We start from the raw sequence: 56984 nt of genomic DNA on the forward strand, positions 1-56984 counted from the left end.
CCGAGCCGGGATCGGCGATGTCGCCGAACGGCGCGCCACGATCGACACGGAACACGACGCGGTGCGCGACACCGCCGACATGCTGCTCGGCCAGTACACGCGAGAACGCGAACTCGTCGACGTCTTGCGCACCCTTCGCGGCGCAGCCGGCCCCGCGCCCGATCCGGCGGCCATTTCCAATGCCATCGATGCGCTATCGACCGTTCAGGGCAAATCGCCGATGATCGCCGCCGACGTCGATGCGCAATCCATCGCGCGCGTTGTCGCGGAATGGACCGGTGTGCCGGTCGGCAATCTCGTCGACGACGAACTCCGGAGCCTGCTCACGCTCGAAGCGACGCTCGCTGCGCGCGTGGTTGCGCAGGACGATGCGATCGGTGCGCTGGCGGAGAGCCTGCGTACCGCCAAGGCCGGCCTGAAGAACGAGCACGCACCGCTCGGCGTGTTCCTGCTCACCGGGCCGTCCGGCGTCGGCAAGACCGAAACCGCGCTGGCACTCGCCGACCTGCTGTTCGGCGGCGAAGCCGCACTGACGATGATCAACCTGTCCGAGTACCAGGAAGCGCATACGGTGTCGCAGCTCAAGGGCTCGCCGCCCGGCTACGTCGGTTACGGACGCGGCGGTGTCCTGACCGAAGCCGTGCGTCAGCGTCCGTACAGCGTCGTGCTGCTGGACGAAGTCGAGAAAGCGCATCGCGACGTGCTCGACATTTTCTATCAGGTGTTCGACCGCGGCACGATGCGCGACGGCGAGGGACGCAAAATCGATTTCCGCCATTGCGTGATCTTGATGACGTCCAATCTCGGCAGCGCGCAAATCGACGATGCAACGGCCGAGGATCCAGCGATCACGCACGCAGCGCTGCGCGAAGCCGTTCATCCCCAGTTGGTCTCGCACTTCCAGCCCGCACTGCTCGCACGCTTTCAGACACTCGTCTATCGGCCGCTCGGCGCGGCAGCGCTCGCATCGATCGTGCGGATCAAGCTGAACAAGATCGCCGAACGCCTCCATCGGCAACACGCGGTTTCCCTGACGTGCGCGGACGATCTGATCGAATCGATCGCGCAGCACTGCGTATCACGCGAATCCGGCGCACGCAGCGTCGACGCGTTCCTGAACCAGCGCGTGCTGCCGGTCGTGTCCCGCGAACTGCTTGGACGGATGGCATCGGGCATGACGCCAGGGCAAATCCTGTTGTCGGCCACGGCCGAAGGATCGTTGACGATCGACTTCGTCGATGCGCCGGCTGCCGGCGATCCCTGCACTACACGATGGAACGACCGATGACTGCCGGCCCCTCGCTCTACGACATGCTGCTCGGCCAGATCGGCGGCGAACCGATCAGCGCTTACGACGACCGGACGCTCGAATGCCTGAGCGTGCAGCAGAACGTACGCCGCATTCTCAATACGCGGGCCGGTGCGCTCAAGCACCTGCCCGACTACGGGCTGCCCGATCTCACGAACATCTATAAAGCACTGCCCGCATCCGCGCACTTGCTCAAGCAGCAGATGGAAGCGACGCTGCTGAAGTACGAGCCGCGCATTCGCTCGATCGACGTCGGGATCGTCGACAACCGCGATCCCGGCATCCTGGTCAGCTTCGAGATGACGTGCCACCTGAAGAACGCCGGGCTCGTGCGCTTCGGCACCTACTTCGAGCCGCCGGGCCGCCTGCGCGTCGAACGGCGCATCGATCGGTCATGATCGCGCACGCTCAGCACTCGTGCGCGAGATGCGCGCCAAACCCCGCCTTCCCCGGCGCGATCTCCTCCTTCAGCGTCAACGCCGGAATCTCGTAATCGCCTGCATTCTGCCGCCGGAACGGAATCGGCTGCGCGGTCCACAGTTCGTCGAGCCGCTTGCCGAGCGCCGCGCGCATTTCCTCGAAGCGCGCGTCGTTCATCTTTCCCGTCCGGTAGATCACGAACGGCGGCAGCACATCGAAACCCGGGTAATACAGAATCCCGTGATGAATCGGGAACAGCACGTCGTCGATCGGCCCGTTGATGCCGCGCGGGCTGTAGTGCGATTCCCAGCCGCCGGTCGTCACGATTACCATCGCACGCTTGCCTGCCAGCGAGCCCTCGCCGTAACGGTCGCCCCAGTGCTTGTCGGAATGTTCTCCGACGCCGTATGCGAAACCGTACGCATACACGCGCTCGACCCAACCCTTCATGATCGCCGGCATCGAGAACCACCACAGCGGAAACTGCAGGATCACCGCGTCGGCCCACTTCAGCTTGTCCTGTTCGCGCGCGATATCGTCGCGTTGCGTGCCCGTCTCGAATGCATGCTTCGAGTCGAGCGCAGGATCGAAGCGCGCATCGGGCGCGCGATCGGTCACGTCGCTCGCATCGAACGCCGCCTTCCAGTTCATCGCATACAGGTCGGTCACCTGCACGGTGTGGCCGGCCGCTTCGAGATGCTCGACGGCAAAGTCGCGCAGCGCGCCGTTCAGCGAACGCGGTTCGGGATGGGCATAAACGATCAGCACATTCATGTTCGTCACTCCGTTGATTGAATGGCTGCAGGATGCCCCCGCCGAAGGTATATTTGAAATGAATTCCTGATATTCCAGGTATAGCCATGAATAATCTCAGGCGACTCGATCTGAACCTGCTCGTCACGCTGGACGTGCTGCTCGCCGAGCACAACGTCACGCGCGCGGCCGAAAGGCTGAACATGTCGCAACCGTCAGTGAGCGTGCAGTTGCAGAAACTGCGCGACCTGTTCGGCGATCCGCTGCTGTTGCCGGGGCCGCGCGGGATGCGGCCGACCGCGCGCGCGGAAGCGCTGCGCGAGCCGCTGCGGGACGCGCTCGAAGCCGTCGAACGCGCGGTGGTTCCGGCCACGCCATTCGATCCCGCGACCGCGACGAACACGTGGCGCGTGGCCGCGACCGACTACGGCGAATCGACGATCGTGCTGCCCGCGCTGAACACGCTGCGGGCGGCCGCGCCCGGTACGCGGCTGGCGGTCGTCGAACTCGTGCCGCCGCGCATCGAGCAGGACGCCGAGCGAAACGGCATCGACCTGGCCTTTCATACGACCGAGGGCTCGCCGCCAGGCATGCGGCGCCTGCCGCTGTTCGTCGAGCGTTACGTGCTCATCGGCCGAGCCGGGCATCCGAAGCTGAAGCGGCGCCCCACGCTCGTGCAGTTCGGCATGCTCGAACACGTGATCGTGTCGCCCGACGGCGGCGGCTTCTTCGGCGTGACGGACGAAGCGCTGGCGAAGCTCGGTGCCACGCGGCGCGTCGTGCTGTCCGTGCCGCATTTCCTGTTCGTGATGTCGGCCGTCGCCAGCACCGATCTCGTCGCGATGCTGCCCGAGCGGCTGGTGCGCGACGTGCCCGCGCTGCGCGTCGTGGAAGCGCCGGTCGAGGTGCCCGGTTATGAAATGTCGATGCTGTGGCACGAGCGCGTGCATCGCGATCCCGCGCATCGGTGGCTGCGGGAAACCATCGCGGAATCGGTATAAGCCGAATGCGGCCCACGGAATCGGCGCGACAACGAGCGGGCAGCGCTCGCATATCGGCTTCCATCGGCTTTCCGACATCCGCCCCCTGCCCGCGCCGGCAAGATTCTTCATCCGGGACTTGAAACCGCCTCGAACACTGTATATATTTACAGTGCTTTTGCACCATTTGACCCGAATTCCGTCATCCACAGACGGACGGACTTTTGTGAGGCGACCATGTTCCAGTCATCCGCATTCGATCCCGAGCAACCCGGCTTCAATCCCGTCCACTTCGAGCGCGCCGCGCAGCGGGCGGTCGTCGATCTGCAGCGTGTCGTCGGCGGCCCCGCGCAGCGGGCGCTCGGCCTGCGGCGCCGCACCCATCCCGCCGCCGTCCGCACGATGAGTTGGCAGGCGCTGCTGAACGTCGAAGAGCTGGCCTTCTCGAATGCCGGCTTCCTGAACCGCAACGATCCGACCGTCGTCGACGCATTCATCCGGCTGCGCGACAGCAGGCTGGTCGCCGCGGACGTCGAGGAACCGGTCGACTGGCGTCGCGATGACGACGACCTGCCGGCCGTCTACCTGATCGTCAAGGCGATGCTCGAAGCGGAAGAGGAAGAAAGGGCGGAAGCGGCCTGAGCCGCACCGGCCGATCGCGGTCTGCCGGGATCGCGCGCCACGTTGCGTGTCGACGCGGTACGCGCGGGTCGTCAACGCCATCCTGCGCGCGCGAATCGGCGTATCGGATGGAAAACCACGGGCCGTCGCGCGGGCAAACCACCGCCACGCGACGACCGTCGAAACGAACGTCGAACCGCCTGCCCGTTACAGCCGCGCCGCGAGCCGCGCGCCCTGATCGATCGCGCGCTTCGCATCGAGTTCGGCGGCCAGTTCCGCGCCGCCGATCAGGTGCACCGAGCGCCCGGCCGCCTGCAGCGGCGCGAGCAATGCGCGCTGCGGCTCCTGCCCCGTGCAGAGCACGATCGTGTCGGCTTCGATTACTTCGTGATCGGTGCGCTGTTCGCCGTACGACACGTGCAGCCCGCGCGCATCGATCAGCTCGTAGTTCACGCCGCCGATCATCTTCACCTGCTTCATCTTCAGCGTCGCGCGGTGAATCCAGCCGGTCGTCTTGCCGAGCCCCTTGCCGAGCGGCGCGGCCTTGCGCTGCAGCAGCGTCACTTCACGCGCGGGCGCCGCGACCTGAGCCCGGGTCACGCCACCACGCGTCGCGGCCGGGTCGGTCACGCCCCACTCGGCCTTCCACTCTTCCAGATCGAGCGCCGGCGACTCGCCCGCCTGCACCAGATACTCGGCGACATCGAAGCCGATCCCGCCCGCGCCGACCACCGCGACACGCCGGCCGACCGGCTGCTTGCCGGCAAGCACGTCGATATAGCTGAGCACATTCGGCCCATCCTGCCCGGGGATCTTCGGGTCGCGCGGCGCGACGCCGGTCGCGAGCACGATCTCGTCGTAGCCGCCCGCGATCAGGTCGCTCGCCTCGACGCGGCGGTTCAGGTGCAGATTCACGCCGGTCAGCTCGACCTGGCGGCCGAAGTAGCGCAACGCTTCATGAAACTCTTCCTTGCCCGGAACCTGCTTCGCCATATTGAACTGGCCGCCGATCTCGGCTGCGCCGTCAAACAGGTCGACCTGATGGCCGCGCTGCGCGAGCACGGTCGAGCACGCGAGCCCGGCCGGCCCCGCGCCGACCACCGCGATGCGCTTCGGCTGCTGCGCGGGCGTGTATTTCAGCTCCGTCTCGTGGCACGCACGCGGATTCAGCAGGCACGACGCGATCTTGTTCTTGAACGCGTGGTCGAGGCACGCCTGGTTGCAGCCGATGCAGGTGTTGATCTCGTCGGCGCGGCCCTGCGCGGCCTTGACGACGAACTCGGCATCCGCGAGCAGCGGGCGCGCCATCGACACCATGTCCGCGCAGCCATCTGCCAGGATCTGCTCGGCCACTTCCGGCCGGTTGATCCGGTTGGTCGTCACGAGCGGAATGCCGACCTCGCCCTTCATCTTCTTCGTCACCCACGCGAACGCGCCGCGCGGCACCGACGTCGCGATCGTCGGCACACGCGCCTCGTGCCAGCCGATCCCCGTGTTGATGATCGTCGCACCCGCGCGCTCGACGGCCTTCGCGAGCTGCACGGTTTCGCTCCAGTCGCTGCCGTCCGGAATCAGGTCGAGCATCGACAGCCGGTAGATCAGGATGAAATCGCGGCCGACCGCTTCACGCGTGCGCTCGATGATCTCGATCGGCAAGCGGATGCGGTTCTCGTACGAACCGCCCCACTGATCGGTGCGCTTGTTCGTATGCATCGAGATGAACTGGTTGATCAGGTAGCCCTCGGAGCCCATGATCTCGACGCCGTCGTAGCCGGCTTCGCGTGCGAGCTTCGCACAGCGGACGAACGCGCGAATCTGCCGGTCGACACCGCCCGCGCTCAATTCGTGCGGCGCGAACGGCGAAATCGGCGACTTGATCTTCGACGGCGCGACCGCGAACGGGTGGTAACCGTAGCGGCCTGTATGCAGGATCTGCAGTGCGATCTTGCCGTCCTCCGCATGCACGGCGCCGGTGATCTCGCGATGCCGCCGCGCGGCGGCCGACGTCATCAGCGTGCCGCCGAACGGCTTGGTCCAGCCGGCCACGTTCGGCGCGAAGCCGCCTGTCACGATCAGGCCGACGCCGCCGCGTGCGCGTTCGGCGAAATATTCGGCGAGCCGCGGCAGCGTCTTGCGGCTGTCCTCGAGGCCCGTGTGCATCGAGCCCATCAGCACGCGGTTCTTCAGCGTCGTGAAGCCGAGATCGAGCGGCGCGAGCAGATGGGGAAAGGGGGTCGTCATGGTGATCCTGCCGGTAAGCGATGCCTGCCATCGTAGGCGCGCGCCGCCTTGAACGTGAGGGGGCAAACAGCCATAATGCTTGTCATTTCCGGCCAAAACGACATGACCTCCCCACTCGCCAAGGACCGCCTCGGGCTGCGCCGGCCGACGATTCCGGTCGCCTATACGCGCCTGCTGCTGCAGGCGCTGGCCGCGCGCGGCGTCGACCTGGCCGCCGTGCGTGCCGGCACGGGCCTGCGCGACGCGGTGCTGGCCGAACCCGACGCGCGCGTCGCGCCGTCGCAATGGGGGCGGCTCGTGCTCAATGCGATCGAGATCGGCGGCGATCCGGGCATCGGGCTCGCGTTCGGACTGCTGCTGAAGCCGACCGTGCACGGCTTTCTCGGCTATGCAACGCTGACCGCGCGGGACATCCGCGAAGCGCTGTCCGTCACGCAACGCTACTTCCGGATGCGCAACCGCCAATATCGGCTGACTTATGCGGAAGACGAACGCGGCGCGACGCTCGAACTGCACGGCGTGCAGGCCAGCCCGGTGCTGCAGCATCACGTGATGTTCGAATTCGTGCTGACCGGGCTCGCGCAGAACATCTCGCAATGGGCCGGGCGCGCGTCGCCGCCGATCGCGCTGCAATTCATGTGGCCGGAGCCCGCGTATTTCGAGCGCTATCGCGACCAGTTGCCGCCGGTCGAATTCGGCTGCTCGGCGAACGCGCTGTGGATTGCACGCGACGTGCTCGACTGGCCGCTGCCGCTCGCCGACGAAGTCGCGCACCGGCAGGCGCTCGTGCAAGTCGAGCGCGAGTATGCGCAGGTTCGGCAGGAGGAAGGCGATCTGGTCGAGCGCGTGCGCGCAGAGCTGGCGAGAGCAACCGGCGTTTATCCGGGGCCCGAAACACTCGCCGACGCGCTGCTCGTGTCGACGCGCACGCTGCGGCGCCGCCTGGAGGAAGCCGGTTCGAGCTATCGGCAATTGCTCGACGAAGCGCGGTTTCGCGACGCGAAGCAGTTGCTCGCCGCATCGGATCTCGACCTGAAGACGATCGCCGAGCGGCTGCAATTCACCGATCCGGCGAATTTCACGCGCGCGTTCCGGCGCTGGGCCGGGCAGACGCCGAGCGCGTATCGGGAAGCGGCCGGCAGACCGTCACACGAGTAAATCGGCTGGCTGACACGCGACGCATCAACCTCCGACGTAAATCCGCGCGCCGCCGTCCCCGTCGCCCGCGTCGATCCGCACCTCGCCGGTTGCGGCGACGATCGCGTCATACACGTCATCGGTCACGCATACCACCGGCACCGCGATCGCATACAGCTCGGTGGCCACGATCGCGCCGATCGAGATGATCAGGTCGCGCTCCTTCAGCACGATCGCGACGGGCCCCGTGCCGTTGCGCACGGCTTCCGCGAGCACGCTGCTGCTCGAGCTCGAACCCTTCGCGTGCGGCATCACCATCACCTTGCCGGCGAGACTCGCGCCGGCCTGCGGATGCCCGCGATCGACGATCCTGCCCGCGCCGGAATCGTAGCCGCCCCAGAAGCTGAGCGGCTTGTCGAGCACGAACGCGCTCGCGCATGCGCTGCCCGGCACGAGCGTGTCGCCCATCAGTATTTTGCCCGTCGCTTCAATCATCGAATCGCACCTTTCCTTCGTACGCCGAACGCACGCATTCGCGCATGCTGCCGTATGCGACCGTCACGCCGATGTTCGCGGGCGCATACGACGCCCATTTCCCCGAGTTGGTCATTACCAACCCCGACAGTTGCTTCATCACCGGTGTGATGTACGTGCAGGTATCGACGACGATCTGGATGCCGCGCGCGGCGAACTTGTCCGCGAGGCCGGCTTCGCCCAGCTCCCACAAAATGAAGCGGCTCGTGTTCACGTAGAAATCGCAGGCCGGCTTGCCGTCGAACGCTTCGAGCAACGTATCGAGCGTGCGGAATTCGGCCAGCGAGAAATGCGGTGTGCCGAGCGCCACCGCGACGAGCGCGTCGCCGGCCGCGCCGTGGTTCAGCGTGCGGCGAATCTCGTCGAGATCGGCCATCGCGACGTCGACCGTGCATTGCGCCGCGCGGCCGTGCAATGCGGCATCGAGCGTCGGCGCCTCGGGCGTCACGCCCACCGCATGGAATAGCGCGACGGCCCCGCTCGATGCGGCAGCCGCGCCGAGCGCCTTGAGTTCGTCTTCGGTGGTATCCGCCGGCAGCCCGACGATCGCTGGCACGATTGCGCCCGCGATTTTGCCGATCAACAAGCCGAGCGCGGCGAAATAGATGTCGCGCGACGGCAGGCGGCTGAAGTCCGGCGCGTTGAACACAATCCGCGCGGCGCGGTTCGTTTCGACATGCAAGCCCGCATACGGTGCGCGGCCGGTAATCGCGGCGGCCAGATCGAGAAAATCGCCGTACCGGCTTGTGCGCGCGCCGAGCACCGAGTTCGCGAACACGATCGCATTCGATTCGGCCCACGCGATCTGCTCGCCTTTCGCGGGACGGCTCTTCAACTGATACGGCGCGCACGTGAAACTCGATTCGCAGCCGAGCTGCAAATGCGCGTCCATCAGGCGCTGCGCATCGCGCTGGATCGTGCGGTCGCCGTGATACAGCTCGGGATGAATCAGGTCGAGCGAACCGACGTTCAAGGTGGTCGGCACCGCGACCTTCGCGCCCGTATCGACGAAATACTCGACGAAGTCGAGACTGGTCTGGCCGTGATAAAGACAGCCGTCGATATGTGCGGACGTGATGTCGATCAGGTGCGGCGCGGACATCACTTCCGCCGTGCGTGCGACGATCCGCATCGCGCGCGCGACGCCGTCGCCGAAATCCCCGCGCAACATCGCGTCGTCGCGGTCGCTCAACTGCAGCATCGGTTGCTCCTCGTGACTCGTGCCGGCGACGCCGGCCCGTGAAATCCGTCAGAGGACTCTACAACTGGAAATAAAAACTGTCCAGATCATCGCCAATCCGGGCAATTTAAAAACCAATTTTCGGTCATGGATGCCATGACTCCGCGCTTCGAACTCCGCTGAAACTGCCAATGGCTCGAATTCCGCTCCAGTTTGTCGCAACGCGCGAGCCACCTGCTGCCCGCCTAGCGTTCCGCGGTCAGGCTGAACAGTTCATCGCGCAGCGCCTTCGCGCGCCCCTGGCCGAACTGCGTCTCGAATTCGTCCTGCGCGGCCTGCCACGCGACCAACGCCCGCGCGAACGTGCGCTCGCCGAGCTTCGTGAGGCTCAGCGCATGTGCGCGCGCATCGTGCTCGGACGCGGCCGTCGCGACCAAACCGTCGCGCTGCAACGGCTTCAGCGCGCGCAGCAGCGTCGTGCGATCCATCACGAGCGTGTCGGCCAGTTCGCTCATCAGCAGGCCGGGGCGACGCGTCAAATTCGCCATGATCGAAAACTGCGCGGGCGTGACGCCGACCGGGGCCAGATGGCGTTCGTACAATTGCGTGACGAAGCGCGCCGCCTGACGCAGCGCGAGGCAGTTGCACGCTTGGGCAATCTGGTTGTCGTTCATGCTCCGCAATTTATATGTGCATATGCATAAAGTCAATGTACACTCCGCCGTAACGAGGCCGGCCGGGCGCGTCCGGTGCCCGCCATCGCGTCAAGGAGACGGACATGGACTACATCGACAAGCTGCGGATTTTCCGGTCGGTGGTCGAGATGCGCAGCTTCACGCGCGCCGCCGACATGCACGGCCTCGCGCGGCCGGTCGTGTCGCGTGCTGTTGCCGATCTGGAGGCGCGCTTCGGCAGCCGGCTGCTGCACCGGACCACACGCCAGGTGTCGCTGACCGAAACCGCCGAACGCATTTACGAGCGCTGCGCGGCTGTGCTCGACGAGCTCGACGCGCTCGAAGCGGAAGCGCAAACGCAGACGCGCGAGCCCGAGGGCCTGCTGCGTCTCGTCGCGCATACGACGGCCGCGCTGAACCGGCTCGTGCCGCTGATCGCCGGCTTCAAGCGCGCGCATCCGAAGGTGCGCCTCGACGTCACGTTGACCGAGCGCCCCGTCGATCTCGTCGGCGAAGGCTACGACATCGGCATCGTCGTGCCTTACATGCTGACGAGCGAGACGACCGTCGTGCGGCTGGTCGAGCGCATTCCGGTCGTGATCGTCGCGACGCCCGCGTATCTGAGCGCGCATTCGCGCCCCGAAACGCCGGCGGACCTGGCCGATCATCCGTTCGTGCCGATATCGCCGTCGCTGCGCCGGCCCGCGCTGTCGTTCCGCGTCGACGGCGACACGCTGACCGTGCCGTACCGCTTCGACATCTCGTCGAACAGCCCCGTCTTCAACCGCGAAATGGTGATGCACGACTTCGGCATCGGCGTCGTCCCGCAAACGCTCGTCGAAGCCGAACTCGCGTCGGGTGCGCTCGTGCAGTTGCTGGAGGACGCCGATCTCGTCGACGCGTTCGTCGAGATCAAGCTCGCGTACGCGAACCGCGCGCTGCTGCCCGCGAAGGTGAAGGCATTCATCGACTACACGGCCGCCTATTGCGACCGCGTAGGCGGGATTGTTCCTGCGGCGGCCTGATCCGGCGCGCGAACGCGCCGGCGTGACGCCGATTGGTACAGCCACGACACCAATCTGATCCTGCTCCACCCATCGCTTCGTGGCGCGCTGCGCCCTAACATGTGCACATGCACAAGACCACGCTTATCGATGACGATTGCTTCGCGGTCCGGCAAGCCGCCCGCCGGATCTCGCAGTTCTACGAGCGTTACCTGTCGCGGGCGGGCGTCACGCCGTCGCAGTACAGCATTCTCGCGTTGCTGCGCGACCGGCCGCATCAGACGATGGCGGCGCTGTCGTCGGTGCTGGTGATCGAGCGCACCGCGCTGCTGCGCGCGCTCAAGCCGCTCGTCGGCGCGGCGCTGGTGACGGGCCGGATCGAGCCGCCGCACCGCCGCCAGACGTTCGCGTTGACCGCACACGGCGAAACGAAGATCGCCGACGCACACGTGCACTGGCTCGCCGCACAGGAAGCGTTCGAACGGCGATTCGGGCCGGCGCAGGCAGCCCGGCTGAGAGACGAATTGTTCCGGATCACGCACAACCTGCCGGAGCGCTAACCCCTTCCCCGATCGACGCGACATCGTCGATCGTTTCAATAAGTGCATATACATAGGTGAATCGATGGAAACGACCCAAGAAGCCGCTGCTTCCCGCGAGGCAGCCACAATCGACCCGCCCGCGAAGCAGCGACGCCGCGTGCCGTGGATGCGCATCGCGGTAAGCGCCGTCGTCGTCGCGGTTGCGGCGGCCGCGCTCGACTGGCTGTTCGTGCTGCGCTTCCAGGAAAGCACCGACGATGCGTATGTCGGCGGCGACGTAACGGTGCTCGCGCCGAAGGTCAACGGCTTCGTCGACCGGATTCTCGTGACCGACAACCAGCGCGTGAAGGCCGGCGACGTGCTCGTGCAGCTCGATGCGCGCGACTACGATGCGAAGCTCGCGCAGGCCAGCGCCGAAGTCGACAGCGCGCGCTCCGCCGTGACCGAACTCGAAGCGAAGCAGCAACTGCAATTCGCGGTGATCGGCCAGCACGCGGCGGACAAGAACGCATCGTCGGCCGAACTGACGCGCGCCGCATCCGACCGCGTGCGCTACCGCGAGCTCGTGAAATCCGACGCCGTGTCGAACCAGATCGTCGAGCGCGCGGACGCCGACTATTCGAAGGCAGGCGCGGCCGTCGACCGCAGCGACGCCGCGCTGCTCGCCTCGAAGCGGCAGCTCGACGTGCTCGGCGCGCAGCTCGCCGATGCGCGCGCCCGCGTGAACACCGCGCTCGCCGCGCAACGCGTCGCGGCGCTCAACGTCGAATACACGACGATCCGCTCGCCGGTCGACGGCTACGTCGGCAACCGCACGGGCCGCGTCGGCATGCTCGCGAACGTCGGCGTGCCGCTGCTGACGGTCGTGCCGGCTGCCGGGCTGTGGATCGACGCGAACTTCAAGGAAGACCAGCTTCGCAAGATGCGCGCGGGCGATCGCGTCGACGTGTCGCTCGATGCGTCGAGCACGCGCCTGCACGGCCGTGTCGACAGCGTCGCGCCCGCGACCGGCGCGACCTTCAGCGTGCTGCCGCCCGAGAACGCGACCGGCAACTTCACGAAGATCGTCCAGCGCGTGCCCGTACGCGTGCATCTCGATCCGCAGCCGGGCCTCGAACACGTGCTGCGCCCCGGCCTGTCCGCGGTCGTGACCGTGCATACCGACCACGCGAACTGAGCGGGAGCCGACCATGACCACCGCGTTTTCCGGCGACCCCGCGTCGCAACCGACCAGGCAGCGCGTATTCGCGTTCGCGCTGATGTGCGTCGGCTTCTTCATGGCGACGCTCGACATCCAGATCGTCGCGTCGTCGCTGCGCGACATCGGCGGCGGCTTGTCCGCGAGCCAGGACGAGTTGTCGTGGGTGCAGACGGCCTACCTGATCGCCGAGATCATCGTGATCCCGATGTCGGGCTGGCTGTCGAAGGTGATGTCGACGCGCTGGCTGTTCGTCGCTTCGGCCGTCGGCTTCACGATCACCAGCATGCTGTGCGGGCTCGCGTGGGACATCAACTCGATGATCCTGTTTCGCGGGCTGCAGGGCGCGCTCGGCGCCGCGATGATCCCGACCGTGTTCACCACCGCGTTCGTGCTGTTCCCCGGCAAGCAGCGGCTGATCGCGTCGACCACCATCGGCGCGCTCGCGTCGCTCGCGCCGGCGATCGGCCCCGTGATCGGCGGCTGGATCACCGACCAATGGTCGTGGCACTGGCTGTTCTACCTGAACCTCGTGCCGGGTATCGCCGTGGCCGCACTCGTGCCGCGCTACGTGCATATCGACGAACCCGACCTGAGCCTCGTCAAGCGCGGCGACTATCTCGGCATCGTGCTGATGTCGGGCTTCCTCGGCTGCCTCGAATACGTGCTGGAAGAAGGCCCGCGCAAGAACTGGTTCGGCGACGACGCGATCGTCATCTGCGCGTGGATCTCCGGCATCTGCGGCTTCCTGTTCATCGTGCATGCGCTGACCGCGGAAGATCCGATCGTCGACCTGCGCGCGCTCGCCGTGCGCAACTTCGGGATCGGCAGCCTGCTGTCGTTCGTGACCGGCATCGGGATCTTCGTGACCGTGTTCCTGACGCCGCTATTCCTTGCGCAGGTGCGCGCGTTCAGTTCGCTGCAGATCGGCCTGGCGCTGCTGTCGGTCGGCGCGTTCCAGTTGCTCGCGCTTTGCGTGTATGCGTTCGCGGCGCGCTACTTCAGCATGCGCGCGCTGCTCGTGTTCGGGCTGATCTGCTTCGGCCTCGGCTGCTACCTGTACACGCCGATCACGCACGACTGGGGCTGGCGGGAACTGCTGCTGCCACAGGCGCTGCGCGGGATCGGCCAGCAGTTCAGCGTGCCGCCGATCGTGACGATGGCGCTCGGTTCGCTGCCGCAGTCGCGGCTGAAATCGGCAAGCGGACTGTTCAACCTGATGCGCAATCTCGGCGGTGCGATCGGCATCGCGGTGAGCGCGACGATGCTCAACGACCGGCTGAACTTCCACTACCTGCGCCTGAACGAGCATGTGAGCGCGGGCGAGCCGCAGATCGCGTCGCTGCTCGATCATCAGACCGCGTACTGGACTGCTGTTGCGGGCAACACGCTGAATACCGCGCAGGCCGGGCTCGCGAACCTGCATCGGCTGATTTATCGCGAAGCGCTGACGCTCACCTACGCGGATGCGTATTACGCGCTGTCGCTGTGCTTCGTCGTCGCGCTGCTTGCCGTCGCGTTTTCCAAACCCATTACTTTGAACGCGCCGCCGCCGGACGCGCACTGAGGTTGAGGTCATCATCATGAAAAAGCTACTCGTCGCGCTGGCTGTCAGCGCATTCGCCGCAGGGTGTGCGGTGCAGCCCGCGCAGCATCCGGCGCTGCCCGAATCCGTGCAAACGCTCGCGCCCACCGCATGGGATACCGACGTGCCGCGCGCGGACATCGACGCCGCCGCATGGTGGGCGCAATTCCACGATCCCGTGCTCGACCGGCTGATCGCGACCGTGCTCGACGGCAACCTCGATCTGCAGGCCGCCGCCGAACGCGTGAAGCAGGCGCAGGCGCTGACCGTTCAAAAGCGCGCGGTGCTGCTGCCCGAACTCGACGCGACCGCGCACGCGGCCGACGCGCGCCAGAACACGCCGCCGCCGCTCGGCTATGTGCGGCAGGCCGGCGTGGGGCTCGCGCTGAGCTGGTCGCCCGATGTGTTCGGCGGCGAACGGCTCGATTTGCTCGCCGCACAGGCCGAACTCGTCGGGCAGAAGCATGCGGAAGATGCGATGCGGCTCGCGCTCGCGGCCGATGCGGCATCCGCGTATGTCGATCTGCGTTGGGCGCAGCAGGAACTGAAAATCCTGCAGGACAACGCGAAGATCCGGCAGCACGCGCTCGAACTCACGCGCAAGCGGCAGGCGTTCGGGCTGTCGACGGAACTCGACGTCACGCGCGCGCAGAACCAGCTCGATGCGCTCGAAGCGCGGATTCCGCCGACGCAGGCGCAGATATCGCATCAGCTCAATCTCATTGCCGTGTATTCGGGGCGGACGCCGGAATCGGTCGATCGGCTCGTGTTGGCGCAGGTGGGCGAGATTCCCGCGCCGCCGGCTGGCGCGCCGGGGACGTTGCCTTCGCAGGCGTTGTTGCGGCGGCCCGATGTGCTGACTGCTTATGCGCAGGTAGAGCGGCGTGCGGCGCAAGTGGGGGTTGCCAAGGCCGAGCGGTATCCGAAGTTCTCGCTGAATTTGGCGGACGGGATTCTGGCGGCGTCGTATCTCGGGTTGCCTACGTTGACCGACAACCTGTTCAGTGCAGCGTTGAGTGCGACGAGCCCGATCTTCAATGCGGGGCGTATTACCGCCGATATCTCGCAGAGCGAAAGCCGGATGCGCGAGTCGGAACTCGGGTTGAGGCAGACGATGCTGCAAGCGTTGAGGGAAGTCGAGGATGCGCGTGCGAATCTCGTCAGTTCCGATGAGGCTACGCGGCGGCTCGGTAGTGCATTGGCGGCTTCCGATAAGGCGCTCGGGTTGGCGAATCAGCTTTATAAGGGCGGTGCGACGGATTTTCTGGATGTGCTGTCGGCGCAGGAGGTTTATCTAAGGGACTCGGATTCGCTCAATCAGGTCAAGCGCGAGCATGCGCTGGCGGCGGTCGCGCTTTATCGATCGCTTGGGGGTGGGTGGAGCAGGAATGAGGCGGCAGGTGGAGCGGAAGCCGAGACAGAGGCTGTGGTGAAGAATTGAGGCAGGGGCCCGATACGAATGCAGGCCGCGGACGGCCTGCACCTTTATGCAAGCGCGGCGGTGCGGTCATGCGGCGTCGGGCCAGCGGTAACCGATCACCTCGTTCAGCGGATACGCAAGTTCGCGCACTTCTTCCAATTGGTTGCCGCCGAACAGATGCACGTATTCATCGTCGTGACGCAGGTAGAAACCGACGTGCCCTTTCCAGCTTGCCGGATCGTCGCGCGTCAGGATAGCGATGCAGCCGTAGACCGGACGCTCCAGCGGGCGGCCCCATTCGAGCCACGAGCGCGCGAGCGCGGAGCCCGTGCCGCGAATGCCGGCGTGCGTCATGCACCAGTTGACGAACGACGAGCACCAGGAAATCTTGTCGTCGTAGCCGACCAGGTTCGTGTGGTTGTTGTATTCGACGATGCGCGGGTTGATGCTGCCGGGCGGGTGGCGGCGAATGCCGAGTTCGGCCAGCGCAACGGACATCCAGGGTGGGTGGGCGGTCGATTCTCGATTGCCCTCGGGGGTCGATCGGGTCACGTCAGTCTCGGATTTTTGAGATGAGCAATCTTCGCATGAATGCGGAAATTCAACAGCGCGCCTTCAGTGACTGGACTCACAAATTTATCGAATCCATCCGATTGTTTCGGCGCGCGCAGTGACGACTCACGGCCGTTTCGGTCGTGACAGTTGTTGAAGTTGGCTGTGGGCGCACATCGCGACATGCGCGGCGATGGCCAGGGCGATATCGCCCCGGCGGTCAGTCGCGTTCGTTCAAAACCAGCAGTCCACCCGCAGAGCCGCATAACGCGGCCCCTGCTTGTTATGCCGGCGTGTCTTCCGGTTCTGGGTCGTGGTAAGGCTGCTCTCGCAGCGCTAGCTGGCTGTAGTCCGGCGAGATCGTGATTTTCCGGGTGACGTAGTTGACGTCGAGGTAGATGCGGTCGCCCGGTTTGAATCCAAAGATCTTGAAATCCAGATCGATTGCCTTCATCCACGGCAGGTAAGGCCAGCCGCGCTTGGGAAGGTCCGGGTAGTTGCGGAGGACCAGCTCAAACGTCTTTTGCATGTTGACCGGTTTGTTCTTCCTGCGACGTGTCTTACTATTGGCGTCAGCCATTTCCGACTCCTTGTTCGAGTTGGTGGTGGTCAGCGGGTCGTATGGGTTGCCGCCCATGCGGCCCGCGCTTTTTTGTTGCCTTGGCATTTCTACTTCGCACTCCCCCTTCGCTGCGTCTTGTTGGGCAAGACGGATCTTTTTTCGACCATCGGTGCGAAGGGTGCTGCGACCAACTCCGATGGGCGAGAAGCAAGGCTTCATGACCAGTGTAGTCGCGCTGGCATCTCAGAAATGGGAAGTTGGGGGGGATTGGCCGAAGGGTATAGGGACGCACAGACACCTAGCTGATGTTGCCGATTAGCGATTTGACGGTCTTTTGTGCCCGCGCATTTCAGATATCGATCCCCAGGCGAAAACTGGGTACCAATTTGGTCGATCACCGTGTCTTTCTCTCGCTACACAATAGGATCGGCACCCAATATCCTGTTCAGCATGGAGATGACATCAATCCAAAATGCTGGTAGCGTTCCAACATACAACTTTCAGAAAATCGAAAATGGGGCGCTCAGCAGACTACACGATCCAGGGTTTCCTGTACCAGTTCAATCAAACGCTCGCTGAGCTACTGGTGGCAGGGGATGACGACGTAATTTCCATTGAAGGAATTGTTGAAGATATCGAAGTAGCGAGCTTTGCCGGTACCAAGGCTATTCAGTGCAAATATCACGAAACAAAAAACAACTACACACCAAGCATCCTTTACCACCCATTGCTTCAAATGCTGAAGCACTTCAAATCCAATCCCGGCGCGAAAATACACTACTACTTATATGCGCACTTCCCCAACAACCCAGCGATTACCATAACTGCACATGAACTCAACGAAGCACTAAAATCAGAAAACAAGGATTTGAAGGACTTAATTGCTGAAATCGCTGACATTGATGTCGATGAATTTTTGAAAGTATTCTCACTCATCGTCACACAAAAATATGACGACCTGATGGAGGACAACTCAAAAAAGCTTGAGACCCTTGGCTTCAACAAAGTAGAAGTGGAAACCTTATTCTACCCAAACGCCATTCAAATAATTGCCGACTTGAGCATCAAGCATGATGCCAGCCTTAGAAAAATCAGAAGAATAGATTTCTTTGAGTCATTGCGCAGAATCAGATCAACCGCAATTTCCCAATGGACACTCGCACTAAAGACGCGACAGAAGATCTTAGAAACGCGACGCAAGCAACTCAAGGAAAATTTGAGTGCGAACACACGTCTGCGCCATCTAGTCATATTCCCAGAATTCCTAGATAAATTTGACGATCAAATTATTCTTTTCATCAAATCATTCATAGACAAATATCATTTCAAGATCGCACACACGCAGACACCGCTCTTCGCCCTGGACGTTCCACAAGACGCACTCGATGGAATTGCAGAACGATTAATTATAAAAGATGTAATACCAAATCACGGGCGGCGAATAAAGGAATTTTCCCAGGTTCAATTTTTCCGCGACCCCATGGTACAAAAAGAAAGAAAAGAATTTTCCCTTCGCCTTATATGCTGGAGCGACTACAAAAATCTCTCAACCGGAACCAAAGCAGATGATTTATTTATAATCGGAAACGGAAATATCTCGGACATAGATACTAAAGATATAAATCTAGAAATTTTAAGTTCAGAAAAATTTGATGAGATTAAGTACATAATGGGGATGAGCAATGCATACTAAAATTGGAGCTGTACTTTCGTGCGCACCTGAAGTTATCGTAATTGCCGTGGATAGCCTTGAAGTATTCGAGAAGAATAAAGAGAGCCTCCAGGTTGGTCGTTTCTTGAAAATTTCGCAAGGAAATCACGATTTCACGATCTCAACTATTCGCAACATTAAAGGCACAAACACTATTAATTCAAGCGGGGAGACGGTTTGGAGCTTTCAGATAGAATGTCAAGCAATTGGCACTCTCATTGATGACAAGATGTTTGACCGTGGCAGCCTCCTTTTGCCGGTTCCCACTGAGCATGTATTTATTGCAGAAAAAGATACCCTTGACCGAATGTTTTCGGCAGACGGCGACCATGATTTTCCGCTTGGCAAGCTCTCAATGAACAAAGCCATCGATCTCATGATCAACGGCAACAGATTTTTCAGCAAACATATTGCTGTTGTCGGCTCGACCGGCTCTGGCAAGTCATGTACGGTCGCAAGCGTCCTACAAAACGTCGTTGGAATTGCTCAGAAAAAAAACAACAACAAAGACAAACAGAATAATTCGCATGTGGTAATTTTCGACATTCATGACGAATACACTGCCGCGTTCACCCTTGAAAAAGAAGAGTCTTTCACTCTGAGCAGACTCGACATCGACTCTTTGCAGCTTCCGTACTGGCTGATGAATTCAGAAGAGTTGGAAAGCATGTTCATCGAGAGCAACGAAGCAAATTCCCACAATCAGGTTAGCCAGTTCAAGCACGCAGTTGTTTTGAACAAGGAGAAGCATAATCCAGACGTTCCGGAGGTTACTTACGATACTCCAGTTTATTTCTCAATTAAAGAGGTCTACCATTTCATTGAAAATCTGAATCGAGAGGTAATCGGTAGACTGAGTGGGGAAGATAAGCCCAAGTTAGCCGATGGAACGCTGGTGATAGACCGGAAAATCTATTTCGACAAAATCCACGACTTCGTTGCCAACTCTACCGCAGCTGCAAGCAGAGCGACCAATGGACCATTCAACGGAGAGTTCAACAGGTTCGTTTCCCGACTTGAGGCGAAGTTGGCCGACAAACGCCTCCGATTCCTTCTTAACGCGAAGAAAGTTGACGGGCAGGCCCATATCACTGCGGACTTTGAAACGCTGATGAAGCAGTTCGTCGGCTACCTCGACAAGGCAAACGTCACCGTCGTGGACTTGAGCGGAGTTCCATTCGAGGTTCTTAGCATCACCGTCAGCCTAATCTCTCGCCTAATCTTCGACTTCTGCTTTCACTATACAAAGCTACAACATGCTCTGGGCAAGCTCAATGACATCCCAGTCATGCTAGTTTGTGAGGAGGCGCACAACTACGTTCCACGAGATGATCGCATTGCCTATCGCGCATCCCGCAAATCCATCGAGCGAATCGCTAAGGAAGGGCGAAAATACGGGCTAAGCCTGATGATTGTGAGTCAACGCCCCTCGGAAGTGTCGGAGACAATATTCGCTCAGTGCAACAATTTCATGTCTCTGCGTCTGACGAACGACGCAGATCAGACCTATGTACGACGACTCTTTCCCGACAGTGTCAACGCGATTACAGAGATCCTCCCAAACCTTGCTCCGGGTGAGTGTGTAGTGGTCGGTGACGCCGTGCTGCTGCCGGCTGTGATAAAGATGCCTCCACCGGTCCCCGAGCCACATTCGCAAAGCGTTAAGGTTCACAAGGAATGGAAGGAGCAATGGCGCGATGTTGTCTTCGCACAGGTCATCGAGCGCTGGCGAAAGTGACGGCGAGGTGATCTCCTAAGAGCGCGTTTCAATCGTGGAACACGGCCTCGCCCGGACATGTCAGGAATTTCGTGTGCTGACGAGCGCCCCCATAATGTACGGTCAAGCACCTCTTGATGGTGGCAAGGAATCAATCACATGCCGATATTTCTCCGTGATTTTCTCAAGACGCTGAATAACCTTGCGACTTACGACGGTCTTGTAATCAACCATTCCATGCACCACTTCATTCCGTATTCTTCGCAACTCTTCGATCTCTTTTGCCTCTGCTTGCTCGAACACCCCTACTCGAACCATCTCGCCCATGGCCATGAGTGGAGGACGGGGCCGACCGCCAAGAGTGCTGAGCTTTTCTGCATTTAGACTGCTTAACTCTGTAATCATCCGCTCGAACGACACCCACGCGGCCAAGAACTCGCCGAGCATTTGGTGTTGATCTTCCGGTGCAAAAGATAGCTGTTCATCGAACAGGCTTTCAAATAGAAGCTTCGCAAGTTCTGAATATATTTCGACTTTATCTCGATCTACCGTAAGACCATTTCCTTGATGATAAAGCTGATTTCGAAGCCTATGGAACCATTCAATTTCACCAAGCTCAATTCCGGAAATCCTTTGGGCCGCATACTGTTCTAGGGCATCAAGCAGCTTGGGAAAGCTCTCACTGAATTCGACGTACTCCTTGCGCGGGACGTTGATGCCGTTAATTCGCTTTGGGAGTCCAAGATACGTCTTGATCGTAAGTTCGACTGCATTGTCGACGCTCAGAAGGGCGAGCCGCCGATTCTTATCGCTGTCCTTCCGTAACAGCGATATGCCATGTTCCAAAATCTCTCTCGGACCTGCGGCCCACGGTTGAGTTGCCATATGTATTTCGTAATTCCTAGATGCCTAACTATGTGAGGGATAACGGCAACATCATCCGTCGACTTGAGCCCCGCATCCGCCGTCACCACCCAAGTCTTCAAAAGTGGAACTGTCGTAACAACAAGATTCACCTTCCCATCATCCGACTTGAACGACAGCCCGTCCGGCCCCGGCGTCATCCCGTCGTCGGGAACGGCGCTTTGCACGGTACTCCCCACCTTTCCGGAAAACCCTTTCGCCTTGACCGTCCCGACAAGCTTTACCAGCTTCGCATTCAACTCGGCGGTTATTTCTTGTCCAAATCCGCCCGATCTTCCATCTGAGCCGCATTAACTGCCTCGGCAGCCTTCTTCCGATCCGCGAGATAGGAATCGGTCGGCGACGTAACCGCCTTCGCACCAACCACAGCGATCAGGGCCAGGAGCACAACCGCCCCCACCGCGACTCTCAGTTTGGAAATGCTTTTCATTCTTATATGACGTCCCCGAACCCAAGCCCGGATGCAAAACGGCTGCCGTGAACCTACGGCAGCCGTCCCTCAGAAACGCCTCATTCTAAAACGCGACGCGGACTTTATTCATCCACCTTGAACGCCGATACCAGTTTGGTCAATTCCGCTGCCTGCTGCTTCAAACTCTCGGCCGCCGCCGCGCTTTCCTCAACCAATGCCGCATTCTGCTGCGTCATCTGATCGAGCGACTGCACCGCATCCCCAATCTGGTCGATCCCGGCACTCTGCTCCAGGCTAGCCTCAGCAATCTCGCTCATCATCGCGCTGACGCCTTGAACCTGCGAGACAACATCCCTCATCACCTTCCCCGCCTCACTAACCAACCGCGACCCGGTATTCACCGTCCCCGCGCTATGTTCGATCAGCGCCTTGATCTCCTTCGCCGCCTGCGCGCTACGCTGCGCCAGATTCCGCACCTCCGAAGCAACGACAGCAAACCCACGCCCCTGCTCCCCGGCCCGCGCCGCCTCCACAGCGGCATTCAACGCAAGAATATTCGTCTGAAACGAAATACTGTCGATCATCACGATGATCTCGGAGATCCGCTGCGACGCGTCGCTGATCTGCTCCATCGTGCTCACCACCTCACCCACCACCTGCCCGCCGCGCGCCGCCGCATCCGAAGCACCGTTGATCATCTTCGCGGCGGTTGTCGCCGTCTCGGTGTTGTTCCGCACCACGGCCGTGATCTCTTCCATCGACGAAGCCGTCCGCTCCAGGTTGCTCGACTGCCCTTCGGTGCGTTCGCTCAGATCCGCATTCCCCGAAGCAATCTGCGCCGACCCGGTCGCAATCGACGCGGAAGCCGCCCGAATCCGGTGAACCAGCGTCGACAACGACGACACGAACCGGTTGAACGCATCCGACAACTGCCCGATCTCGTCCTGGCTCTCGACCGTCATCCGGCGCGTCAGGTCGCCTTGGCCGCTCGCAATCTCCGACAGCAACGTAGCCGCACGCCGGATCGGCGCGGCAATCGCGCGCCCGACCAGCCAGATCACGAGCAGCGCGACACCCAGCCCCACCACGGCGGCAACCAGCGCCGCGCTACGAATTGCACGCGTCACCGGCCCGAGCAGTTCCGCCTGCGGCACCTCGACGACGACATACGCATTCAGCTCCGGAACGAACGACGTCGCGATGAAGCGCGCGCCGCCGTCGCCGTCGTAGCTCAGGTACGCATACGGCTTGCCGGCGAGCAGCGTCGACGACGCATCGTCAGGCAGCCCCGGCTGATCCTTCATGAAATGCTTGCCGTCGATCAGCGACGTATCGCGATGCATCATGATCGCGCCGTCGGGACGCACGAGATACGCGAATCCGGTCTCCCCGATCCGGTAAGCGGCAATGCCCTTCGCGAGCGCATCGACGGACAGGCTCATGCTCGCCGCGCCGACCGGCACGCCGTCGAGTTCGACGCGGCTGTTGATGAACATCATGTAGCCGCCGACGGTCACCTCGCGATCCATGTTCACGTCGAACGCCTTGCCGGACGACAGGAAACTGGTCAGCCACTGATCCTTGTCGGTCACCTTCCGCTGCAGGCCGGCTTCGTTGTAGTAGTTGCCGCTCTTCACCGACACCCACTGCACGGACGCCGCCTTCTGCTCGTCCTTCACGTTCTTCGCAAGCTGGATCCAGTTGCGCGTGCCGGCGTCGGGCTCGCCATCGGCTTCCCATTGCAGCAGGAACGCATCGCGCGCGAGAATGCGCGACGCGGCGATCGGCCCGGCCATCTGCCGCTGCACGTCGGCGCGGATGCCGCTCACTGCCGTCGGCAACTCTTCGCGGACGACGCGGTCACGCACCGCGTTGCCGATCAGGCGGATGCTCAGTCCGCTCGAAATCGCGACGAACACGAGCAGGCAACTCGTCATGCTGAGAATCAGCTTGTTCTGAATGGAAAGCTTGCGCCAGAAATGCATGGGAACCCTCGGTAACCGCTCGGTCTGAGCCAGTTTGAGTTATCGGCATGCACGCACAGAAGCGCATCGCAGATTTCAGATGTCGATCATGCGAGATTTGTTATGTCGTTGACAGGCGGGCATATGCGGCCGCCTATACGTGCACGATCAGCGCAAATCAATACGCAACGAAGATCGTCACGCGCCGGTTCCGCGCTCGCGCGGCCGCATCGTCGCCCGTCACGAGCGGCTGCGTATCGGCCCGCCCGATCGCCGCGAGCCGGTGCGGCGCCACGCCGCGCTCGGTCAGGTAGCGCACGACGCTCCCCGCGCGCGCCGACGAAAGCTCCCAGTTCGATTCGTATTTCGCGTTCGCGATCGGCACGTTGTCCGTATGCCCTTCGACGAGAATGTCGCCGGTCGCGTGCGCGCTCAGTGCCTGCGCGATCTGGTTCAGCACAGGCGACGAATCGGGCAGCAAGCGCGCATCGCCGACGTTGAACAGAATCTTCGCGTCGATGCCGATCTCGACGCCGTGCGGCGCCTTCACCAGCGAAATCCGCCCGTTCGCCTTCAACTTGTCGAGCAACGAGAGCCAGGCCGGCACGCGTTCGGGCAAAGCAGTACTCGCAGCGCCACCGGCATGTCGCGCGAGCGTCTGGTATCGCGCATCGAGCGCGTTGTATTTCGCGAGCTGGAGCACATACAGCGCGAGAAACAGCACCATCAGCGTCGTGATCAGATCCGCGTATGAAATCAGCCAGCGCCCGGAGTGCGCGCCTTCGGCTTCATCGTCGTCGCGATCGGCGGTAGCCACGCCGTCAGTTCGGGCTGTCATGCCGAAGATCCCTGTTCGTCGTACCGCAAACGCAGCACATCACGCGAGCGACTCGGCCGCACGCCCGCGCACATCACCGGTCAGCCGCGTTTCGATCGTATGGGGCGACTCCTTGCGCGAGATCGCGAGCAATCCGTCGAGATACAGCTTGCGAAACCGCAGTTCGCTGTCGATCTGCGCGCGCAGCTTGCCGTAAAGCGGCAGAAACACGAGGTTCGCAAACGCCAGCCCGTATAGCGTCGCAATGAACGCAACCGCGATGCCCGGCCCGAGTTGCGCGGGTTCGAGAATATGGCTCGTCACCTGCACGAGCCCGAGCACCGATCCGAGAATGCCGAACGTCGGCGCATAACCGCCGGCCTGCTGCCATACGCGCACGGCGGCCAGCCGGCTGCGCTCGTATGCGTCGAGTTCGCGCTGCAATGCATCCTCGAGCACGGCGGTCGACACGCCGTTCGCCAGCAGTTCGAGCCCGCGGCGCGCAAACGGATGAATGCCGCTCACGTCCATCGACTCGAACGCAAGCAGCCCGTCGAGCTTCGCGCGGTCGCCCCATTCGAGCAGGTCGGACAGGTGCTTGCGATCGACCTCTCTCGCACGTACGAACGCGAGCCGCAACTGCTTCACCGCGTCGAAGAAGCGTGCCCAGGTGTTCTGGATCATCACCGCGCCGAGCGTGCCGCCGAGCACGATGACGAGCGCCTCGAACTGGAACAGCATCGAAAAATGCCCGCCTTCCAGCGCGAAACCGAACACGATCGCCGCGCCGCCCAGCACCACACCGGCCAAGGTCAACAGATCCATACGCCTCTCCGTGTCACGCATCCGACACCACGGACGCCGCGCCCGTCGCCGGCGCCTTGGCCGCGCGCACGGCATCCAGCACGCGCTGCTCGATATCCTCGATCTCGATCGGATCGAGCTTGAGCTCGCGGCGCATCACCCACGACACCTCGTTGCGCCGCGCCTCGGTCATCACGGAAAACAGCTTGTCGGCCACCGCACGATCGTCGAGGTTCGCGATCAGCTTCGCGAGATCGTACGTATCGAACGCGCTGATCACGTCGAACAGCGTGCGCTGGTCGACCCACACGAGATCCTCCAGCGCGCGCACGTCGCCGCCGCGACGCGCGTTGCGCCGCGAGAAGTACGCGACGCCCTTTTGCTCGACGTAACTGAGCACCTTCGATTTGCGGAACGCGAACACTTCGTCGGCGATCTCGCCGTTCGACAGCTTGTTGAGCAACAGCGTCTTCTCGACGCCGATCAGCGATTCGAGATCGGCCAGTTCGATGAGTTCGAGTTCGCTGTTGATCGACAGGTCGAGATCGTGGTCCGCGACCTGCTGCGCGCGATCGATCACGCGCGAGGCATCGAACGTGACGACCTGGCGCGCGTCCGACGAAGCCGCATAGTCGGCTGCACCGCCGACATGGTCGGCCTGCGCGGCTTCGATCGTGACGAGATTGAGCTTCTCCATGCGCCGCAGCATCGCGAGCACGTGCGGTCGCGAGTGGCCCGCAATCGCGCGGCATTTGCGGATCACTTCGGCGAGCGGCACCGAGGTTTCGGTCGCATGGGCCTGCATCGGCCTGCGCGCCCACCCGTCGCCGGATTCGCGCGCATCGGCGCCGGCCATCAGCGACAGCACATGCGCATACGACAGCACGCCGGGCATGAAGTCCGCATGCGTGTAGGTCGCGAGCTGGTCGTCCTTGCGCTTCACGCGCCGGATCATCGTTCGCACGATATGGCGCAGCAGCGCGGACACGCGCTCGATTTCTTCATCGAGCATGCCGGCCGGCACGACCGTGAGCTGACAGAACGAAAGCGCCTTCGCGGTATGGGCGCGCGGCTCGGCGGCGAGCAGCGCCGATTCGCCGAAGAACTCGCCGCGGCCGAGCGTCGCGACGATGACGCGCTTGTCGTCGCATCGCGTGGACAGCTCGACCTTGCCGTCGGTGATCAGAAAGATCACGGGCTCGCCCGCGAAGCCCTCCGAGTAAATGATTTCTCCGGGCGCCGCTGTACGCGTCCACGATTGCTGACGATTCACGTCGATTCCCCTGCTGCGCTGGTTATTGCAGACTGCGCGCCGCACGTCGAAAGCATGCGTGTCGCGAGTCGTCCCCGTGACTCGTTTACGTCATCGGGCTCAACATCCTTTAGGGAATTCGCACTCGGTTTAACCCGAAATCAAGATAAAACGTTTGCGGATCGCGCAACTGCATCGAGAACCCAATTTCGATGCTTGCGCGTGTAGTGCAATTGAAAGCGCGCCGCGATCGCGTGCATCAAAACTCCATGTCGAGTTCGTCGATGTCTTCCTGCTCCGCCTTCGCCGCGTCGATCCACTCGGCGACGAACGGATGCGCGAGCACACGCATGCAGTACTCGGCGATATCCGGCTCCAGCTTCACGTCGTAGGTCAGGAAGCGCGTGACGACCGGCGCATACATCGCGTCGGCGATACCGATCTCCGCGCCGAACAGCCAGGGCCCGCCATACGCGGCCAGACACTCGTGCCAGATCGTCACGATCCGCTGGATGTCGTGCTGCGCGCGCGACCAGATCCGGAAGCCGGGGAAATGCGCGCGCAGGTTCATCGGCAGCGCGGATCTCAACGCGCTGAAACCGGAATGCATCTCGCCGCAGATCGACCGGCAATGCGCGCGCGCATGCCGGTCTTCAGGCAGCAGCCGCGCCTGCGGCCGGATTTCGTTCAGGTATTCGGCGATCGCGAGGGTATCCCACACCTTGTTGCCGTCGTGCGTCAGGCATGGAACGAGGATCGACGGCGACAGCAGCAGCAGCTCCGCGCGCGACGCGGCATCGATCGGTACGCTGACGGTGTCGAACGCAAGCCCGCTCAGCTTCGCGAGCAGCCAGCCGCGCATCGACCACGACGAGTAATTGCGGCTGCTGATGGTCAGCGTCGTCTGTCCGGTGGATTCCATGTCGCTCCCCTGCTGAAAGCCGTTCGTGCCCCTGCACCGAAAGCGGACGCCGCACCCGTCACCCGCACCACGCCTGTGCGGCGTATTCGCCGAACTGGCGCCGCGCCGCACGGTATTGCAGCACGGGCCGCGCGCCGGACCGGCACGGCAATGCATCGCCTTCGGCCGTCCGTCGTCGCGTGCCACCTGCGCCACCGCGTTCCCGAACCGCACGCAACGCGCGTGCCAATCGGACGCTGGCACACGGCTTGCCTCGTTTATTGCAACGCAGCGCAACGAGCGACGGTCATGAACCTGCTTGCCTATCCGTTCTACCAATGGTCTGCAGAATGCCTGCGCCCGGCGCGCGCATGGGCGGCCACCACGCGCGCGACGATGTCGCTGTGGCCGGCCTCCACGTCGACACCGACAGGCCGCATGCTCGACGCGCTGTGCGAACTGCTCGAATGCTGCGCGTTCTCGCATCGGCGTCCGCCGTTCGGGATCGACTCGATCGTCGTCGACGGAGAAACGGTCCCGATCGTCGAGGAAGCGGCAGCAGCCACGCCGTTCGGCACGCTGCTGCATTTCCGCAAGGCGCGGCCGGTCGCGCGCCAGCCGCGCGTGCTGATCGTCGCGCCGATGTCCGGGCATTTCGCGACGCTGCTGCGCGGCACGGTGCACACGATGCTGGCCGACCACGACGTGTACATCACCGATTGGCACAACCCGCGCGACATCCCGCTGACGGCCGGGCGCTTCGGTTTCGACGAATACGTCGAGCACGTGATCGACTTCATCCGCCAGATCGGCCCGGACACGCATGTGCTCGCGATCTGCCAGCCGACCGTCGCCGCGCTCGCGGCGGTCGCGCTGATGGCGGCCGGCGGCGATCCGGCGCAGCCCGCGAGCCTGACGCTGATGGCCGGCCCGATCGACTGCCGCGTGAATCCGACGAAGGTCAACGCGCTCGCCATGAGCCAGCCGATAGAATGGTTCGCGAAGAACCTGATCAGCGTGGTGCCGGCCGGCTTCGTCGGTGCGCAGCGGTGCGTGTATCCGGGCTTCGTGCAGGTCGGTGCGTTCATGTCGATGAACCCCGACCGGCATGCGGCGTCGTTCGCCGATTTGTATTACCAGCGCGCGAAAGGCGATCCCGCGAAAGCCGACACGCTGAGGCGTTTCTACGACGAATACTTCGCGACAGCCGATCTCACCGCGGAGTTCTATCTGGAAACGGTCGAGAAGGTATTCCAGCAATACGCGCTCGCACGCGGCGAACTGACGGTCGGCGACACGCTCGTCGAACCGGCGGCGATTCACCGCACCGCGCTATTGACGATCGAAGGCGAGAAGGACGATATCTGCGCGGTGGGCCAGACGGTCGCCGCGCAGGAGCTGTGTTCGGGGTTGCCGTCGTATCTGAAGACGCACCACGTGCAGACGGGCGCGGGCCACTACGGCGTGTTCAACGGCAGCCGCTGGGAAACGCAGATCTATCCGATCGTGCGCGCGACGATCCATGACAACGAGCCGTACGATCGCACCGCGGATGCGGAAGGCAACGCGAACGGCGCGCACTACGTCACGTTGCGTGCGCTGATCGATGCGCGCTCAGCCGAGCGCGATACGGCGACCGAAACATAATCGCATCGTGTGCACTGAACCGGTGCTGCGACGCGGCCGCCGGCGTTGCAAATGAATCGCCCCGCCGAGGCGGCGGGGCGTGATTTCCTGCAGCGTTCAGACGACGCGCAAGCGAATGAACTCGCGCGCCCTGCCCGCGTTACGAACAGGCCTTGCCGTGCGACGCGTGGAAGCCCTTCGCCTTCGCATCCGCTTCCGACATGTAGCTGCCGTGCTTCGTCTTGCCGTAATACTTGTCGGTCGAGCAGTGATAGACCTTCGTGCTGTCGTTGGCCCACACCTTGCCCGCGCCGCCGCCCGGCGCCGCTGCGGCGGTCGTCGCGGGGGCGCTCTTCGCGGGCGCGGCACCGGACGCAACGGCAGCGGAAGCCGCCGTCGCAGGCGCCATCGCGGCCGGCGCGCTGGCTGCTGCCGCCGACGATGCGCCGTACCAGGCCTTCACACCCTTGTGGCCTGCACATGCGCCCTTCTTCGATGCGCCCGAGTAGAACGAGCCGTCCTTGCACAGACCGGTCGTGCCGGCCGGCGCGCTGGCCGGAACCTGCGCAAACGCACCGATCGACACCCCCATGCCGGCGACGAGCGCGGCGATCAACATCGTCTTTTTCATAGTCCTCTCCTGATTTGCCTGAATGGTGAAAGCGTCCCGGGCATCCCCGGGGAAAGCCACGGTTACCGCACCCAGCGGCACATGCGATGGTGGTGATGATCGAAATGGCACACACGGTGCGAATGGGCTTCGGCAAGCGCCGGAGCGAGAACGGCGCATGCCACTGCGGTGGCCGTCAGGATCTTCGCGATGCGCTTCATGGAACTCTCCCGGGTAGTCAGCCGGTAATCCGGCTGGTACCTCCTTAACGCCGGCCGTCGACGGGCCGTGCACCGCGCAGCCCGCAATTGACGATCTTTGACACCACGTAACAATCCGTCACGCGAAGCTGACGAATCTCTTTCCTTTCTTTCCGGATCTTCAGCTTCCCGGCCCTTCGGAATTCGAATGGTCCGCGGAGCACGCGGCGGCTTCCGGGAAGGATCAACAAAAAACCGCCCGAAGGCGGTCCGTCGCAAACGTGCGCACGACGCGCGTCGGTCGGCGCATGCGCGCGCCGGAAAACCGCGCAGCTACGCGCCCGTCTCGCCCCACGGCGTCGGCGGGGGCACGGCGCACGGCCCTTCGACGTCGATCGACTTGAAATCGGCGGGCCCGACGATCTCCAGATACTCCATGTCCGGCGAGTAGTCGAACAGGTAGTGGACGATCCCCGGCGCCTGATGCACGCAATCGCCGGCGGACACCAGCGTTTCCTGCTCGCCGTACATGAAGCGCGCCCAACCCTTCAGCATGAACACGATATGGAACTCGGCCTCGTGACGGTGCCAGCCGGTGCCCGCCGTCGGTGCATGATTCGCCCTGACGAGTTGCGCGACGACCTTGCCGTTCGTCGCGGCCGCGATGCCGAGATCGCGATACAGGAAGAAGTCGCGCAGGCCTTCGCCTTGATACGCGGTGTCCTGCGGCTTCACGTGGGAAAAATGGGTTGTAGTCGGTGTGCTCATCGTGGTGCTCCTTCATCGAAAGGATCAAGCCTGACAAGCACTTAGCGTTCCAGTTTGCGACGGCGCGAAGCCGTGCAGGTTACCGCTCGTGCGTGTCGCGCAGCGGCCCTTGACGGACGCGCTCGCGCAACTGTAAGCGTACTTCAATCTCCGCATCGCCCGGGGACGCCATTGCGGCTTCACGGGCGATGCACAACGCTGCCTGCTTGCTTACTTCAACCGCCCCGACAAAAACTGCCCGAGCCGTTCGCTCTTCGGATTCACGAGAATCTCCTGCGGATTCCCTTCCTCCTCGATCTTCCCCTGATGCAGGAAGATCACGTGATTCGACACGTTGCGCGCGAAGCCCATCTCGTGCGTGACGACGACCATCGTGCGGCCCTCCTCGGCGAGCTTCTGCATCACCTTCAGCACTTCGCCCACCAGTTCGGGGTCGAGCGCCGACGTCGGCTCGTCGAACAGCATCACTTCCGGCTCCATCGCCAGCGCGCGTGCAATTGCAACTCGCTGCTGCTGGCCGCCCGACAGGTGCGACGGATACATGCCCTCGACGCGCGGCGCAAGACCGACCTTCTCCAGATACTTGCGCGCCCGCGCGACGGCCTCGTCCTTGCCGATCCCGAGCACGGCCATCGGCGCCTCGATCACGTTCTCGAGCACCGTCATGTGTGCCCACAGGTTGAAGTGCTGGAACACCATCGACAGCTTCGTGCGCATCCGCTGCAGCTGCTTCTGGTCGGCCACGCGCAGCGCCCCGTTGCGGTCGCGCGTGGTCTGGATCGGCTCGCTGCCGATCGTGATCTGCCCCGAGCACGGCTGCTCGAGGAAGTTGATGCAGCGCAGGAACGTGCTCTTGCCGGAGCCGCTCGAGCCGATGATGCTGATCACGTCGCCGGCCTTCGCCTTCATCGACACGCCCTTCAACACCTCGTTGTCGCCGAATTTCTTGTGCAGGTTATCGACTGTGAGCTTGTACATGCTTGGTCCTTCGTTGCGAATGCATTAATGGCCGCGCGGCGAGAGGTACGCGAGCCAGCGCGTCTCGAGCTTGCGGAACGCCCAGATGAGCGCGAACACGACGGCGGCATACAGCACGGCTGCGATGCCGTAGGCCTGGAACGACATGTACGTCGCCGAATTGACGTCGCGCGTGACCTTCAGGATGTCGGGAACGGTCGCGGTGAACGCGAGCGTGGTCGCGTGCAGCATCAGGATCACCTCGTTGCTGTAGCTCGGCAGCGAGCGGCGCAGCGCGGAAGGCAGGATGATCCGCGTATAGAGCTTGAAGCGCGACATCCCGTAGGCTTGCCCGGCCTCGATCTCGCCGGCCGACGTCGCCTTGATCGCACCCGCGAAGATCTCCGTCGCATACGCGCATTCGTTCAGCACGAACGCAAGCAGCGTGCAGTTCATCGCGTTGCGGAAGAACGTGTCGAGCAGCACGTGATCGTGCACGACCTGCAGGCTATAGATGCCCGTGTAGCACATCAGCAGCTGCACGTAGAGCGGCGTGCCGCGGAACACGTACGTATAGAGCCACACGGGGCCGGAGATCCAGCGGTTCGACGATGCGCGCGCGATCGCGAGCGGCACGGCCAGCGCGAAGCCGAGCGCGATCGACACGACCAGCAGCCACAGCGTGATCGCGAGGCCGCTGAAGCGGTAGCCGTCGGTGTACAGATAGCTTTGCCAGTATTGGCCGATGAGTTCGATCACAGTGCGAGCCTCCGGACGCCGACGGAATAACGCTTCTCGAGGTGATGCAGCACGACGTTGGATACCGTCGTGATCGCGAGGTAGATCGCGCCCGCGGCCAGCGTGAAGAAGAAGAAATCGAGCGTGCTCTTGCCCGCGTCCTGCGACGCCTTGACCACGTCGGCGAGGCCGATGATCGACACGAGCGCGGTGGCTTTCACGAGCACCTGCCAGTTGTTGCCGATGCCGGGCAGCGCGAAGCGCATCATCTGCGGGAACAGGATGCGATGAAACACGCGCCAGCCGCCCATTCCGTACGCGAAGCCGGCTTCGAGCTGGCCGCGCGGCACCGCGAGGAACGCGCCGCGAAACGTCTCGGTGAAGTACGCGCCGTAGATGAAGCCGAGCGTCACGACGCCGGCCACGAACGGATCGATGTCGATCTGGTCCCAGCCGATCAGGTCGGTCGCGTTGTTCAGCAGGATCTGGATCCCGTAGAACAGCAGCAGCATCAGCACGAGGTCCGGCACCGCGCGGATCAGCGTCGTATAGAAAGTGCCGATCGACTTGAGCACGCGATTGGTCGACAGTTTCGCCGCCGCGCCGGCGAGCCCCAGCACGAGCGACGCGGCGAGCGACAGCACCGCGAGCTTCACGGTCTCGACCGTGCCGGCCCACAGCAGCGGGCCAAATCCCTGGAAAATCATGTCAGCGTATCCCGATCCGGAAAGACAGGCGGCGCAGCGCGGCCGAAGCCGCGTGCGCCGAAAAAGCGTCAGCCGCCGTAGACGTCGAACGCGAAGTACTTCTTCTCGAGCTTCTTGTACGTGCCGTCCTTCAGCATCGCGGCGATCGCCGCGTCGATCTTCGCCTTCAGGTCGGCGTCGTCCTTGCGCAGGCCGATGCCCGCACCGTTGCCGAGCGTCTTCGGATCGTCGATGTCGCCGCCGGCGAACTGGAAGTTCGCGCCGCGCGGCGTCTTCAGGAAGCCGATGTCGGCCTGCACCGCGTCCTGCAGCGCCGCGTCGAGGCGGCCGGACATCAGATCCTGGTACACGCCGTCCTGGTTCTGGTAAGGCACGACCTGCACGCCCTTCGGCGCCCAGTAGGCCTTTGCGTAGGTTTCCTGAATGGTGCCCTGCTCGACGCCGACCGACTTGCCCTTCAGCGATTCGGCCGTCGGCAGCAGGTTCGCGCCTTTCTTCGCGACGAGGCGCGTCGGCGTGTTGAACAGCTTGTCGGAGAACGCGATCTGCTCGGCACGCGCCGGCGTCATCGACATCGACGACAGTACGCCGTCGAACTTCTTCGCCTTCAGCGCCGGAATCATCCCGTCGAAGTCGTTCTCGATCCACACGCATTTCGCCTTCAGGCGGGCGCAGATCTCGTTGCCGAGATCGACGTCGAAGCCGACCACCTTGCCGCTTGCGTCCTTCGATTCGAACGGCGGATAGCTGGCGTCGACGCCGAACCGGATCGTCGACCAATCCTTGGCGTGGGCACCGACCGCGATGCAGGCAAGGGCAATACTGAGCGCGAGTTTCTTCATGGCGTTCCTGTCAGAGGCGAACTGGGCAGGGGTCCCGTCGGGCAGCCCGCACCGGCGCCGCCGGCACGGCGGCTTCGCCGCGACCCCTTCCAACCCGGAAATCGCCCTGTCTAGCGACGCTCCAAGTTGTACATACAACTTTGCCTTTTCACGGGCATCGCCAGCAATCCGTGTTTATCTCTAATTGTCGGACGATTATGATCGTGCGTCGAAATTTTCCTTAAGTTTCAATTAATTATGGATTACGCGATGCTGAATTCCGGCTTTCTCGATGCGTAAGGGAGCGGCCGGAAGGCACGCAACACCTGTCTAGACCTCGCGGGTCGCGCCGACCGTTTCCAGTCCGACCAGCCGGTAGCCGAACTGCAGTTCCGTCAGCAGGTGCCGCGGCCTCGCCGGCACCGGTTCGAGTTTCTGCCGCAGGTTGGTCATGTACACGCGCACGTAGTGCGCGCGGTCCGCGTCGTGAATGCCCCAGAGGCCAGCAGTTGCCGCACGGCGAGCAGCCGGAATTCGAGGCGCGTCAGAAATAAAAAATCTGTAAAGACGAAAGCCGGCGGGCATGGTGTTTTTTATGCGTTCTTTTCAGGGCCAGTGCGAGTCTATACACCGTATCGTCACGGCGATTCCTAGAATGGGCGCCATGTCCACACGAGATCTCCGCGGCGCGGAGCACGATGCGACCCGGGGATGAACGCATGAAACCGACCAGAACCGAATCCGCTGCTTCACGCGAGCTGCCGCCCGTTCGTTCGCGGCGCCGGTGCCCCGCGGACGAACTCGTGCTGCTGTCGATCCACGTCGAATCGGACAATCTCGCCGTCGTGCGGCGCCTGCTGCATCAGGCTGTCGGCGCCGCGCTCAATTTCTATACGGCCGCGATCGACAAGCGCACCGGACGCGCGTGCATCGAGCTCGAAGTCGCGCGGTCGCAGGCGTCGCCGGCCATCATGGAGATACTCCGCCTGCTGCCGGCCGCCGAGTTCGGCACGATCCGCCTGTTGCAGCACTAGCCGGCAGCCGTTTCGGCTGCGCGACGCCTCCCTTTCATCGATTCGAACGCACGCATCCGGCACGAACGGGCGCGGTTCTTCACGAACCGAACGCGTTCGCGCCGGCGCGCGCGACGGATCGCCGTTCCCGTCGTTACGGGCCTTTCCCAGGAAGCAAAAACAATGAAAAAAGCAGTCATCGGTACCCTCTCCCTCGCGTTATTCGGCGCCGCCGCGCATGCGCAAAGCAGCGTCACGCTTTACGGGATGCTGGATGCCGGTATCGCCTATACGAACAACCAGTCGGGCAAAAGCGTGTGGCAGCAAGGCAGCGGCCTGCTGTCGAATACGGTCTTCGGGCTGAACGGCAACGAGGATCTCGGCGGCGGCCTGCACGCGCTGTTCCGCCTCGAGAACGGCTTCAACCTGAACAACGGCACGCAGTCCTACCGGAACACGATGTTCGGCCGCCGCGCGTACGTCGGCCTGCAAAGCGACCAATACGGCGCGCTGACGCTCGGCCGGCAGTACGACTCCGTGGTCGACTATCTCGGCCCGCTGGCAATGGCGAACAACGGCGACGGCAACAACCTCGCGTCGCATCCGTTCGACAACGACAACATCGACGATTCGTTCTACATCGACAACGCGGTGAAATACACGAGCCCGACGCTCGCCGGCTGGCAGTTCGGCGGCCTGTACGGGTTCAGCAACGCGGCCGGCGGCTTCGCGAACAATCGCGCGTACAGTGCGGGCGTGTCGTATGCGAACGGGCCGGTCAGTCTCGGCGCCGCGTACCTGCAGCTCAACCGCGGCGGGCTGACGGCGAGCGGTGCGCTGTCGACGAACGATGGTCCGAACTTCCCCGCCGTGCGTCAACGCGTAGTGGGCGCCGGCGGCAGCTATGCGTTCGACCGGCTGACGGTCGGCGCACTGTGGACGCATTCGATGTTCGACGAAACGGCCGCGTCGTCGCTGCCCGGCGCGCTGAACGCGCTGCGCTTCGACAACTACGAGATCAATGCGCGCTATGCGCTGACCCCGGCGGTCTCGTTCGCGGGTGCCTATACGTTCACCGAAGGCCGCTACGACGACGCGGCCGGCAGCCACCGGCCGAAATGGCACCAGGTGACGCTGATGGCCGACTACGCGCTGAGCAAGCGCACCGACGTGTATGCGGAAACCGTGTACCAGCACCAGTTCGGCGTGCCGTCGGGCGCGCCGCTCGGGTTCGCGAACGTCACCGGGCTCGCGGCTTCGTCGACGAACACGCAGGTGGTCGCGACGGTCGGCATCCGGCATCGGTTCTGACCGCGCGCAGGCCATCGAAGGCCGGCCGCCCTGTGCAATCCCGCATGGACGCGCGCCGGCCGAACAAGGATCATTCGGGGAATCCGGGCCCGCGCGCCCGCGAAACCGGTACACTCGGCGCCGGGCGCGCGCCGGATCGGCATTCGGCGGCGGGCCGCTGCCGACTCTCGAATCGCGATCCCATGACCACACCGATCTATCAGGAAATCAAGGACTTCATCCTCGCGCGCATTCATGCCGGCGAATGGGCGGAAGGAGACCAGGTGCCGTCGGAGAACGAGCTCGCGCGCGAATTCAACGTCGCGCGGATGACCGTCAACCGCGCGCTGCGCGAGCTGACGGCCGAACAGGTGCTCACGCGCACGCGCGGCTCGGGCACGTATGTCGCATCGCCGAAGTACGAATCGACGCTCGTCGCGATCCGCAGCATCTCCGACGAAGTCGCCGCGCGCGGCCACGGCTATCGCGCGCAGGTGCTGCAGGTCGGCGCGGCCGTCGCCGATGCGAAGCTCGCCGACGAGCTGCAGCTCGACACCGGCAGCCCGATCTTCCATTCGCGCGTGCTGCACTTCGAGAACGACACGCCCGTGCAGCTCGAGGAGCGCTGGGTCAATCCGGCCTGCGCGCCCGAATACGCATTGCAGGACTTCACGACGACGACGCCGAACCAGTACCTGACGCGCGTGGCACCGCTGCAGCGCGTGGAATACCGAATCGAGGCCGCGATGCCCGACGCCGAAACGCGCCGCCATCTGACGATGGACGACCGCGAACCGTGCCTGCTGCTGCATCGGCGCACGTGGTCGCAAGGGTTGGTCGCGTCGGTCGCCAATCTGTGGCACCCGGGCAGCCGTTACCGGTTCACCGGGCATTTCTGACGCGCGGCCTCACCGCGCGCCGGGGCGCGCCCATCGCTCGAGCGCGCCGACCGCCAGCTTCAAGCCGTCCTCCTGAGCGATACGCGCACCGAGTGCCATTGCTCGCGCCTTCGTGTCGCCGCGTTCGGCAAACGCGATCGCCCGCGCAAGCGCGGCCGCGCTCACGCGCCGCCCCGCGACCGGCGCATCCGCGACGCCGAGCCGCCGCAACCGGTTCGCCCAGAAGAACTGATCGCCCGCGAACGGCACGACGACCGACGGAATGCCGGCCCGCGCGGCCGAATGCGTGGTGCCCGATCCGCCGTGATGAATCGCCATCGACACGCGCGGAAACAGCCAGTCGTGCGGCGTATCGCCGATCACGCGTACATGCGCCGGCAGCAGCGACGCATCGATGCCGCTCCAGCCCGGATAGAACAGCGCGCGGCGGCCGTCGAGCGCACGCGTCAGCGCGTCGGCCATCGCGGCCCGGTCGAAACCGGCCATGCTGCCGAAGCCGATGTACACCGGCGGATCGCCCGAGTCCAGAAACGCGGAGAGTTCGGACGGCGGCGCCCATGCGCTTGCATCGATATGCCATTGCCCGCATGCAAGCACCTGCGACGGCCAGTCGGCCGGACCGGACAGCAGCGCCGGCGATACGCCGTACAGCATCGGATGATCGGTCCATACCTGCTTGCGCGGCGGCAGCCCGCACACGCTTGCGCGCGCCGCATTCGTTGCCTTCCTGAACGCCTGCCAAAGCAACGCATTGACGAACCGGTGGCTCGCGCGGTTCAGCCAGCGCGGCAGCTTGCCCGACGCCAGGAACGGCGACGCGAATTCGGCAGTGGGCGTGATCGGGATCATGCCGGCGCCGATCGCCGGCACGCGGCGATATTCGGCGACCGACAACCCGACGAACGAAGCGAGCCCCGACACGAGGATCGCATCGCAACCGGCCGACACGTCGGCGACTTCGCGCATCCATGCAGCCGTGTTCGCATTCGCGATCGCCGCGAGCGCCTTCGACGTGTCGTTGAAACCGCCGCTCCCGCGCACCGCGTCCGACAACGCGCCGTCAGGTGCGATCGCGCGGCGGATATCGCCGGACAACGGCGCCGACGGCACGCCGAGCGCGTCGGCCGAACCGAGCGTGGCGGCATCGGCCAGCAGCCGGACATCGTGGCCGGCATTCATCAGCGCGCGGCCGAGCGCCGCGAGCGGGCGCGTATCGCCTTCGGTGCCGTAGGTGGCGATGACAAGCTTCATGCGTGACTCCTTGTTCCATCGACGGGAATTGGTGGATCTAAAAAAATGCACGTCGTATACTAATGCAACTCATGCACGTTCAGCAGATCCCCCCATCATGCCGATTCCAACCGAAGATCCGGGCCGCCGCGCGCGCAAGCGCATCCAGATGCTCGCGCATCTCGCCGCCACCGGCGCGCGCCTGTTCGATGCGCACGGCTACGAAGCCGTCACGATGGAACAGATCGCCGCGCAGGCCGATGTCGCGAAGCGCACGCTGTACAACCACTTTCCGACGAAGGAAGCGGTGCTCGCGCACTGGCTCGAAGGCGAGCTCGCGCGTGACCTCGCGCATCTGCAACGCGACGTCGCGCGGCGCAAGACCTTTGCGTCGCGCATCGGCTGCGTGCTCGACGCATCGGCCGCGTGGTGCGAGCAGCATCCGGTGTACCTGCTCGCGTATCTGCGGCACCGCTTCCTGAGCATCGGTACGGTCGATCCGGAAAACGGCGGGGAGAACGGCAGCGATATCGCGCTGGTGTGGCGGCAACTGATCGCCGCGGGGCAGCAATCCGGCGAACTGAACACAACACTGCGGGCCGACCAGCTCGCGACGTGGTTCCATCACCTGTATCTCGCGGCGATGCTGCGCTGGCTGACGGTGCCGGGGCTGTCGCTGAAACGGGAGTTTCAGTCGGTCGCGAAGTTGTTTATTGAAGGCGCGCAAGCGAAAAGCTGAGCGCATTGGCCCGCAATCCGGAACAGTATCCGGAATGGTTGCTGCCGAATGCATCGGGCGCCACGCAACCCGTCGACATGCCGCATCCGGCGAGTGCCGCACGTTGAATGCGTCGCGCAGCGCATACGGTTTTTCACGATGAATGCACGCACCGCATGCCAAATGTGCCGCGCAGCAGTATGCTGGTGTCGAACGGCTGCGCACGGTGCATCGGGTAATCCCGTAATTCGCACGTTGTCGCGCCGCCGTCGCGACCGCAACCATGCGTTGCAAGGAGGGATTCGTGATGGCTACCACGCATCAGCACTTCCACCTCGAACTACGGCACGCCACCGCGCCGACCTATTTCATCAGCTACCTGTTTCCCGCCTTGCTGTTCGTCTACGAACTGCTGCGCGTCGGCCAGTGGATCCGCGATCACGGGATGCAATTCGCCGCGTTCAAGCAGATGGGTTACGAGTATCTGCTGATGCTGCTGTTCGTCGGGCTGCAGATCGTCGTCGAGGCGATCTTCCTGCTCGGCGCCGCGATGCGCCGCGACAATCGCGACTTCGAGCACCGGCTGCCGAACGTGATCCTCGGCATCGGCTGCTCGATCGCGCTGCTCGCGATCGATCTCGCGATCCAGCTGGCGTTTTGACAGCCGGCGGGCACTGGGCCGCCGGTTGCATGGGCGCTCAGGCGCCCGCGTCGCGCAGGAACGTCGCCACCGCGGCCAGCACGTCGTCCGTGCGCTCGCGGTGCGGCATGTGCCCGCATCCGGCGAGCAACAGGAACGACGACGGCCCCGCGACGCGCGCGGCGATCCGCTTCGGATGCACGTCGGAGCCGTATTCGTCGTCTTCGCCGTGAATCGCGAGCGTCGCGCATTGCACGCGCGGCAATTCGTCGTCGAGATTCCAGTCGCGAAACGCCGGCGACAGCCACGTGTCGACCCACGCGCGCAGCACCCACTCGGCCTTGTCGCCGTGATAGCGCGCGAGCCGGTCGAGCTGGCCCGGTTCGTCGAACTGCAGCGCCGCGTCGCGAATGCCGGCCAGCGTGCGATCCTCGACGAACGCCTGCGCGGCAACCGTCACGAGCGCGCGGCAACGATCCGGATGCGCGGCCGCGCAGCCGACCGCCATCCCGCCGCCGACGCTGTGCCCGAACGCGACGAACGCATCGACACGCAGTTGCTCGAGCACGGCATCGAACGATCGATCGGCCTCGTCGCGCACGAATGTCGTGCCGAGCTTCCCCGGATGACGATCCGAACGGCCGAAGCCGAGGCGGTCGTATGCGATCACGTCGCGTTGCGTGGCGTTCGCGAGGTGCGCGGGAAAGTCGCGCCACAGGTCGACACAGCCGAGCGAATCGTGCAGCAGCACGATGGGCGCGGCCGGCTTGGGTGCGGCCGGCTTAGGCGCGGCCGCCCCGGACGTGCCCGTCTCATCTTGCACCGGACGAGCGCGCCAGCGTTTCGCGAAAAGACGCCCTTGCGGCGTCTCGACGATTGTCTCCTCGATCAGGCTATCGGTCATGTGTCGGTCGTCTGCATAAAAGCGGCCGCACGTCGGCGGCCCCATCGGATCCCCGCATGTTGGCCTGCCCGCGCGCGCAGCGTCAAGCAAGCCCCCACCGCCCGCGCGCTCATTCGGGCTGCGGCGGCAGATACTCCATCTGCGCTTCGTCGTACAGCCGGTAGATCAGCGCCTGCATCGCGCGGATGTCCTCCGATTCGTCGAGCATCCGCATGCTCATGATGATCGGCGACACGAGGTTCGGATCGTCGAGCGGCTTGTAGCTGATGTCGTCGCGCTTCAGCCCGTACACGCTGTGCGGCACGACCGACACGCCCTCGCCCATCGCGACGAGGCCGAGCGCGATCTGCAGTTCGCGCGTCTCGTAGATCCGCCGCGGCTGCAACGCGCGATCGTGAAAGGCTGCGAGCACCTGGTCCGCATAGCTCGGGCGCGGCGCCTTCGGGAAGATGATCAGCGTGTCGTTCACGAGATCGTGCAGCGACAGCACGGGCTTCGCGCTGTCGAGCGGATGGCCGACCGGCAGCGCGACGATCATCCGCTCTTCGCGCAGCACGACGCGCCGCACGCTCGGATCTTCATGGCGGATGCGCCCGAACCCGACGTCGATGCGCCCTTCCTTCAGCGCCTTGATCTGGTCCATCGTCGACATCTCGTGCAGGCTCAACTCGACGGCCGGATACTCGCTGCGAAAGCGCCGGATGATCTTCGGCAGCATCCCGTACAGCGTCGAGCCGACGAACCCAACCGACATGCTGCGCTCGATCTTGCCGACCCGCTTCGTCATCGATTCGAGCTCGGCCGTCTGCGCGAGCAGCTGCACCGCGTGCGAATAGAAGAAGCGCCCCGCGTCGGTCAGCTTCAGCGGCCGTGCATTGCGCTCGAACAGCGGCACGCCGAGCGCCTCCTCGAGCTGCTGGATCTGCCGGCTCAGCGGCGGCTGCGCGATATGCAGCCGTTCCGCCGCACGCGTGAAATTCCGCTCCTCGGCAACCGCGACGAAGTAGCGGAGGTGTCTCAACTCCATTTTCGATGCCTCCCGGACAGCGCCCCGACGTCAAACCACGGTCGGACGATGTCGTCACGATACCGCAGGCGGCGCAAACCTCCACGCACACGGCCACGCGCCGCCCAAAGCAAAACGGGAAGCCTGAAGGCTTCCCGTTTCCCGATCGACGCCGGCCGTGTCGCGGCAGCGTCGCGACCGCCCGTCACACCTCGGTCGCGTAGAGCGCGTCGCGCTGCTCGTTGCTCAGCGAGTCGAGCGGCACGTCCGGCAGCCGATAGCAGATCATCGTGCCGTACAGCTCGGCGAGACAATTGCTGCCGGCGTCGAGCGCGTAGCCGTCTTCGCCGTCCGGTGCCGGCGGGTACACTTCGCGCCACGCGTTGATCGCGGCTTCGATTCGCACGATGGAAACGGGTCCGGCCTTCCGCTCGGCGGGTGATGCGCTCATGGATTCCTCTGGGTTGCGCGCTCCGCGGGCCGTACCGGCCCGGATGGAACGATGAAAACGCCGGCGCCGCCGGCCGCCGCGCGCCGTGCGCGCCGGATGCCGATCCGCGCTGCGCGTGTCGCGCCGGCCGGGCCGTGGCCCGGTAGGGTCGGGCAATATAACCGGCTTTGACCCCGTGCAGGCAAAAGCCGGGCAAAAAAAACGGGAAGCGCGAGGCTTCCCGTTTCATCGCATGTCGCGCGGCCGCCTGCCGCGCCCGCGTCAGCCCGCGGTTTCGCGATTCGCCACCGGCTGCGGCTGCGCGCCGCGGCTCGCGGCAATCCACGGCGCGATCTCCATGTCTTCGTAGCGCACGAAGCGGCTCTTGTTCAGGAGCCGGAAGCCGAGCCACACGACGACGAACAGCGGAATGCCGACATAGGTTGCGGTCACGCCGGCCCAGTCGATCTTGTTCGCGAGGAACGCCTGATAGTCCTGGCCGAGCGCGATCACGAGGCACAGCACGAACGCGAACAGCGGGCCGAACGGGAACCACTTCGACTGGTACGGCAGCTGGTCGAGCGCATAACCCTGCTTCACGTAGCCCTTGCGGAACCGGTAGTGGCTGACCGCGATGCCGAGCCATGCGATGAAGCCCGTCATCCCCGACGTGTTCAGCAGCCACAGGTACACGGTCTTGTCGCCGTACAGCGACGTGAAGAAGCACAGCGCGCCGACGGCCGTCGTCGCATACAGCGCATTGCGCGGCACGCCGCCCGGCGACAGCTTCGCGAACAGCTTCGGCGCGCGGCCTTCGGTCGCGAGGTTGTAGAGCATCCGCGTCGACGCGTACATGCCCGAGTTGCCGGCCGACAGCACGGCCGTCAGGATCACCGCGTTCATCACGCCGGCCGCGAACGCGAGGCCCGCATGGCGGAACACGAGCGTAAACGGGCTCACGCCGATGTCGGTCACGTCCGTCTTCAGCAGGTTCGGGTCGGTGTACGGAATCAGCACGCCGATCACGAAGATCGCGAACACGTAGAACAGCAGGATGCGCCAGAAGATCTGCTTCACCGCGCGCGGGATCGTCGTGCGCGGGTGCTCCGATTCGCCGGCCGCGACGCCGATCAGCTCGGTGCCCTGGAACGAGAAGCCCGCGATCATCGCGACGCCCATCAGCGCCGGCAGGCCGCCCGCGAACGGCGCGTCGCCGATCGTCAGGTTGCCCCAGCCGTTGCTCGGCGCGCCCTTCAGAATACCGAAGATCATCAGCAGGCCGACGCCGATGAACGCAACCACGGTGACGACCTTGATCAGCGCGAACCAGTATTCGGCCTCGCCGAAACCGCGCACGGTGAGCGCATTGAGCAGGAACATCACGGCGAGGAAGGCCGCGCTCCACCACACGCCCGGCACGTCCGGAAACCAGTAGTGCATCACGAGCTGCGCGGCGACGAGCTCCACCGCGATCGTCACGGCCCAGTTGTACCAGTAGTTCCAGCCGAGCGCGAAGCCGAAGCCTTCGTCCACGTATTTCGCGCCGTAGGTCGCGAACGAACCCGACACGGGCATGAACGCGGCCATTTCGCCGAGGCTCGTCATCAGGAAATAGACCATCAGGCCGATCAGCATGTACGCGACCATCGCGCCTCCGGGGCCGGCCTGCGAGATCGACGCGCCGGACGCGACGAACAGGCCCGTGCCGATCGAGCCGCCGATGGCGATCATCGTCAGGTGGCGCGCCTTCAGCGCGCGATGAAGCTTGGGTGGGTTCGCGGACGAACCGGGTTGGTCGGATTTCGGAATTGCGGACATAAACGAGACGAACGTTGAGCGGGCCGGCATCCGTAGCCGGCGCATGCGGAATCGGAGCGCGGTACGCGTCCTGCGATGCATTCGATGCGGCCCCGATACGCGTTGCGCGGCGGGCGCCTGCGGCGAAGCGCGGATTCTACCTGATTCGCCATGGAGGGAGCTCAGGCGCACATGCCCGCCGCGGCCGCAGAGATTTCGCAGAATCAAGGAGTTGGCTGCACCGGCGCAACCGCAGCCGCCTGCCGGCGCAAAAACCATGGATATGCCGGGGTTATTCGGCTTTTCATTCCGCCCGGTAAGCGGGTAATCCTGTCTCGATCCGCCAAATACCGCGCCGATACGAAAAATCGACCGGTCATCGCACCATTAATCAGACAAAACGACCGATACTGACAATTGATTCAAATCAAATCGCCCGCGCGCAATGCGGTAATGATGCGGAACCGTTTCGAATCGCCGTTTCCGCATGCATGTTTTGCATGCGCACGCGAATTGCAGGATTTCGCGAGATAATGCGGGTTAATTCGAAATAATCAGCGCGCGGAACCGTCGACAACACGAGTATCCGCCGCCCGCCGCCCCCGAGGATGAAGTCACTCCCGCTGCCCGCCACGCTGCGCCGCCATACCGCGTCGATCGTGGCACGCATTCTGTCGCCCCGCGGCGTGCTCGTCGCTGGCATCGTCCTGCTGATGTTCAGTTGGGGACTTTCGACGTCGCTTTTAATCGAGGCGCGACGCGACGCGTATGAGCACGCGGTCGAAAATGCACGCAACCTGATGCTGCTGATCGAACGCGATATCGCGCGCAATATCGAACTCTACGATTTGTCGCTGCAAAACGTCGTCGACGGCGTGGCCGATCCGGAACTGATGACATTGCCGCCGCGCCAGCGCCACCGGCTGCTGTTCGACCGCGCCGCCACCGGCGCGTATCTCGGGTCGCTTTTCGTGATGGATGCGCACGGCAATATCGTGATCGATTCGAGCGCGTCGCCCGCGCGGCAAGGCAACTATGCGGACCGCGACTATTTCACCGTGCACCGCAACGGGCTCGCGCAGGGCCTCTACATCAGCCGGCCCTACGCGTCCCGGCTGCGCGGCGGCGCACTGACGATCGCGCTCAGCCGCCGGATCACGCTGTCCGACGGCACGTTCGGCGGCGTGGTCGTCGGCACGCTCAGCATCGACTACTTTCGCGCGCTGCTCGACGGCCTCGCGGTCGGCAAGCACGGCAGCGCGGCAATCGCCGAGCTCAACGGCATACTCGTGAGCCGCCTGCCTTACGACGCGCGCGTGGTCGGCCTCGACCTGCACGATTCGCCGCTGTTCATCGAGGCGCTGCGCCGCCGCGAAGGCGTGCTGGCGGGCATCGGCAGCATCGACGGCGTGCGGCGCATCTATGTTTACAAGCATCTGCCCGGCCTGCCGCTGATCGTCGACGTCGCGCCGGCCGAGCTCGATGTCTACGCGCCGTGGCACCACCGCGCGGTCTGGACCGTCGTACTGATGTTCCTGTTCACCGGGTTCATCGCGTGGGGCTCGCTGGCGCTGTCGCGCGAACTGAAGCGCCGGCAGATCGCCGAATCGAAGCTGTACCGGCTCGCGCACACCGATTCGCTGACGGGCCTCGACAACCGCGGCACGTTCGACACGGTGCTCGCGAAAGAAGCGCAGCGTGCGTCGCGCAGCGGCCGCCCGCTGTCCGTGCTGTTCGTCGACGTCGATCACTTCAAGGCGTTCAACGACTATTACGGCCACCCGGCCGGCGACGACGTGCTGCGCCGCGTCGCGCAATCCGCGTCGCGCTGCCTGCGCCGCGACGGCGACCACGTCGCGCGCTACGGCGGCGAGGAATTCGTCGTCACGCTGCCCGACACCGACGCGCATGGCGCGGCAACCGTCGCCGAAGGCATCCGGCGTGCGATCGCGGAGCTCGGCATAGAACACGTGAAGAGCCCGTACGGGCGCGTCACCGCGAGCATCGGCACGGCGACCGCCGCCGACGGCCGCGCGAACGCCGCAACGCTGCTGCGGCGCGCCGACGAGGCGCTGTACCGCGCGAAGTCCGGCGGACGCAACCGCGTGTCGGACGCGCAGCCGAGCGCGGCCGACGCATGGCGTGACATGGCGTGACATGGCGTGACGTGTCGTCGTGGCGCGATGCGGCAGCCGGCCACGCCGGACAGCCGCGCCGTGGACAGCCCGCGCGCGTTCGGCTAGCGTTACGTCTGCTGCGCATGCGGCGCGGCGCCGGCCCGCGCAAGCCGCCGTGCGCGTTCCGGCCACCTCAGCTCCGTCATGACCGCCTCGCTCCCTACCCGGCTGCCGCCACTCCTGCGCCACGCGCTCCGTCCGCTGCTCGATCCGTACCGTCGCTACCGGCACGCGAAGCTGATCCATGCGGCGCGCGTCGCGCTCGCGATTCTCGTGTCGATCGGCCTGTCCACCGGCCTGCGCGTGCCGCACGGAGAGTGGTCGACGATCACCGTGCTGATCGTCGTCGGCGGGCTGCAGCATCACGGCAACATCCGCAAGAAGGCGGCCGAGCGCGCGCTCGGCACGTCGATCGGCGCGCTCGCGGGGCTCGGGCTGATCCTGCTGTATTCCGCCGCGCACGCACCGATCGCGATCTACCTGCTGATGGCGCTCGCGTGCGGCATCTGCGCGTATCACGCGATCGGCAAGGCCGGCTATATCGCGCTGCTGTCGGCGATCACGATGGTGATCGTCGCCGGGCACGGCGACAACGAGATCGTCGACGGCCTGTGGCGCGCGGTGAACGTGCTGATCGGCATCGCAATCGCGCTGGCGTTCTCGTTCGCGCTGCCGCTCTATGCAACCTACTCGTGGCGCTACAAGCTCGCCGACGCGCTGCGCGCGTGCGCGGCCGTGCATGCGCGGCTCGCCGGCGACCGCCACGTGAGCGACGACGCCCACCTGAAGGAAATGGCCGCGCTGAGCGCGCTGCTCGTGCAGCTGCGTTCGCTGATGCCGTCGGTGTCGAAGGAATGCGAGACGTCGATGACGCAGCTCGAGGCGATCCAGCGCAGCCTGCGCCTGTGCATCGGTTATCTGGAGATCCTGTCGAGCGCGGTGCCGGCCCGCGACGACGTGGCGGCCCGCGAATACATGCGCGTCGAGATGAAGGCCGTGAACCGGCGCATCCGCGACACGCTGGTCGGCGCGAGCCGCGCGCTCAAGTTCGGCAAGCCGAGCCGGCTCGCGCCGCGCCGCCGGCCGGCCGCCCCGCCGCACGACGCACCGCCGCCGCAGTTGTCCGGCTACGTGTCGATCACGGCGAAGCTGGCCGGCGAAGTCGATCAGTTGCGCGAGAAGCTGCTCGATACTGCACAGTCGTGGAATATCTGAGGTTCGCGGGATTCCGCGCTTCACCCGCCTGCCTTTCATATTCCTTTCGGATTGGCGGACCGCTATCCTGACGGCGACGAGTACGCCGTTCGACCGATCCGACCCCGGAAGCACCGCCCGCGACGGCGCACGTCCGAGCCCGTTTCGGCCGCCGATCGGCGCCGATTCGCGCCGCGTTCTCCGCCTGGTTAACCGCCCGCCGGGCCCGCCGCGACAGGCCGGACGACGTATCCGCGCGAAAATCAGCCCTTGCCCCAACTTCCCGGACAGCCGATACTCGCATATTCCGCGAAATACGATCCCACCGGACCCAATCCACGGTAATTCCTATGAGCACGATTCTCGAAAGCCTCCCGACCGGCCAGAAGGTCGGTATCGCCTTCTCCGGCGGCCTGGACACCAGCGCCGCGCTGCACTGGATGAAACTGAAGGGCGCCGTCCCGTACGCATACACGGCGAACCTCGGCCAGCCCGACGAAGACGATTACGACGCGATCCCGAAGCGTGCGATCGAATACGGCGCAGCCGGCGCCCGCCTGATCGACTGCCGCGCGCAGCTCGTCGCCGAAGGCATCGCGGCGCTGCAAAGCGGCGCGTTCCACATCACGACGGCCGGCGTCACGTACTTCAACACGACGCCGATCGGCCGCGCCGTGACGGGCACGATGCTCGTCGCCGCGATGAAGGAAGACGGCGTCAACATCTGGGGCGACGGCAGCACGTACAAGGGCAACGACATCGAGCGCTTCTACCGCTACGGCCTGCTCGTGAACCCGGACCTGAAGATCTACAAGCCGTGGCTCGACCAGACGTTCATCGACGAGCTCGGCGGCCGCGCCGAAATGTCCGAATTCATGAACCAGGCGGGCTTCGCGTACAAGATGTCGGCCGAGAAGGCCTATTCGACCGATTCGAACCTGCTCGGCGCGACGCACGAGGCGAAGGATCTCGAAAGCCTCGAAAGCGGCATCAAGATCGTGAACCCGATCATGGGCGTCGCGTTCTGGCGCGACGACGTGAAGATCGCCGCCGAGGAAGTGACGGTGCGCTTCGAAGCCGGCCAGCCGGTCGCGCTGAACGGCGTCGAGTTCGAGGATCCGGTCGAGCTGCTGCTGGAAGCGAACCGCATCGGCGGCCGCCATGGCCTCGGCATGAGCGACCAGATCGAGAACCGCATCATCGAGGCGAAGAGCCGCGGCATCTATGAAGCCCCGGGCCTCGCGCTGCTGTACATCGCGTACGAGCGTCTCGTCACCGGCATCCACAACGAAGACACGATCGAGCAGTACCGCGAGAACGGCCGCCGTCTCGGCCGCCTGCTGTACCAGGGCCGCTGGTTCGACCCGCAGGCGATCATGCTGCGCGAAACGGCCCAGCGCTGGGTCGCGCGCGCGATTACCGGCGAAGTGAAGATCGAACTGCGCCGCGGCAACGACTACTCGATCCTGAGCACGAAGTCGCCGAACCTCACGTACCAGCCGGAACGCCTGTCGATGGAAAAGGTGGCATCGACGTTCTCGCCGCGCGACCGGATCGGCCAGTTGACGATGCGCAACCTCGATATCACCGATACGCGCGACAAGCTGCGCGTTTATACGCAGGTCGGTTTGCTCACGCCGGGTGAATCGTCGGCGTTGCCGCAGATCAAGGGCGATAGCGGCGAGTAAGCCGGTCGCTTTCGCGAGCGGCCGGGCGGCGTAAAAACCGCCCGGCCGCGTGCAGTACTCCCCTCCCGGCTTTCTTCAAGCACTGCAGGATTCGGAACGCGTATCACGACGATCCTGCAGTCGCATCAGGATCATTTCGATGCCGTGGCCGTCCCGGTCGCAGTCGCAGTCGTCGCAGTCGTAGCCGCCGGCGTCCGTGCCAGATCCTGACCGATCATTTCCGCGACCGACTTCTCGCACGACTTGATCCCTTCCACCGACTTGTCGAAATTCTTCTCGAGATCGCTGAAGCTGCCGTACGTGTAAGCGAAATCGCTGTCGATGTGGACGCTGTTCGCCTTGATGTCGTAGCCGCACGCGAACGTCTTGTAATAGAGGTCCCTGCTTCGTCCTGGCGTCGAGAATGCGCGCCCGGATGACCACCCATGGGATGTAATCGGGCTGGTTGGGCGGCGAGATATAGCCGAACGACGTGAACCACACGTTCATGATGGCATCCGCGTCGGTCTGGATCGCGGAGTAGTCGTCCGACTTGCCGTCATCCGCGAGCTTCGCTTTCTGGCCGTCCAGCTTCACGACCTGATACCCGTTGCCGGTGAGGCGGCCCGTTACGCCGTCCACGATGTCCGGTGCGAATACGATCTTGCTGGTGGCCACGCGATCCGTGTAGGTACTCGTATGGCTCGCGTTGACGGCGGTTTGCGCCAGTGCGCCGATCAGACCGAACCCGCCCGCCGCGCCGCCGAGATTGACGACCGCGACACGCTTCGGCTCGTTGACTTCGAGGATGGCGATCGAATGCAGCTTCTGACGGGCTTCGGGTTTCATGTCGGTGTTCGGCAACGTGACGCAGCCGGACAGCAGCGTCACGAGCAGGCCGCAACCGAACAGGGTAGCTTTGGATGAGTTCTTCATCGAGCGAATTGGCTTTCGTTGTTGACGGAACGTTTTCGTCGGGCCGTCGCACGCGGCGTGTGAAAACGCCGCGTGCCAGCAGGCCGTGCGTTTATTGCTTGATCACCTGGCCGTAGGCGACAAAGCTGTAATCGGCCGCGCGCAGCACGTACAGGATCGAACGCTGGAAGCCGTTGGTCCCCTTGATCGGCACGAACATGATCGCTGCGCTGCCCGACAGCGGAACGCCGGCCGGGAGCCTGCAGCCCGTCGATGCCGAGGCTGCCAGCGTCATGTCGTACATGTTTTGGTTCGAGGCGGGCGTGGCGAGCGTCAGCGTGCCGCTCATGTTGCAGCCGCTCAGCGTGCCGGTCACCGTGCCGCCCGATGCGATCGCGAAGGACGCGTTCGTGGTCGCCCAGGTGCCCACCACGCTGTCCTGCATGACGCTGAGTGCGTTCGCTGCGTTGTAGGTCCACGTGAAATTCGATGCCGTACCTCCTCGGCTGATCGTGCCGGACAACGTCTGCTTCGCGCTGTACGCACCGGAGCCGGAGTCGATTTTGGTGATCAACCCGCCCGCGCCGAAGTTGACGCCCGAACCGAGCGACCACGTCGCGCCGTTGACCGTCAGGCTCGCGAAATCCTCGGACATCACGAACGATCCCAGCAGATTGAGCGTGGTCAGGTCGTTGTGTGGATCGACCAGGGCGATGGTCGAGTAACCCAGGTTGTCGGATTCCGTCCAGATCCCGATCGGGCCGCTCGCCGTTGCGGCAGTCGAACCGGCTTGCGGATTCGTCAGGCTGGGCAGTGCCTCGCCGACCGTCACCGGCTGCGACGAGGCGACCGGCGCGCTCGCCGGCTGTGCCGCGAGCGGCGTGGATGCGACGACCGGTGTGCTGGCTGCGTTGTTGGTGCCGCCGGTGTTTGCGGGCGTGCCGCTGCTTGCGGTCGACGAGCCGTCGCCGCCGCCGCAACCCGCGACGACGAATACCGAGATCGCGGCTGCCGCCAGCAAACAAAGAGACTGCTTGTTCAATTCAACCCTCGATTTTTGATGCGTTTTTTAGTGGTCAAGATTCGAATCTGTTCGCATTGCGTCGATTAATAAATCACTTCGTATTCTGGGTTTATGTGCCCTCCTTGGACGAAATTGAATAGGTGTCGCGATATTCCGGCTACGACAGGTTGAAGCTCGCGGGCGGATGGGTCGCCGATCGGCGCAACCGACAGGTGTGCGGCCGTGAGAGACGATGCCCGCGACGGCCGATAAGGCAATACCGCAGCAGTTCTGCGGCGGCAAGGCTGAGGATGACGACACACCGCCCCGGGTTCGCCCGTGCGTCTCATCGAATCGATACGCTCCCGTTTTCGTTGTGTACAAGGCTTCGTCGGCCGTGCGCCCCTCGTTGTTTAGTCGTGTGGTTATGCGGCTTTCGTCACACATTTTTGTGATACAGAGGAAAGTAGCGGCAAGATCGCGGCGTTCTTTAGGTTTTTTGAGTAATTTTTCTAGTCTGGCTGACGAGGCGATTCATGCATATACATTTCTGAGAGATACACAACACGGGTTCACCAGCGACTCGTCACGGTCCACAGTTCGCGTTATCGCGGAGAATTATGACTGCCGCGCCGGTTCACGCTTCCATACCGGCGTTTGTTCCGCATTGCGCCGGTCGTCGTCACGTTGAACAACAGATACATGTTGTTAGATACGCCAGCAACACATAGAGCAACCGACAAGCGGCAGTTCTCCGCAATCGCCTCGGCTCGCTCCATCTTCCCTAGCCCGGGACAAAGCCTGGCCGCGTTACATTCGGCATGTCATCGTATGCCTTCAGGATGGTTTGCAACGGCGTCAGCGACGACTCCCGGTTCCAGTAGACGATCTTGAGCCACGTCGTGCCGCGTATGAACTGTCCGGCACCGAACCATTTCGACTCGAGGTTCGCCTTCAGCATACGCCGACCTGCTTCGAACAACGCGTTGCGCGTGTAAGCGTTAGCGCTAGCGATCTCAGGACGGCAGCCATAAAGACACAGGGCGTAAGCGTACTCTCGCGGCTTGAGCGTTTTCGAAAGACTGGGTGGCGTGTCGTTAACCCAATGCTCATACATCTGGATACCGTTTTCGAAGCCCTCCATACCGTCCGGCGTAGCATCGTCGCCTGTCTGATAAGCGAAGGCCATATAATCATCGAGGCCATCGCGAACGATCTCGTTCATTGGCCACGGGCGCGTTTCATTCCGCCATGCGGCCTCTTCGAAGATGCGTGCGTTTTCCCACTCGGCGCTGTCCCAGCCGGTATCCATCCAGTCAGCGATCGCCTTCGCCCAATGCAACGTAACTCGATGAAGATTTCTGTTTATCCCAAAATCTTCATCCAATGCAATTGCCTTTTCAATCCAACCGAGGGAGCGAGATATTACTGGGGAGCTCTCCTGTGTCAATCCCACAAGCCACGCCCGAACCACATCAGAAATGTTATGCGCAGCAATATTTCCCATCGGTTGCCCGTCCATATAAGCAGTGCGAATAACCCGGGGAAGTGTCCCCTCAATCATTACCTCTCTTGTGCGAACTGGATCAAAGAGCATACGTGCCTCAACATGGTTTTGCATTGCAGAATCGAATATGAACAGAGTTCTTCAGCCCCCCGGACCCTACGGTATTCGTAGTAAAGTTCCCCAAATTAAGGTTTTGAATCGCATTATCCTTTACCGTTTGCGAAAGAGCCGAACTATCAATCGCATCGATCGCTTGTTGAATCGCATTGTTCAAGCGCGTCGATCCTGGGGTGAATGTCGGCGACGAAGAAAGTAGGCCGGTTGCAGTTGCATACTTGCTGTCCCACAACGTCACCTGCCCAGTTGCTTGGCTAACCGAGATGATGTCGTTGCCGTTTGTTCCAATCGCATCGCCCCAGCGCACCACCGTCTCGTTCGGCAGGCCAGCCACAGTGTTCGCCAGATTAATCTCGCCCTGATATCCCGTCCAGTGTGACCAGATCTGGTTCTCCGACGGCCCCTTCAACATGTTCGGCGAGTAGTCCCAGCCAGCGACCGGCGCAGGCAGATTCGGGTTAAGTTCGATGCCGTTGAAAACACGGCCGCCGCTAGCTGCAGCCGTCGACACTGCCTCCGCTCCAGCACCAAACAGCTTTCCGAAGCCCTTGACAATTACACTCGTAAGCGCAGCGACGCCGGGGATATCGATGGGAGCGATCTGGAGTCCGTCAGCCACGCTGGCAGCAAGCTGACCGTCAAACGAGGCGGCATAAAGCGTTTGATACGGGTTGCCGATCCCCTTGAAGGCCGGCGCATTCGGATCCCATGCGTAAGCCGTGCCGTTGACAAACTGGACGTTATTTCCACCCGCAAGTGCGGCCGTGACAGCAGCCTTACAGGCTGGCGTTCCCGAGCCGCCCGCGCACGCACTGGCCAGTGCAGCATCACGTTGTTGCGAGCGAGCCAGCAACGCGTTCTTAACCTTGCACGCGTCCGAGCTCCCAGCGTTGCAGGCTACGACAGCCTTGTCGAGCTGTTGCTGCTCGGACAATTCCATCGGACTGGCCGGCTTATGGCTCAGCCAATTGTTCAGCGTTTCATTCTGCGCCGCCGTCACCGCGCCCTGCACGTCGAATCCAAGAGCGCCCGCAATGCTCCCCGTTACCAGCGTCCCAATGGCAGCCAGTACAGGTGCCGGAACATTGCCGTTTGCATCAATGGTCGAATTAAGCGCAGCGCTCGTGGCCCCGCCAATCGCACCACTCGCGCAGCCCGTACCGCCAGCCGCACTCATAGCACATCCGAGTGCCGCATGCGCCGTCACGTATCCGACCTTGCCCAGACCACCTTCGCCGAAAGCATTGCCAAGATTCAATTGGCCGACAGTGCTCGCCGCAATCGCAGCCAGATCGCTAACGACGCTTCCTTTCAATGCGCTCCCAAAACTGCCCCCATACGCGACCGTATCGACGGTAGCCGATACCAACCCACGGCCGACAATTTCAAACGCTCCCTGAAGCAGCTGCTGCGCGGTGATCGTATTCGCTGCGATGTTGTTTCCGATCGTCTGCATCGGCAACGCATTGAGCTCAAGCCCTTCGGTCAACCCCTGCGTCACATAAGCAACCGCTCCGGCCTTGAGAACTTGCCCCAGGCTGAACCCTTGATCGCTGAACGCCTGGTTCATCGCGGTCGACACCATGGCCGCCACGACTGGCATACCCATCACGGACAACGCGACAGCAGCAGCCATCGAAAGAAGCTGCTCCGGACCGAATCCACCCTGCTTTACAAACTCCGAATGCAGATGGTCCGCTACCGTCTCTTGCGTGAAGTCGCCGCCAAGTTGCCGTTGCAGCGATGCAAGCATCGCCTGCGTCGAAGCCGCGTCAACGGTCCCATCGGCGTTCAGCTTCTGCAGCGCCCCACCGATCTGGTTCAGCGCCTGAACATTCAACTCCATGTTCGCCGCGCTCATGAACCCGCCCGGCTGCACAACCGTGCCGGTCGTGTTCAGATACCCGCCGTCGACCTTCTGCCAGATCTCCCCGACGTTGACCTGATTCGCCTGATTGGTGAGCGTGTGCGTATCGACGCTCAGCGTCCCCGACGCCGTGATGCTCCCCGTATTGAGAATGCTGCCGTTGCCGTCCTGATTGAACTTCAGCGTGACGTCGCGTCCGGAGATATTGCCGCCCGCCGACATCGCCTGCGTGTCCTGCGGCAGATACACCTGCGGCATCAACGCGGTGATCGTCGGACACGACGCCGTACCCGTCGCGTGGCACGTCGGGTCCGGCACCGTCTGCTCCACGTACCACAGCATCGGCCGATCGAGCGCGTTGATCTGCTCCTGCGTCAGCGCAGCGCCGAGTTGAAGGTCATGTGCTTTCGAGTAGTCGATCGCGTTCTGGTACAGGTACTCCTTTTCCTGCGTCGTCACCGACACGTTGTTCTTGTTGTCGTACGTCAGACCGTCGACAAAGCTCGACTTCCCGGTCTGCTTCAGCGCAGCCTGCTGCAACAGCAGGTCCTCTTCCTGCGGGTTGTAGTAGAACAGCGTCGACGACGGCTGAAGGCTCTGCGGCAGGTTGTTCAGCAGGTCCTGCGGCCCGCGCGAGCCGAGCGAGGAGCCGCCGAGCGACCCGTCGACGTACGACGCCTTGCCGGCGACAGGCGTCGGCAGCGTGCCCGTACCAATCGCGCGCGGCACCGACAAATTCAGCCCCGGCAAGTCCACCGGGCTCAGCGAAATGACTTGCGACGGCGCGTTCACGCGCGGCGTATAGGTATTCGCCGTCGTGATGCCGTTGATCAGCTTCTGGCCCGTAAGCGACACGTACGTACCGAGCACGTTGCCGACGTTCTGGATTTGTCCGTTCGAGGAAATCGACAGATTCGGCGCCTGAATCGTCGCCGCGATGTTGCCGACGGGCGTCGGCGGATCGATCGTGCCACCGGTGCTCGTATACGCGCTGCCGTACAACGCCTTGCACTGCTCAGGCGTGCCGCACGCCCAGATATCGTGACGCTTGTCGCTGCTGAACATGCCCGTTTCCTGCACCCAATGCGAGTGCCAGTAGGCGTTCAGCACCTGCGCCTCGTTGACCACGGGGCCTGCAACGGCGATCGTCGCGTTGTTGCCGGCGGCGATCAGGCTGCCGATGTTCGTCAGGCTGCCTGCGTTGATCTGCAGGTTGTTGCCCGCGCTGATCACCGACGAGCTGCCCGACTGCTTGTCGACGTAGCCTTCGCAGTAGCTTTCCTTGTAGCCGCCGGCAGTCATGCAGCCGGAGTATTGCTCCTGCTTGCCGTAGTTCTCATGTACGGGAACAGGCGGCGGCAAATTGTTCGTGATCGCGCCCGACACGTTGAGCTTGATGTCGTTGCCCGCGACGATGTTGCCTGACGTGTTGTTCAGGCTCTGTGCGGGCGTGGTCGAGCTCGCGGTCGTGCCGACACCGCCGATGACGATGTCGTGACCCGCGAGCAGGTTGCCGTACGTGTTGTTGATCTGGCCGGCTGCGATGACGAGGTCATGACCGGCGTAGATCGTCGCGTCGTTCTGGTTGTAGCCGAACGTCGTCGTGGTCGGATTGTTGCCGCGAGGTTGGCCTGCGTTGCCGCATGCGGAATTCGGCACGCCCGACGCGCAGCCGACCTGGCTCGAGTAGTTTTGCTGGTTGCCGCCCTGGTTGGTCAGGGTGCCGGACGCAATGGCGACATTGTTGCCTGCGTACAGCAAGCCTGCGTTATCCAGATTTCCGCCACCCACTGACAAGTCGTGTCCAGCCGCGATCATGCCCGTCGGCGTAGACGAACTCAGGGTGCCGGTTGACGTCGGCGCGGTGCTGTTGACCGCGATCGTGAACGTCGTTACCGGCAAGCTATCCGCCGGGCTGCCCGAGTCCTTTACGAAGATCGGGCCAAAACCGCCGTACGTCCAGCCGGGCAACAGATTCAGCGAGGTCGATTTCGACAGCGCGTCGTTAAGCTGCGTGAGAAACGTCGTGTACTGCGCTTGATCGACTTGCCGCACCGTCTGATTGACGAGCGTAGGCGCGACTGCACTGTTGTCCAGCGATTGGATGTTCAGTCTGATATCGCCCTGCGCGGCGATCTGCCCGCCGCGGTTCGACAGCGACGATGCCGAGAGCGAGATCGAATTCCCTGCGGAAATGACCCCCGAAGTACCAGCCTGTTGACTTGTTACCGTTTCGTGAACAGTCGGCAGCGTGAATGTCTGCGTAATCGACGAAGGCGCCGTCGCACCCGTTTCGATCGCCCATTTCGGAAGATAGACATCGGTAGCGTTCCCCGCTCCCAAGTACGCATCATACTGGCCAAACGTGATCGCTCCCGATCCGGCCGCAGGCTGCGTACCGACGATAAAGCAACGATCCAGCCCCGCGCACTGTCGGCTGGCGGAGTCCGTCGACAACCCGGAAGGGGAAAGAAGGTCCCCGAGCGTTGCATTGACAGTACGCGGGCTGGGCGTGTAGTTCGATCCGCTGTCGCCCGGCCCCGGAATGCGGGACAGCCGCCACTCGGTCTTTGTGCCCACGGCGGCCGACCACAGCAACGTGGGATCGACAACGTCCCGCGTCGTCGTCGTCGCCGCGCCCGGCGCCGTCTGATCATTCACGACCGCGCCAGCGGAAATATCGACATTCCGCTGCGCAAAGATCGACCCACCTGTGTTCTGCAGCGTCCCGCCCAGACGGAACACCGCATCTCCCTTCGACTGCGTCGTCGCCCCCTGGTTGTCGTAATTCCCGCCATTCACTGTCAGCAGGCTACCCGCCTCGACGGTGCCGCGATTCATCGTGTTGCCGTTCAACGCCAATACATCGTCCGCATGCACCACCGCTCCAGCAGAGTTGTTCAGCATGCCGTTGAACGTCACGTCCGACCCGGTGACCTGCCCGTGATTCTCGAAACTGCCGCCGGCCG

The 56984-nt window shown here is 63.5% G+C and carries 51 protein-coding genes and 1 pseudogene (2 of these 52 running past the window's edge); 21 read left to right on the forward strand and 31 right to left on the reverse strand.

Going from position 1 to position 56984, the window contains the following annotated elements:
- Nucleotides 1-1288, forward strand: the 3' portion of a protein-coding gene (gene tssH / locus AC3WLY_RS00490) for a type VI secretion system ATPase TssH (RefSeq protein ID WP_492308442.1). Its footprint begins 1427 nt before the window's first position; only the last 1288 of its 2715 coding nucleotides appear in the window; its start codon lies beyond the left edge, outside the window; the stop codon is at nt 1286-1288.
- On the forward strand, nt 1285-1707 hold the full coding sequence (gene tssE / locus AC3WLY_RS00495; protein WP_310131575.1) for a type VI secretion system baseplate subunit TssE: 423 nt from the start codon (nt 1285-1287) through the stop codon (nt 1705-1707). Before tssH ends, tssE begins: the two co-directional genes overlap by 4 nt.
- A gap of 10 nt (nt 1708-1717) precedes the next feature.
- Here tssE and AC3WLY_RS00500 read toward each other — a convergent pair whose 3' ends face one another.
- Complete coding sequence (locus AC3WLY_RS00500; RefSeq protein WP_492308441.1) at nt 1718-2503, reverse strand: NAD(P)H-dependent oxidoreductase; 786 nt, start codon at nt 2501-2503, stop codon at nt 1718-1720.
- A gap of 86 nt (nt 2504-2589) precedes the next feature.
- On the opposite strand from AC3WLY_RS00500, the gene AC3WLY_RS00505 reads away from it, so the two are divergent.
- Entirely contained in the window at nt 2590-3483 is an 894-nt protein-coding gene (locus tag AC3WLY_RS00505; RefSeq protein WP_492308440.1) for a LysR family transcriptional regulator, read from the forward strand.
- A 216-nt stretch (nt 3484-3699) separates the two neighbouring features.
- Nucleotides 3700-4104 carry a DUF2471 family protein gene (locus tag AC3WLY_RS00510; RefSeq protein ID WP_124446315.1) on the forward strand — a complete coding sequence of 135 codons (405 nt, stop codon included), beginning with the start codon at nt 3700-3702 and terminating at the stop codon, nt 4102-4104.
- Between the two features lie 186 nt (nt 4105-4290).
- Here AC3WLY_RS00510 and AC3WLY_RS00515 read toward each other — a convergent pair whose 3' ends face one another.
- Nucleotides 4291-6324 carry a 2,4-dienoyl-CoA reductase FMN-binding domain-containing protein gene (locus AC3WLY_RS00515; RefSeq protein WP_492308439.1) on the reverse strand — a complete coding sequence of 678 codons (2034 nt, stop codon included), beginning with the start codon at nt 6322-6324 and terminating at the stop codon, nt 4291-4293.
- Nucleotides 6325-6399: 75 nt separating this feature from the next.
- On the opposite strand from AC3WLY_RS00515, the gene AC3WLY_RS00520 reads away from it, so the two are divergent.
- Nucleotides 6400-7482 (forward strand): AraC family transcriptional regulator, encoded by a 1083-nt coding sequence (locus AC3WLY_RS00520; RefSeq protein WP_492308438.1) that lies wholly within the window; start codon nt 6400-6402, stop codon nt 7480-7482.
- Between the two features lie 24 nt (nt 7483-7506).
- Here the strand turns inward: AC3WLY_RS00520 and AC3WLY_RS00525 are convergent, their stop codons facing one another.
- The 3 genes from AC3WLY_RS00525 to AC3WLY_RS00535 form a co-directional block, all read right to left on the reverse strand.
- The gene (locus AC3WLY_RS00525; RefSeq protein WP_492308437.1) at nt 7507-7956 is read right to left on the reverse strand and encodes an aconitase X swivel domain-containing protein; all 450 of its coding nucleotides are present in this window, start codon (nt 7954-7956) and stop codon (nt 7507-7509) included.
- A complete protein-coding gene (locus AC3WLY_RS00530; RefSeq protein WP_492308436.1) occupies nt 7949-9196 on the reverse strand; it encodes an aconitase X in 1248 nt (415 codons plus the stop codon). The genes AC3WLY_RS00525 and AC3WLY_RS00530 overlap by 8 nt, the downstream gene beginning before the upstream one ends.
- Before the next feature lie 224 nt (nt 9197-9420).
- Entirely contained in the window at nt 9421-9849 is a 429-nt protein-coding gene (locus AC3WLY_RS00535; protein ID WP_204422499.1) for a MarR family winged helix-turn-helix transcriptional regulator, read from the reverse strand.
- 104 nt (nt 9850-9953) lie between these two features.
- On the opposite strand from AC3WLY_RS00535, the gene AC3WLY_RS00540 reads away from it, so the two are divergent.
- The 5 genes from AC3WLY_RS00540 (at nt 9954) to AC3WLY_RS00560 (ending at nt 15619) form a co-directional block, all read left to right on the forward strand.
- Entirely contained in the window at nt 9954-10874 is a 921-nt protein-coding gene (locus AC3WLY_RS00540) for a LysR family transcriptional regulator (protein ID WP_492308435.1), read from the forward strand.
- A gap of 107 nt (nt 10875-10981) precedes the next feature.
- Complete coding sequence (locus tag AC3WLY_RS00545; protein WP_072439219.1) at nt 10982-11413, forward strand: MarR family winged helix-turn-helix transcriptional regulator; 432 nt, start codon at nt 10982-10984, stop codon at nt 11411-11413.
- A gap of 64 nt (nt 11414-11477) precedes the next feature.
- A complete protein-coding gene (locus AC3WLY_RS00550) occupies nt 11478-12572 on the forward strand; it encodes an HlyD family secretion protein (RefSeq protein ID WP_492308434.1) in 1095 nt (364 codons plus the stop codon).
- Between the two features lie 13 nt (nt 12573-12585).
- The gene (locus tag AC3WLY_RS00555) at nt 12586-14160 is read left to right on the forward strand and encodes a DHA2 family efflux MFS transporter permease subunit (RefSeq protein ID WP_492308433.1); all 1575 of its coding nucleotides are present in this window, start codon (nt 12586-12588) and stop codon (nt 14158-14160) included.
- A gap of 16 nt (nt 14161-14176) precedes the next feature.
- Nucleotides 14177-15619 (forward strand): efflux transporter outer membrane subunit, encoded by a 1443-nt coding sequence (locus AC3WLY_RS00560; protein ID WP_492308432.1) that lies wholly within the window; start codon nt 14177-14179, stop codon nt 15617-15619.
- Nucleotides 15620-15685: 66 nt separating this feature from the next.
- Here the strand turns inward: AC3WLY_RS00560 and AC3WLY_RS00565 are convergent, their stop codons facing one another.
- Nucleotides 15686-16096: a TIGR02594 family protein gene (locus tag AC3WLY_RS00565; RefSeq protein WP_492308521.1), complete on the reverse strand. Its 411-nt coding sequence runs from the start codon at nt 16094-16096 to the stop codon at nt 15686-15688.
- A gap of 337 nt (nt 16097-16433) precedes the next feature.
- Nucleotides 16434-16931, reverse strand: coding sequence for a hypothetical protein (locus AC3WLY_RS00570; RefSeq protein WP_492308431.1), 498 nt, complete (start codon nt 16929-16931; stop codon nt 16434-16436).
- A 253-nt stretch (nt 16932-17184) separates the two neighbouring features.
- On the opposite strand from AC3WLY_RS00570, the gene AC3WLY_RS00575 reads away from it, so the two are divergent.
- Together AC3WLY_RS00575 and AC3WLY_RS00580 are read left to right on the forward strand one after the other, a co-directional pair.
- Nucleotides 17185-18405 (forward strand): hypothetical protein, encoded by a 1221-nt coding sequence (locus tag AC3WLY_RS00575; protein ID WP_492308430.1) that lies wholly within the window; start codon nt 17185-17187, stop codon nt 18403-18405.
- Nucleotides 18395-20161 carry an ATP-binding protein gene (locus AC3WLY_RS00580; RefSeq protein WP_492308429.1) on the forward strand — a complete coding sequence of 589 codons (1767 nt, stop codon included), beginning with the start codon at nt 18395-18397 and terminating at the stop codon, nt 20159-20161. Before AC3WLY_RS00575 ends, AC3WLY_RS00580 begins: the two co-directional genes overlap by 11 nt.
- Before the next feature lie 102 nt (nt 20162-20263).
- On the opposite strand, the gene AC3WLY_RS00585 is transcribed toward AC3WLY_RS00580, so the two are convergent.
- The 7 genes from AC3WLY_RS00585 to AC3WLY_RS00615 all read right to left on the reverse strand — a co-directional run bounded on the left by AC3WLY_RS00585 (nt 20264) and on the right by AC3WLY_RS00615 (nt 27235).
- On the reverse strand, nt 20264-21025 hold the full coding sequence (locus AC3WLY_RS00585; protein WP_492308428.1) for a hypothetical protein: 762 nt from the start codon (nt 21023-21025) through the stop codon (nt 20264-20266).
- 286 nt (nt 21026-21311) lie between these two features.
- Nucleotides 21312-21494: a hypothetical protein gene (locus AC3WLY_RS00590; protein WP_175960526.1), complete on the reverse strand. Its 183-nt coding sequence runs from the start codon at nt 21492-21494 to the stop codon at nt 21312-21314.
- A 104-nt stretch (nt 21495-21598) separates the two neighbouring features.
- Nucleotides 21599-23461: a methyl-accepting chemotaxis protein gene (locus AC3WLY_RS00595; RefSeq protein ID WP_492308427.1), complete on the reverse strand. Its 1863-nt coding sequence runs from the start codon at nt 23459-23461 to the stop codon at nt 21599-21601.
- Nucleotides 23462-23618: 157 nt separating this feature from the next.
- The gene (locus AC3WLY_RS00600) at nt 23619-24278 is read right to left on the reverse strand and encodes an OmpA/MotB family protein (protein WP_492308426.1); all 660 of its coding nucleotides are present in this window, start codon (nt 24276-24278) and stop codon (nt 23619-23621) included.
- A gap of 39 nt (nt 24279-24317) precedes the next feature.
- Complete coding sequence (locus AC3WLY_RS00605) at nt 24318-25082, reverse strand: flagellar motor protein (RefSeq protein ID WP_175960529.1); 765 nt, start codon at nt 25080-25082, stop codon at nt 24318-24320.
- Nucleotides 25083-25095: 13 nt separating this feature from the next.
- Complete coding sequence (locus AC3WLY_RS00610) at nt 25096-26334, reverse strand: cyclic nucleotide-binding domain-containing protein (protein WP_492308425.1); 1239 nt, start codon at nt 26332-26334, stop codon at nt 25096-25098.
- 238 nt (nt 26335-26572) lie between these two features.
- A complete protein-coding gene (locus AC3WLY_RS00615) occupies nt 26573-27235 on the reverse strand; it encodes a glutathione S-transferase family protein (protein WP_072439166.1) in 663 nt (220 codons plus the stop codon).
- Nucleotides 27236-27523: 288 nt separating this feature from the next.
- On the opposite strand from AC3WLY_RS00615, the gene AC3WLY_RS00620 reads away from it, so the two are divergent.
- On the forward strand, nt 27524-28861 hold the full coding sequence (locus tag AC3WLY_RS00620) for a polyhydroxyalkanoate depolymerase (protein WP_492308424.1): 1338 nt from the start codon (nt 27524-27526) through the stop codon (nt 28859-28861).
- Nucleotides 28862-29000: 139 nt separating this feature from the next.
- Here AC3WLY_RS00620 and AC3WLY_RS00625 read toward each other — a convergent pair whose 3' ends face one another.
- The 8 genes from AC3WLY_RS00625 to AC3WLY_RS00660 form a co-directional block, all read right to left on the reverse strand.
- Nucleotides 29001-29471 (reverse strand): DUF3761 domain-containing protein, encoded by a 471-nt coding sequence (locus tag AC3WLY_RS00625; RefSeq protein ID WP_492308423.1) that lies wholly within the window; start codon nt 29469-29471, stop codon nt 29001-29003.
- A gap of 62 nt (nt 29472-29533) precedes the next feature.
- Nucleotides 29534-29671, reverse strand: coding sequence for an HHHH-motif protein (locus tag AC3WLY_RS00630; RefSeq protein WP_177318382.1), 138 nt, complete (start codon nt 29669-29671; stop codon nt 29534-29536).
- 312 nt (nt 29672-29983) lie between these two features.
- Nucleotides 29984-30418, reverse strand: a complete 435-nt coding sequence (locus AC3WLY_RS00635; RefSeq protein WP_072439159.1) for a cupin domain-containing protein — start codon at nt 30416-30418, stop codon at nt 29984-29986.
- 210 nt (nt 30419-30628) lie between these two features.
- Complete coding sequence (locus AC3WLY_RS00640) at nt 30629-31396, reverse strand: ABC transporter ATP-binding protein (protein ID WP_175960538.1); 768 nt, start codon at nt 31394-31396, stop codon at nt 30629-30631.
- Between the two features lie 24 nt (nt 31397-31420).
- Nucleotides 31421-32134, reverse strand: a complete 714-nt coding sequence (locus AC3WLY_RS00645; RefSeq protein WP_105389653.1) for an ABC transporter permease — start codon at nt 32132-32134, stop codon at nt 31421-31423.
- Nucleotides 32131-32820 (reverse strand): ABC transporter permease, encoded by a 690-nt coding sequence (locus AC3WLY_RS00650; RefSeq protein ID WP_175960539.1) that lies wholly within the window; start codon nt 32818-32820, stop codon nt 32131-32133. Before AC3WLY_RS00650 ends, AC3WLY_RS00645 begins: the two co-directional genes overlap by 4 nt.
- Nucleotides 32821-32888: 68 nt before the next feature.
- The gene (locus AC3WLY_RS00655) at nt 32889-33662 is read right to left on the reverse strand and encodes an ABC transporter substrate-binding protein (protein WP_175960541.1); all 774 of its coding nucleotides are present in this window, start codon (nt 33660-33662) and stop codon (nt 32889-32891) included.
- A 309-nt stretch (nt 33663-33971) separates the two neighbouring features.
- Nucleotides 33972-34226 carry a winged helix-turn-helix domain-containing protein gene (locus AC3WLY_RS00660; protein WP_279610701.1) on the reverse strand — a complete coding sequence of 85 codons (255 nt, stop codon included), beginning with the start codon at nt 34224-34226 and terminating at the stop codon, nt 33972-33974.
- A gap of 134 nt (nt 34227-34360) precedes the next feature.
- Between AC3WLY_RS00660 and AC3WLY_RS00665 the strand changes: the two genes are divergently transcribed.
- The 3 genes from AC3WLY_RS00665 (at nt 34361) to hutC (ending at nt 36843) form a co-directional block, all read left to right on the forward strand.
- Complete coding sequence (locus AC3WLY_RS00665; protein WP_310131494.1) at nt 34361-34675, forward strand: hypothetical protein; 315 nt, start codon at nt 34361-34363, stop codon at nt 34673-34675.
- 162 nt (nt 34676-34837) lie between these two features.
- Nucleotides 34838-35965 carry a porin gene (locus tag AC3WLY_RS00670; protein ID WP_492308422.1) on the forward strand — a complete coding sequence of 376 codons (1128 nt, stop codon included), beginning with the start codon at nt 34838-34840 and terminating at the stop codon, nt 35963-35965.
- 182 nt (nt 35966-36147) lie between these two features.
- Nucleotides 36148-36843 (forward strand): histidine utilization transcriptional repressor HutC, encoded by a 696-nt coding sequence (gene hutC, locus AC3WLY_RS00675; RefSeq protein ID WP_011548284.1) that lies wholly within the window; start codon nt 36148-36150, stop codon nt 36841-36843.
- A gap of 9 nt (nt 36844-36852) precedes the next feature.
- Here hutC and AC3WLY_RS00680 read toward each other — a convergent pair whose 3' ends face one another.
- Complete coding sequence (locus AC3WLY_RS00680; RefSeq protein ID WP_492308421.1) at nt 36853-38094, reverse strand: glycosyltransferase; 1242 nt, start codon at nt 38092-38094, stop codon at nt 36853-36855.
- Between the two features lie 97 nt (nt 38095-38191).
- On the opposite strand from AC3WLY_RS00680, the gene AC3WLY_RS00685 reads away from it, so the two are divergent.
- Nucleotides 38192-38812 carry a TetR/AcrR family transcriptional regulator gene (locus tag AC3WLY_RS00685; protein ID WP_175960546.1) on the forward strand — a complete coding sequence of 207 codons (621 nt, stop codon included), beginning with the start codon at nt 38192-38194 and terminating at the stop codon, nt 38810-38812.
- A 286-nt stretch (nt 38813-39098) separates the two neighbouring features.
- Nucleotides 39099-39452: a hypothetical protein gene (locus tag AC3WLY_RS00690; protein ID WP_059521580.1), complete on the forward strand. Its 354-nt coding sequence runs from the start codon at nt 39099-39101 to the stop codon at nt 39450-39452.
- 37 nt (nt 39453-39489) lie between these two features.
- Here the strand turns inward: AC3WLY_RS00690 and AC3WLY_RS00695 are convergent, their stop codons facing one another.
- The 4 genes from AC3WLY_RS00695 to AC3WLY_RS00710 form a co-directional block, all read right to left on the reverse strand.
- Nucleotides 39490-40335, reverse strand: coding sequence for an alpha/beta fold hydrolase (locus AC3WLY_RS00695; RefSeq protein WP_492308420.1), 846 nt, complete (start codon nt 40333-40335; stop codon nt 39490-39492).
- Between the two features lie 109 nt (nt 40336-40444).
- Nucleotides 40445-41362 carry a LysR family transcriptional regulator gene (locus tag AC3WLY_RS00700; protein ID WP_034182148.1) on the reverse strand — a complete coding sequence of 306 codons (918 nt, stop codon included), beginning with the start codon at nt 41360-41362 and terminating at the stop codon, nt 40445-40447.
- 184 nt (nt 41363-41546) lie between these two features.
- Nucleotides 41547-41792 (reverse strand): DUF3717 domain-containing protein, encoded by a 246-nt coding sequence (locus tag AC3WLY_RS00705; protein WP_034182147.1) that lies wholly within the window; start codon nt 41790-41792, stop codon nt 41547-41549.
- 261 nt (nt 41793-42053) lie between these two features.
- The gene (locus tag AC3WLY_RS00710) at nt 42054-43589 is read right to left on the reverse strand and encodes an amino acid permease (RefSeq protein ID WP_492308419.1); all 1536 of its coding nucleotides are present in this window, start codon (nt 43587-43589) and stop codon (nt 42054-42056) included.
- Between the two features lie 587 nt (nt 43590-44176).
- On the opposite strand from AC3WLY_RS00710, the gene AC3WLY_RS00715 reads away from it, so the two are divergent.
- The 3 genes from AC3WLY_RS00715 to argG all read left to right on the forward strand — a co-directional run bounded on the left by AC3WLY_RS00715 (nt 44177) and on the right by argG (nt 48627).
- Nucleotides 44177-45724, forward strand: a complete 1548-nt coding sequence (locus AC3WLY_RS00715; RefSeq protein ID WP_492308418.1) for a sensor domain-containing diguanylate cyclase — start codon at nt 44177-44179, stop codon at nt 45722-45724.
- A gap of 165 nt (nt 45725-45889) precedes the next feature.
- Entirely contained in the window at nt 45890-46960 is a 1071-nt protein-coding gene (locus AC3WLY_RS00720) for an FUSC family protein (RefSeq protein WP_492332633.1), read from the forward strand.
- A gap of 329 nt (nt 46961-47289) precedes the next feature.
- The gene (gene argG, locus AC3WLY_RS00725; RefSeq protein ID WP_492308416.1) at nt 47290-48627 is read left to right on the forward strand and encodes an argininosuccinate synthase; all 1338 of its coding nucleotides are present in this window, start codon (nt 47290-47292) and stop codon (nt 48625-48627) included.
- A 131-nt stretch (nt 48628-48758) separates the two neighbouring features.
- On the opposite strand, the pseudogene AC3WLY_RS00730 reads toward argG, so the two are convergent.
- The 4 genes and pseudogenes from AC3WLY_RS00730 to AC3WLY_RS00745 all read right to left on the reverse strand — a co-directional run.
- Nucleotides 48759-49542: pseudogene (locus AC3WLY_RS00730) on the reverse strand (hypothetical protein).
- 91 nt (nt 49543-49633) lie between these two features.
- Nucleotides 49634-50563 (reverse strand): hypothetical protein, encoded by a 930-nt coding sequence (locus AC3WLY_RS00735; protein ID WP_310131451.1) that lies wholly within the window; start codon nt 50561-50563, stop codon nt 49634-49636.
- Between the two features lie 745 nt (nt 50564-51308).
- Nucleotides 51309-52145, reverse strand: a complete 837-nt coding sequence (locus AC3WLY_RS00740; protein ID WP_310131448.1) for a hypothetical protein — start codon at nt 52143-52145, stop codon at nt 51309-51311.
- Nucleotides 52129-56984, reverse strand: partial view of a two-partner secretion domain-containing protein gene (locus AC3WLY_RS00745; RefSeq protein WP_492308415.1) — the 3' portion only. Its footprint extends 7033 nt past the window's final position; only the last 4856 of its 11889 coding nucleotides appear in the window; the start codon falls outside the window, past its right edge — the gene reads right to left on this strand; it ends in the stop codon at nt 52129-52131. Before AC3WLY_RS00745 ends, AC3WLY_RS00740 begins: the two co-directional genes overlap by 17 nt.

The sequence above is a fragment of the Burkholderia sp. FW306-1C-G01B genome (assembly GCF_058781685.1).

What these genes read in the sequence shown, in the direction of transcription:
- tssE (WP_310131575.1), top strand. Translation starts at nt 1,285, where the DNA reads ATGACTGCCGGCCCCTCGCTCTACGACATGCTGCTCGGCCAGATCGGC.
- AC3WLY_RS00500 (WP_492308441.1), bottom strand. Translation starts at nt 2,503, where the DNA reads ATGAATGTGCTGATCGTTTATGCCCATCCCGAACCGCGTTCGCTGAAC.
- AC3WLY_RS00505 (WP_492308440.1), top strand. Translation starts at nt 2,590, where the DNA reads ATGAATAATCTCAGGCGACTCGATCTGAACCTGCTCGTCACGCTGGAC.
- AC3WLY_RS00510 (WP_124446315.1), top strand. Translation starts at nt 3,700, where the DNA reads ATGTTCCAGTCATCCGCATTCGATCCCGAGCAACCCGGCTTCAATCCC.
- AC3WLY_RS00515 (WP_492308439.1), bottom strand. Translation starts at nt 6,324, where the DNA reads ATGACGACCCCCTTTCCCCATCTGCTCGCGCCGCTCGATCTCGGCTTC.
- AC3WLY_RS00520 (WP_492308438.1), top strand. Translation starts at nt 6,400, where the DNA reads ATGCTTGTCATTTCCGGCCAAAACGACATGACCTCCCCACTCGCCAAG.
- AC3WLY_RS00525 (WP_492308437.1), bottom strand. Translation starts at nt 7,956, where the DNA reads ATGATTGAAGCGACGGGCAAAATACTGATGGGCGACACGCTCGTGCCG.
- AC3WLY_RS00530 (WP_492308436.1), bottom strand. Translation starts at nt 9,196, where the DNA reads ATGCTGCAGTTGAGCGACCGCGACGACGCGATGTTGCGCGGGGATTTC.
- AC3WLY_RS00535 (WP_204422499.1), bottom strand. Translation starts at nt 9,849, where the DNA reads ATGAACGACAACCAGATTGCCCAAGCGTGCAACTGCCTCGCGCTGCGT.
- AC3WLY_RS00540 (WP_492308435.1), top strand. Translation starts at nt 9,954, where the DNA reads ATGGACTACATCGACAAGCTGCGGATTTTCCGGTCGGTGGTCGAGATG.
- AC3WLY_RS00545 (WP_072439219.1), top strand. Translation starts at nt 10,982, where the DNA reads ATGCACAAGACCACGCTTATCGATGACGATTGCTTCGCGGTCCGGCAA.
- AC3WLY_RS00550 (WP_492308434.1), top strand. Translation starts at nt 11,478, where the DNA reads ATGGAAACGACCCAAGAAGCCGCTGCTTCCCGCGAGGCAGCCACAATC.
- AC3WLY_RS00555 (WP_492308433.1), top strand. Translation starts at nt 12,586, where the DNA reads ATGACCACCGCGTTTTCCGGCGACCCCGCGTCGCAACCGACCAGGCAG.
- AC3WLY_RS00560 (WP_492308432.1), top strand. Translation starts at nt 14,177, where the DNA reads ATGAAAAAGCTACTCGTCGCGCTGGCTGTCAGCGCATTCGCCGCAGGG.
- AC3WLY_RS00565 (WP_492308521.1), bottom strand. Translation starts at nt 16,096, where the DNA reads ATGTCCGTTGCGCTGGCCGAACTCGGCATTCGCCGCCACCCGCCCGGC.
- AC3WLY_RS00570 (WP_492308431.1), bottom strand. Translation starts at nt 16,931, where the DNA reads ATGAAGCCTTGCTTCTCGCCCATCGGAGTTGGTCGCAGCACCCTTCGC.
- AC3WLY_RS00575 (WP_492308430.1), top strand. Translation starts at nt 17,185, where the DNA reads ATGCTGGTAGCGTTCCAACATACAACTTTCAGAAAATCGAAAATGGGG.
- AC3WLY_RS00580 (WP_492308429.1), top strand. Translation starts at nt 18,395, where the DNA reads ATGCATACTAAAATTGGAGCTGTACTTTCGTGCGCACCTGAAGTTATC.
- AC3WLY_RS00585 (WP_492308428.1), bottom strand. Translation starts at nt 21,025, where the DNA reads ATGGCAACTCAACCGTGGGCCGCAGGTCCGAGAGAGATTTTGGAACAT.
- AC3WLY_RS00590 (WP_175960526.1), bottom strand. Translation starts at nt 21,494, where the DNA reads ATGAAAAGCATTTCCAAACTGAGAGTCGCGGTGGGGGCGGTTGTGCTC.
- AC3WLY_RS00595 (WP_492308427.1), bottom strand. Translation starts at nt 23,461, where the DNA reads ATGCATTTCTGGCGCAAGCTTTCCATTCAGAACAAGCTGATTCTCAGC.
- AC3WLY_RS00600 (WP_492308426.1), bottom strand. Translation starts at nt 24,278, where the DNA reads ATGACAGCCCGAACTGACGGCGTGGCTACCGCCGATCGCGACGACGAT.
- AC3WLY_RS00605 (WP_175960529.1), bottom strand. Translation starts at nt 25,082, where the DNA reads ATGGATCTGTTGACCTTGGCCGGTGTGGTGCTGGGCGGCGCGGCGATC.
- AC3WLY_RS00615 (WP_072439166.1), bottom strand. Translation starts at nt 27,235, where the DNA reads ATGGAATCCACCGGACAGACGACGCTGACCATCAGCAGCCGCAATTAC.
- AC3WLY_RS00620 (WP_492308424.1), top strand. Translation starts at nt 27,524, where the DNA reads ATGAACCTGCTTGCCTATCCGTTCTACCAATGGTCTGCAGAATGCCTG.
- AC3WLY_RS00625 (WP_492308423.1), bottom strand. Translation starts at nt 29,471, where the DNA reads ATGAAAAAGACGATGTTGATCGCCGCGCTCGTCGCCGGCATGGGGGTG.
- AC3WLY_RS00630 (WP_177318382.1), bottom strand. Translation starts at nt 29,671, where the DNA reads ATGAAGCGCATCGCGAAGATCCTGACGGCCACCGCAGTGGCATGCGCC.
- AC3WLY_RS00635 (WP_072439159.1), bottom strand. Translation starts at nt 30,418, where the DNA reads ATGAGCACACCGACTACAACCCATTTTTCCCACGTGAAGCCGCAGGAC.
- AC3WLY_RS00640 (WP_175960538.1), bottom strand. Translation starts at nt 31,396, where the DNA reads ATGTACAAGCTCACAGTCGATAACCTGCACAAGAAATTCGGCGACAAC.
- AC3WLY_RS00650 (WP_175960539.1), bottom strand. Translation starts at nt 32,820, where the DNA reads ATGATTTTCCAGGGATTTGGCCCGCTGCTGTGGGCCGGCACGGTCGAG.
- AC3WLY_RS00655 (WP_175960541.1), bottom strand. Translation starts at nt 33,662, where the DNA reads ATGAAGAAACTCGCGCTCAGTATTGCCCTTGCCTGCATCGCGGTCGGT.
- AC3WLY_RS00660 (WP_279610701.1), bottom strand. Translation starts at nt 34,226, where the DNA reads ATGCCCGCCGGCTTTCGTCTTTACAGATTTTTTATTTCTGACGCGCCT.
- AC3WLY_RS00665 (WP_310131494.1), top strand. Translation starts at nt 34,361, where the DNA reads ATGAAACCGACCAGAACCGAATCCGCTGCTTCACGCGAGCTGCCGCCC.
- AC3WLY_RS00670 (WP_492308422.1), top strand. Translation starts at nt 34,838, where the DNA reads ATGAAAAAAGCAGTCATCGGTACCCTCTCCCTCGCGTTATTCGGCGCC.
- hutC (WP_011548284.1), top strand. Translation starts at nt 36,148, where the DNA reads ATGACCACACCGATCTATCAGGAAATCAAGGACTTCATCCTCGCGCGC.
- AC3WLY_RS00680 (WP_492308421.1), bottom strand. Translation starts at nt 38,094, where the DNA reads ATGAAGCTTGTCATCGCCACCTACGGCACCGAAGGCGATACGCGCCCG.
- AC3WLY_RS00685 (WP_175960546.1), top strand. Translation starts at nt 38,192, where the DNA reads ATGCCGATTCCAACCGAAGATCCGGGCCGCCGCGCGCGCAAGCGCATC.
- AC3WLY_RS00690 (WP_059521580.1), top strand. Translation starts at nt 39,099, where the DNA reads ATGGCTACCACGCATCAGCACTTCCACCTCGAACTACGGCACGCCACC.
- AC3WLY_RS00695 (WP_492308420.1), bottom strand. Translation starts at nt 40,335, where the DNA reads ATGACCGATAGCCTGATCGAGGAGACAATCGTCGAGACGCCGCAAGGG.
- AC3WLY_RS00700 (WP_034182148.1), bottom strand. Translation starts at nt 41,362, where the DNA reads ATGGAGTTGAGACACCTCCGCTACTTCGTCGCGGTTGCCGAGGAGCGG.
- AC3WLY_RS00705 (WP_034182147.1), bottom strand. Translation starts at nt 41,792, where the DNA reads ATGAGCGCATCACCCGCCGAGCGGAAGGCCGGACCCGTTTCCATCGTG.
- AC3WLY_RS00710 (WP_492308419.1), bottom strand. Translation starts at nt 43,589, where the DNA reads ATGTCCGCAATTCCGAAATCCGACCAACCCGGTTCGTCCGCGAACCCA.
- AC3WLY_RS00715 (WP_492308418.1), top strand. Translation starts at nt 44,177, where the DNA reads ATGAAGTCACTCCCGCTGCCCGCCACGCTGCGCCGCCATACCGCGTCG.
- AC3WLY_RS00720 (WP_492332633.1), top strand. Translation starts at nt 45,890, where the DNA reads ATGACCGCCTCGCTCCCTACCCGGCTGCCGCCACTCCTGCGCCACGCG.
- argG (WP_492308416.1), top strand. Translation starts at nt 47,290, where the DNA reads ATGAGCACGATTCTCGAAAGCCTCCCGACCGGCCAGAAGGTCGGTATC.
- AC3WLY_RS00740 (WP_310131448.1), bottom strand. Translation starts at nt 52,145, where the DNA reads ATGCAAAACCATGTTGAGGCACGTATGCTCTTTGATCCAGTTCGCACA.